Source organism: Pseudomonas sp. 313, assembly GCF_000316965.1.
GTDB classification, from domain to species: Bacteria; Pseudomonadota; Gammaproteobacteria; order Pseudomonadales; family Pseudomonadaceae; genus Chryseomonas; species Chryseomonas benzopyrenica.
The window spans coordinates 280,722-325,200 of the sequence record NZ_ANBZ01000071.1 but is presented as its reverse complement, the minus strand read 5'-3'; the positions used below and the strand labels follow the sequence as shown (position 1 = coordinate 325,200).

Here is a 44,479-nt window from a genome sequence, read left to right as displayed (position 1 = left end):
CAGACCCGACGGGCCTGTTCGGCGGCATTACCGATATAGCCGGCCGGAGTCAGCTGGCGCAGCTCGGCCTTGGCGGCCTCGGGGATTTCCAGGCCGTCGATGAAGTCCTGCAAGGCGCTGGCGCTGATGCCCTTGCCGCGGGTCAATTCCTTGAGCTTCTCGTAGGGGTTGGCCACGCCATAGCGGCGCATCACGGTCTGCACCGGCTCGGCCAGGACTTCCCAGCAGGCGTCCAGGTCTTCGGCGATCCGCGCGGCGTTGAGTTCCAGCTTGCCGATGCCCTTGAGGGTGGCTTCGTAGGCAATCACGCCGTGGGCCAGGCCGGTGCCCAGGTTGCGCAGCACCGTGGAGTCGGTCAGGTCGCGCTGCCAGCGGGAGATCGGCAGCTTGCTGGCCAGGTGCTGGAGGATGGCGTTGGCGATACCCAGGTTGCCTTCGGAGTTCTCGAAGTCGATGGGGTTGACCTTGTGCGGCATGGTCGAGGAGCCGATCTCGCCGGCCACGGTCTTCTGCTTGAAGTAGCCGAGGGAGATGTAGCCCCAGATGTCCCGGTCGAAATCGATCAGGATGGTGTTGAAGCGGGCGATGGCATCGAACAGCTCGGCGATGTAGTCGTGCGGCTCGATCTGGGTGGTGTAGGGATTCAGGGTCAGGCCGAGGTCGTCTTCGATGAAGGTACGCGCATTGGCTTCCCAGTCGACGTCGGGGTAGGCGGACAGGTGGGCGTTGTAGTTGCCCACGGCGCCGTTGATCTTGCCCAGCGGGCGGATGGCGGCGATCTGCTCGATCTGGCGTTCCAGGCGATAGACCACGTTGGCCAGTTCCTTGCCCAGGCTGGTAGGGGAGGCGGGCTGGCCGTGGGTCCGCGACAGCATGGGCACGTCGGCGAAGCGATGGGCCAGCACGCGGATCTCGCCGGCGATCTGGCGCATCAGCGGCAGCAGCACCTGGTCACGGCCTTCGCGCAGCATCAGGGCGTGGGACAGGTTGTTGATGTCCTCGGAGGTGCAGGCGAAGTGGATGAATTCGCTCACCGCAGCCAGTTCCGGCAGGTTGGCGACCTCTTCCTTGAGCAGGTACTCGATGGCCTTGACGTCGTGGTTGGTGGTGCGCTCGATGTCCTTTACCCGCTGCGCCTGCTCGACGCTGAACGCAGTGGCCAGCTTGTCCAGCAGGGCATTGGCTTCGGCGGAGAAGGGCGCGACTTCGGGAATGCCCGCGTGGGCGGCCAGGCGCTGCAGCCAGCGGACCTCGACCTGGGCGCGGAAACGGATCAGGCCGAATTCGCTGAAGATGGGGCGCAGGGCGGCGGTCTTGCCGGCGTAACGGCCGTCGATGGGCGATACGGCGGTGAGCGAGGAGAGCTGCATGGGCATTCTCTTGGTAGCGGGGGAGAAAGGGGCCGAATTCTACACGCAAAGGCCGGGGCTGTAGTACCGCCGCCGGCCTGGGATCAGCCGTTGCGCAGGGGGTAGAGGTTATCGAGCAGCTTGCGACGATTGAGCACCAGCTGCCAGCGATGGCCGCCGAGCTGGCGCCAGAGGCGCGCCGAGCGAATCCCGGCCAGCAGCAGGGCGCGTACCCGCGAGGCGGTGGCGGATTGCTGCAGGTAGCGCATCTCGCCGTGCACCTGGATGCGCTGCTTGAAGGTGCTCAGGGTGTCCTCGTAGAGACCACCGCAGGCGGCGATGACGTTCTCGTGGGCCACACCGAAGTGTTCCACCTGGGACTGGATCTGGGTGAGGCGCCGGCCGATGAGGTCGAGCAGGTCGCCGCGCTTCTCCAGCTTGCGTTCCAGGGCGGTCATCGCCAGGGCATAGCGCAGGGGCTCCCGCTGCAGGCTGTTGGGATTGCGCTCCAGGGTGCTGGAAAGGGCGCCCAGGCCCTCGCGCAGCGGCACTACGCTGCCGCCGTAGACGTCCAGGGTGCTGCCCGGATCCCGGACCAGCAGGCTGCCGAGCAGGCAGGCCAGGGGTTCTTCGGGCACCTGGCCGGTGCGCGCCAACTGGTCCACCAGCACAGCGGCCTGGAAGACGCCGCCCAGGGCGATGAGTTGTTCCTGGGTGCGATTCATGCGGCGGGCGCCTCGGCGCAGGCAGGTTGATAGTGTTCGATCACGCCACCGCCCAGGCAGACATCGCCGTCATAGAAGACCACCGATTGACCCGGGGTCACGGCGCGTTGGGGCTCGTCGAAGACCACCCGGTAGCCGCTGCCCTGGCGTTCGATCCGGCAGGGCTGGTCCTGCTGGCGATAGCGGACCTTGGCGGTGAGACGGCGCGGCTGGGTGAGGTCCAGGCCATTGACCCAGAACATCTCGCTGACGGTCAGGGCCTCGGCGAACAGCCAGGGGTGGGCGTTGCCCTGACCGACGATCAGCACGTTGCGGGTCAGGTCCTTGCTCAGCACGTACCAGGGATCGTCACCGGCATCCTTCATGCCGCCGATGCCCAGGCCCTGGCGCTGCCCAATGGTGTGGTACATCAGGCCGTGGTGGCGGCCGATGACCTCGCCGGTGGTGGTCTCGATGTCACCCGGCTGGGCCGGCAGGTACTGCTTGAGGAAGTCGCTGAAGCGGCGTTCGCCGATGAAGCAGATGCCGGTGGAGTCCTTCTTGCGCGCGGTGGCCAGGCCATGCAGCTCGGCGATGGCGCGGACCTCGGGCTTTTCCAGTTCGCCCACCGGGAAGAGGGTGCGCGCCAGTTGCTCGCCGCCCACGGCGTGGAGGAAGTAGCTCTGGTCCTTGTTGGCGTCGAGGCCCTTGAGCAGCAGGGTCTGGCCGTCGACGTCGCGACGGCGCACATAGTGACCGGTGGCGATCAAGTCGGCGCCCAGGGCCAGGGCGTAGTCGAGGAAGGCCTTGAACTTGATCTCGCGGTTGCAGAGGATGTCCGGATTCGGCGTGCGACCGGCCTTGTATTCGGCGAGGAAGTGCTCGAAGACGTGATCCCAGTACTCGGCGGCGAAGTTGGCCGTGTGCAGCGTGATGCCGATGCGGTCGCAGACCGCCTGGGCGTCGGCCAGGTCTTCCTTGGCGGTGCAGTACTCGGTGCCGTCATCCTCGTCCCAGTTCTTCATGAACAGGCCCTCGACCTGATAGCCCTGCTCCTTGAGCAAGAGGGCCGAGACCGAGGAATCCACTCCGCCGGACATGCCGACGATGACGCGGGTGCCGTTCACTTCAAAAACCTCTCATATCTACGATCATCGACAGGGGGTAGCGGTGTCCGTCCAGGTATTTCTCGATGGCGTCCAGGACCAGGGGGCTGCGCAGCCGTGCCTGTTCGGCGCGGATCTCGTCGAGAGTCAGCCACACCGCGCGGGTGATGTCGGCGTCCAGGGCGCGCCCGGGCTCGTGGGCCAGGGGGCGGGCATGGAAGGCGGTGCGGTAGTAGGTGACGCCATTGCCCGGCGCGACATAGAGGCCGATGCCGATCACGCCCTGGATCTCCACCTGCCAGGCGGTTTCTTCCAGGGTCTCGCGGCGTGCCGCCTCGATCAGGCTCTCGCCCGGCTCCAGGTGGCCGGCCGGCTGGTTGAGCACCAGGCGACCCTGCTTCTCTTCTTCCACCAGCAGGAAGCGACCGGCGTCTTCCACTACGGTGGCCACGGTGACGTGGGCGTGCCAATCCATCTCGGACTCCGCTATCGGTAATCGCGCAGTATACGCCTTAAGTTTTGTCCGTCCCAAATGCAGCGAACCCCGGCCAGGGCCAGGGTTCGCTGTAATCACCCATTCAGGCTGCGGACGCAGCCCTCAGGTTCAGCCCTTGAGCTGTTCCAGGGCGGCGTTGAGCGTGGCGCTCGGACGCATGGCCTGGCGGGTCTTGGCCTGGTCGGGGTGGTAGTAGCCACCGATGTCCACGGCCTGGCCCTGGACGCCGTTCAACTCGGCGACCACCTTGGCTTCGTCGGCGGTCAGCGACTTGGCCACCGGCTCGAACTGGGCCTTGAGCTGGGTGTCGTCGCTCTGCTCGGCCAGAGCCTGGATCCAGTACAGCGCCAGGTAGAAGTGGCTGCCGCGGTTGTCCAGTTCACCGGCCTTGCGCGACGGCGACTTGTTGCTGTCGAGGAACTGGCCGTTGGCCTGGTCCAGGGTCTTGGCCAGGATCTTGGCCTTGGCGTTACCGGTGGTCTCGCCCAGGTGGTTGAGGGATTCGGCCAGGGCCAGGAACTCGCCCAGGGAATCCCAGCGCAGATGGTTTTCCTGCACGAACTGCTGGACGTGCTTGGGTGCGGAGCCGCCGGCACCGGTCTCGAACAGGCCGCCGCCGTTCATCAGCGGGACGATGGACAGCATCTTGGCGCTGGTGCCCAGTTCCATGATGGGGAAGAGGTCGGTCAGGTAGTCGCGCAGGACGTTGCCGGTCACCGAGATGGTGTCCTCGCCCTTGCGGATGCGCTCCAGGGACACGCGGGTGGCTTCCTCGGGCGCCAGGACGCGGATGTCCAGACCGTTGGTGTCGTGATCCTTGAGGTAGCGCTCGACCTTGGCGATGACCTGGGCGTCGTGGGCGCGGTTCTGGTCCAGCCAGAAGATCGCCGGAGTGCCGCTGGCGCGGGCACGGTTGACGGCCAGCTTTACCCAGTCCTGAATCGGCGCGTCCTTGGTCTGGCACATGCGCCAGATGTCACCGGCCTCGACCGAGTGCTCGAAGACCACCTTGCCCTGGTCGTCGGTCACGCGCACGGTACCGTCGGTGGGGATCTGGAAGGTCTTGTCGTGGGAGCCGTATTCCTCGGCCTTCTGCGCCATCAGGCCAACGTTGGGTACGCTGCCCATGGTGCTGGGATTGAAGGCGCCGTTCTGCTTGCAGTCCTCGATCACCACCTGGTAGACACCGGCATAGCAGCGGTCGGGGATGATGGCCTTGGTGTCCTGCAGGTTGCCTTCGGCGTTCCACATCTTGCCGGAGTCACGAATCATGGCCGGCATGGAGGCGTCGACGATGACGTCGCTCGGCACATGCAGGTTGGTGATGCCCTTGTCGGAGTTGACCATGGCCAGTGCCGGGCGCTGGGCGTACTGGGCGTCGAAGTCGGCCTTGATGGCGGCCTGGGTGGCTTCCGGCAGGCTGGACAGACGGGCATAGAGGTCGCCGATGCCGTTGTTGCGATCGAAGCCGGCTTCTTTCAGGGCGGCTTCGTGCTTGGCCAGCACGTCCTTGTAGAACTCGCCGACGATGATGCCGAACATGATGGGGTCGGAGACCTTCATCATGGTGGCCTTCAAGTGCACGGAGAACAGCACGCCCTGGGCCTTGGCGTCTTCGATCTGGGCGGCGATGAAGCTCTGCAGGGCCTTGCGGCTCATGGTCGAGGCATCGACGATCTCGCCGGCCTTGACCGCGGTCTTCTCTTTGAGGACCTTGCTGCTGCCGTCCTTGCCGATCAGTTCGATCTTCAGGCTGCCGGCGTTCTCGACGGTGGCCGAGCGCTCGCTGCCATAGAAGTCATGGGCGTCCATATGGGCGACGTGGGACTTGGAGTCGGCACTCCAGGCGCCCATGCGATGGGGGTGCTTGCGGGCGTAGTTCTTGACCGACAGCGGCGCGCGGCGGTCGGAGTTGCCTTCGCGCAGGACCGGGTTCACGGCGCTGCCCTTGACCTTGTCGTAGCGCGCCTTGACGTCCTTTTCCTTGTCGTCCTTGGGCTCGTCCGGATAGTCCGGCAGGGCGTAACCCTGACCCTGCAATTCCTTGATCGCGGCTTTGAGCTGCGGCACCGAGGCGCTGATGTTGGGCAGCTTGATGATGTTGGCTTCGGGAGTGGTGGCCAGTTCGCCGAGTTCGGCGAGGTGGTCGGAGATGCGCTGCTCTTCCTTCAGGTACTCGGGGAAGAGCGCGATGATGCGGCCGGCAAGGGAAATGTCACGGGTTTCGAGGGCGACGCCGGAGGAGGCGGTGATGGCCTCGACGATGGGGAGCAGCGAATAGGTCGCCAGGGCGGGCGCTTCGTCGGTCAGGGTGTAGATGATCTTCGACGTGGTGGACATGTCTTGCTTTAACTCCTCTTTATCACAGCTGTGGCGCGAAGCCGGGCGAGCGAGGATCGACCCTTGAGTCGATAGACGCCCCAAGAAGGCGTTATCGGACCGCGCGACAGGCGCGGCGGCGATGGACGTGCGATGCGACAAAGCGTCGCTGCGGAAGTTGCAGGATCGGCCGATACAGCCAGCGGAACCGGCAGGGCCTGCAGCGACCCGTCAGTCGGCGGAGTATACCAGCGCGGCGCCTGGCGTGCATTCGTGCCACTGCAGCTTGCCTGTGTGGGGAAGTCGCCGACCCGGAAGGGCCGTCGAACTTGGGCAAGTTCGTCGCGGTGTCAGGTCAATGAGCTTGACCAATCGACGACTGGCGCTGCACGGAAGTTGCTTAAGGGACTAAACTATTGCCCCTCTAAATTTCACGAGGTCGTTATGAAAACCAAGGACAATGCGTCCAAGAGTCGTTCCTGGGCTATCGTCGGGCTGGAAACGCTCGTCATCGTCGCCCTGTCGCTGTACGTCGCCTTTGGCGCCGGGCTGTTCATCAAGCACCACTGCTGGGACACCCTGACCCCGCAACAGCAAGACCAGATTCTCGAGCAGATGAGCCGCAGTGCTCAGGAAAACACCCTGCTCACCTGATTCGCTTTCGCTCGAATCCCTTCTTCTCAAACAATAAGAATCCTTCCTTTTTCTCCCGCGCACCGCCTAGGTGTCGAGGTGGCTTCGTCACGTCTAGAGCTCTAGCAGACCAGGTGTTTGCCTGGACTCACGGGGACGGTGGGGGTTGCCTTTGGCAGCACCCTGGGCGAGGACATCGCCACGGGGCGGGCGCGCCGCGCCAGGCGCAGCATGGCCCAGAGTATGGCCAGCGACAGGGCTAGCCAGCCAAGTATCAGAAGAAGGATGTAGGTCGCAGGAGTCATTGACGTTCACCGTACGGCTGTCTCGGAAAGGTGTCTTTGCTGGGACACATTTCTCTAGACTCGTCAATAGCTATCCTGTTCAGGCTTTCCCGACGAGGGGTCCAACCGGGCACCGCTCGCGCGGAGCCCGGTGGATGGGGATCACAGGAACAGGTGCGCCAGCCAGAACAAGCCGGCGGAGAGGGCCATGGAGGCCGGCAGGGTCAGGACCCAGGCCATGAGGATGTTGCGCACCGTGCTGCCCTGCAGGCCGCTGCGGTTGGCGACCATGGTGCCGGCCACGCCCGAGGACAGCACGTGGGTGGTGGAGACGGGCAGGGCGAAGACGTTGGCCATGCCGATGGCCGCCACCGCCGTCACCTGGGCGCTGACGCCTTGGGCATAGGTCATGCCCTGGCGGCCGATCTTCTCGCCCACGGTGAGCACCACGCGACGCCAGCCGACCATGGTGCCGATGCCCAGGGCCAGGGCGACGGCGATGATGACCCAGAAGGGGGCGTATTCGGTGGTGCTGGTGAGGTCCTTGCGTAGGCGGCTGAGATCGTCGCGATCGCGCGCGGTCAGCACCGGCAGCTTGCTCACCTTCTTGGCGGTGTCGTCCAGGCATAGCAGGTAGCGGCGCACCTGCTGGCGATGGTCGTCGCTCATGGCACGGTAGTCGGTGACGCCTTCCAGGTCGGCCAGCAGCGCCTGCAGCGTTGGTACGGTCATGTGCGGGGCGCAGCGGAATTCCTGAGGCAGGTCGCGATTGCCGGGTACTTCGGCGAGGAAGTCCTTGAGGTTGTCGCCCTGGCGCTCATAGAACTGGCCCAGGTGGATGGCGGCGTCACGGGTCCGTTCGATCTGGTAGGTGGTGCTGTCCAGATCCAGCACGAATTTGGCCGGGACGATACCGATGAGCACCAGCATGATCAGGCCGATGCCTTTCTGGCCGTCGTTGGATCCATGCACGAAACTCATGCCCATGGCCGAGAGGACCAGCATCAGGCGATTCCAGAAGGGTGGGTGCTTCTTGGCATCCAGTTCGCGGCGCTGTTCCGGGGTCTTGTGCATCTTCGACAGCGGTCGCCAGCGCTTGAGCGCGAGCAGCAGCAGACCGGCGACGGCGAAGCCGGCCAGTGGCGAGAAGATCAGCGACAGGCCGATGTCGATCGCCTTCTGCCAGTTCACCCCTTCGCTCACCGGGATACCGGTCAACAGGGCGTTGGTCACGCCGACGCCAAGGATGGAGCCGATCAGGGTGTGGGAGCTGGAGGCGGGGATACCGAAGTACCAGGTGCCCAGGTTCCAGGTGATGGCGGCGGCGAGCAGCGAAAACACCATGGCCAGGCCGTGGCCGGTGTTGACGTTGATCAGCAGCTCCACCGGCAAGAGGTGGACGATGGCGTAGGCGACGCCGACGCCACCGAGCAGCACGCCGAGGAAGTTGAAGATGCCGGAAAAGAACACCGCGAGGTGCGGGGGCATCGCCTTGGTGTAGATCACCGTGGCGACGGCGTTGGCGGTGTCGTGAAAGCCGTTGATGAATTCAAAGGCCAGCACAAAGGCCAGGGCCAAGACGAGGCTGATGGCGACCCAGGCGTGGAGTCCGCTGAAAAGTTCGAACATGGGGATACGTCGACAGTTGGCAGGCGCGAATTATGGCAGAAAAATGACTGCCGCCATCGGCACCTTGAATGGGAGGGAAAAATTAAGGCTTGTCTGAACAGCAGCCGAGCGAAGGTCAGGCAAGGCGAAAATCAGCGAGGAAGCGGAGTTTACGAGGGGTAAATGAGCATTCCGGGATGATTTTCAACGCAGTATGGCCGAGCGCAGGCGCTTTTCCGACAAGCCTAGTCGCCGCGGTAGATGCAACCACAGGTGCAGGTCTCATGGACGCGAACCTGGCTGAGTTCGGGGAGCAGGGGCTTGAGCTGTTGCCAGATCCAGCGCGCGAGCACTTCGCTGGTAGGGTTCTCGAGACCCGGGATGTCGTTCAGATAATGGTGGTCGAGACGCTCGTACAGGGGTTTGAAGGCGGCCTTGATATCGGCGAAATCCCGGACCCAGCCGGTATGGGGATCGACAGCACCTTCGATGTGCAGGCCTACCTTGAAGGAATGCCCATGGAGACGTCCGCACTTGTGGCCTGCCGGAACATTGGGCAGGAAGTGCGCGGCTTCGAAAATGAATTCTTTGAAAATTTCCACGATAACCACTCGCGTTGGGCCACGGGGTGTGGCGGCTGCGGGGCGGCAGTCTATCAGCTCGACACCGCCTTGCCGAACCTCGCGGTCGCCGACCAGGGGCGGCGGTCTAACCCGGCATCGACCAGGGCTCCAGCAGGTAGCCGTCGCGTGCCAGCTCCAAGCGAGTCTGCTCGATCAGGGCGGCGAGGTGGCCGGCATGGCTGTATTGACTGCGCGCGACATGGGCGATCGAGGCCAGTACCCGGGCGCCGTCGGTCACCTCAAGGGAAAAGCTGGCGTCGCTGGGATCTTCGCGGACGTCGCCGCGCAGGGGCAGAAAGGCCTTTTCGACGATGTGGACGGCACGGGCGAGATCGATGGACATGGGCGGACTCCTCGGCAAGTGGCTTTCAATAGAGGGCCAGGGTCAGGAGAAATTCGGATTTGCCTTCACCGGCGGGCTTAGGCAGTCTCCCGGTCTTTGTCTGGACGATTCCCCATGCGCAGCAGCAATCCTCGTACCTTCTGGGCTCTGGTCGGCCTGGCCGCCGCCTTTGGTCTCGCCGGCCTGATCGGCAATCGAGTGGGCTGGGAGCGGTTGGAGATCGGCTATCGAACGGTACCGTCGCCCAGCGGGCTGGACATCGGCGTGGCCGGTCAGGTCATCACCGGCCTGCCGTCCCTGTGCATCGCTCTGGCGCTGGTCACCGTGGTGACGGCGCTGATCATCCGGGGTGGGCGCCGCTTTCGTTCGCGGCTGCCCCTGCCGGTGACGGCGGGCATTCTCTGGGTGCTGCTGGCGGGCCTGCTGGTGCTTTTCTATCCCAGCACCCTGGCGTTCCAGTGGGAGAATCATCGCAGCGCGGCGGAGATCGACTTCTATGTCCTGCAGGATCGCCCCGGTCCCTTCCAGGGCACGGCGCAAAAGAGCCAGCGACTGACCTACTACCGCGACTGCGGCGATACCGGGCAGGCGGCCTGCCCGGTGTTCGAGTGCGTGGTGGAGCGGCGCAGCTGGCTGGGTGGCCTGCAGAAGATCGAAGGCTTCTACCCAGGCCTGGACCAGGAACGTCAACTGGAGCTGCTGCGTACCCGTTGCCTGCCCGGCACGCCGTGACCGACGAAACCGCCGGTCTGGTGACGCCATAGGCGGGCATAGAGGCCATTGTAGGCGATCAGTTCGTCGTGGGAACCCATCTCGACGATCTGGCCACGTTCCATGACCACCAGGCGGTCCATGCGCGAGATGGTCGACAGCCGGTGGGCGATGGCGATCACCGTCTTGCCTTCCATCAAGGTTTCCAGGCTTTCCTGGATCGCGGCCTCCACCTCGGAGTCGAGGGCGGAGGTGGCTTCGTCCAGCAGCAGGATGGGCGCGTCCTTGAGCAGGGTGCGGGCGATGGCGATGCGCTGGCGCTGACCGCCGGAAAGCTTGACGCCGCGTTCACCCACCTGCGCATCCAGCCCGGTACGACCATGGGCGTCGGTGATGCGGGCGATGAAGTCGTCGGCCTTGGCCTTGCGCAGAGCGGCGTGCAGTTCTTCATCAGTGGCCTCGGGACGGCCGTAGAGCAGGTTCTCGCGGATCGAACGGTGCAGCAGCGAGGTGTCCTGGGTGACCACGCCGATCTGGCATCTCAGGCTTTCCTGGGTGACATGGGCGATGTCCTGGCCGTCGACCAGGATGCGACCGCCTTCCAGGTCATAGAGGCGCAGCAGCACGTTGATCAGCGTGGACTTGCCGGCGCCCGAGGGGCCGACGAGGCCAATCTTCTCGCCCGGGGCCACGTCCAGGGTCAGGCCTTCGATGATGCCGGCGCCCTTGCCGTAGTGGAAGGCGATGTCCTCGAACAGCACCGCGCCACGGGTCACCTGCAGCGGCTTGGCGTCCGGGGCGTCGCCGACCTGGCGCGGCTTGGCGATGGTGCTCATGCCGTCCTGCACCATGCCGATGTTCTCGAAGATGCCGTTGACCACCCACATGATCCAGCCGGACATGCTGTTGATGCGGATCACCAGGCCGGTGGCCAGAGCGATGGCGCCGACGCTGATGACGCCCTGGTGCCAGAGCCAGAGGGCCAGGCCCGTGGTGCCAGCAATGAGGAAGCCGCTGAGGATGGCGATGGTCACGCCCATGGCGGTGATCAGGCGGGCGGCGCTCTCGGCTTTCTCGGTCTGCTCTTCCATGGCCTGGCGGGCGTATTGCTCCTCCTGGGCCGAGTGGGAAAAGAGCTTGAGGGTGGAGATGTTGGTGTAGCCGTCGACGATGCGCCCGGAAAGCTGCGAGCGGGATTCCGAGGCGATGGCCGAGCGCTCCTTGGTCTGGGGCACGAAATACCAGAGGGCGATGACGTAGCCGATGATCCAGAGGACCAGCGGGACCATCAGCCAGACGTCGGCCTGGGCGAACAGGATCAGCGAGGTGACGGCGAAGATCAGCACGTGCCAGATGGCGTCCACTGCCTGCACCGCCGAATCGCGCAGGGAGACGCCGGTCTGCATGATGCGGTTGGAGATGCGCCCGGCGAAGTCGCTGTGGAAGAAGCCCAGGCTCTGCTTGAGCACGTAGCGATGGTTCTGCCAGCGGATCAGGGTGGTGAGGCTGGGGGTGATGGTCTGATGCACCAGCAGATCGTGCAGGCTGATGAACAAGGGGCGGATGACCAGGGTGACCACCGCCATCCAGATCAGGGTGCCGCCGTGCTCCTGGAAGAACACCGTGCTGTTGGGCGCGCTGCCCGCCAGGTCGACCAGTTGGCCGATGAAATTGAAGAGGGCGACCTCGATGAGGGCGCCGATCAGGCCGACCACCAACAGCAGGGCGAAGGCCGGCCAGGCTTGCTTGAGGAAGTGGAGATAGAAGGCGCCGACCCCAGTGGGCGGCATTTCATCGGGGGCTTCCCGGAACGCATCGATGATGCGTTCGAAGCGGCGAAAGATCATGCGGGGTCCTTGTAGAGAGGAGACAGCGTATCGCGTCGCCGGAAGGGGGACCTCGCCGTTGGGACTGGATGACCGACGCGCGGCATCCAGCCGGACGGGTCGGCTTACAGCCGTTTGGCAGCGAGAATCATGACCGGTTCACGGGGAATGTCGCGCAGCATGCCCTGGCGGGTGGTCTGGACGCCGGCGATCTGGTCGACGACTTCCATGCCGCGCACGACCTTGCCGAATACGGCGTAGCCGAAGTCGCGCGAACCGTGGTCGAGGAAGGCATTGTTCTCGACGTTGATGAAGAATTGACTGGTGGCGGAGTTGACGTCCGAGGTGCGCGCCATGGCCAGGGTGCCGCGCAGATTCTTCAGGCCGTTGTCGGCTTCGTTCTTGATCGGGGCCTTGGTGCGCTTCTCCTGCATGTCGCGGGTGTAGCCGCCGCCCTGGATCATGAAGCCGGGGATGACGCGGTGGAACAGGGTGCCCTTGTAGAAGCCGCTGTCGACATAGCCCAGGAAGTTCTCGGTGCTGACCGGCGCCTTGGCCGCATCCAGTTCGACCTCGATGTCACCCTTGTTGGTGCTGATGAGCACGTGCGGATTGTCCGCGGCCCAGGCGGTGGAGGCGACGAACAGGGCGCAGGCGGCAAGCAGGGCTTTGAACATGATGGATCCTTGAGTGGCGGAGACGACTGGCGAACGATAGCAACCCGGCTGGCACCCCGCCACGGTCAGCGTGGCAGGGCATGTTTGCGCAACAGGTTCATGAGGATCTGCGAGGCTGGGCCCAGCTCGTGCTGGCGCGTCTTGTAGAGCTGGAAGGGATGGAAGCGCTGGGCGCCCTGTTCCAGCGCCAGCGGCTTGAGCAGGCCAGCGTCGAGATCGGTCTGGATGGCGTCCCGGGGCAGCCAGGCGAAGCCCAGGCCGTCACGCAGGAAGGTGGCGGCGGTACTGATGCTGCCTACCGTCCAGCGCTGTTCGGCGGCCAGCCAGCCGGCATCCCGCGGCTGGGCGCGGCCACTGTCGCGGATGACGATCTGCAGCTGCTCTTCCAGATCGGCGGTCACCAGGGTGCGCTGCAATTGATGCAGCGGATGCTCGGGATGGGCGACAGCGACGAACTCGACATTGCCCAGGGAGGCGCCCAGGTGGGCCGCGATCACCAGGCCGGTGATCGCCAGGTCCGCCGAGCCGTCGAGCAGGGCCTCCTCCACCCCGGACAGGACCTCTTCGCGCAGCCGTACCCGGCAGCCACGACTCTGCGGCATGAATTCGCGCAGGCACAGCAGCAGGGGGCGAGTGGGATAGGCGGCATCCACCACCAGCCGCACCTCGGACTCCCAGCCCTGCTCCATGTGATAGGCCAGTTCCTCCAACTGGCTGGCCTGCTGTACCAGGCGCCGCGAACGGCGCAAGAGCACGGCGCCGGCATCGGTCAGCACGGCGCGGCGGCCCTCCAGGCGCAGCAGCGGCACGCCGAGCTGCTCCTGCATGCGGGCGACGGTATAGCTGACCGACGACTGGGAGCGATGCAGCACCTCGGCGGCCTGGGCATAGCCGCCGTGATCCACCACAGCCTGCAGGGTCCGCCACTGATCGAGGGAAACGCGAGGAGTCTTCATCGAGCGCTCTGGGGCCACGAAAGGGCGCATGTTAGTGCCTGCGGGGGTGATGGGAAAACGCGGCGGCCATCACGGCCTGAAAAAATGTCGGACGCCGGGTCAAATGTCCCGTCGGCGCTGCCCTCCAAGCCAGCCGATGAGTGTCCCCCTCTAGGCAAGACAAGGAGTCTCCATGTCGTCATTCAAGGCGTTGCTGGGTTGTTGTCTGGTCATCGCGCCGCTGCTGGTCCAGGCCGAGGAATCCGCCGCGGCGGCCGTCGAGTCCATCGATATCGACGGCATGAACATCAGCCGGACCCTCGACTGCGAAGGGCGAGACGTGTCCCTGTCCGGCGAGGGCAATACCCTGACGTTGAAAGGTCAGTGCGGCACCGTGACCGTCTACGGCAGTCATCATCGGCTGGTGCTCGACGGCGCCCAGGTGCTGAACATCCATGGCCTGGGCAGCGTCACCACGGTCAGGGGCGCGGTGGCCAGTCTGAGCATCGGCGGTGGCTATCAGCAGGTGCAGGCCAAGGTACGCGGCAGCGACGGCATCGCCAAGGTCGATGCCTATGGCTACGGCGCCAAGGCACGGCTGACCCTGCTTAGCCAGGCCGACATCGCCGTGGGCGGTTCCAATCAGCAGGTCTACTGGTCTCGCGCGGCCGGCGTGGCCGAGCCCAAGACCCTGGTCTCGGGCGCCGATAACGTGCTGCAGGCCAATCAGTCGGTGGCGGCGCTTACCGGTGCCGAACCCTCGGGCCTGAACGCCACCCGCTAGACTGCGATAAGCCGGGGGTTTCCCTCCGGGAACGGGCGCGTTAAGGTCGCGCACCTTTTTCGTGCGTCGCCGCCATGCCCTACCTTCTGCTCGTCACCCTTATCTGGGCGTTTTCCTTCAGCCTGATCGGCGAGTACCTCGCCGGTCGGGTCGACAGCGATTTCGCCGTGCTGGTCCGCGTGGCCATCGCCTTCGTGCTGTTCCTGCCCTTCACCCGCTGGCGCGGAGTGCCGGGGCGCTTCGCCCTGGGGCTGATGGCGGCAGGCGCCCTGCAATTCGGCATCACCTATCTGTGCCTGTATCGCAGCTTCGCCGTGCTGACGGTGCCGGAGGTGCTGCTGTTCACCGTGCTCACGCCGATCTATGTGACCCTGCTCGACGATGCCTGGCAGCGCCGCTTCCGCCTCTGGTCGCTGCTGGCCGCCGTGGTGGCGGTTGGGGGCGCGGCGCTGATCCGCTTCCAGCCGCTGACCGGTGACTACCTGCTGGGCTTTCTCTTGCTGCAAGTGGCCAACCTGACCTTCGCCGCCGGCCAGGTGCTGTGCAAGCACCTGGGGCACGCCTATGCCGGGCAGGGTGCGCTGCATCGCTACTTCGGGCTGTTCTTTCTCGGCGCCCTGCTGGTGGCGGCGCTGTCCTTTCTGTTGTTCGGCAATCCGGCGCGGCTGCCCAGCACGGGCCTGCAATGGGGCGTGCTGGTGTGGATGGGCGTCTTCGCCACGGCGCTCGGTCTCTACTGGTGGACGCTGGGCTCGCTGCGGGTCAATGGCGGCACCCTGGCGATCATGAACGAGGCCCACGTGCCGGCGGGTCTGCTGGTCAGCCTGCTGATCTGGCAGCACCCAGCCGATCTGCCTAGGCTGTTGCTGGGCGGCGGCATCATCCTGCTGTCGCTGTTCATCAACCGTCAGGGGCGTCAGTCATGAACGTGCTGTCCGGCAAGGGCCTGGGCCTTTCGGTGCTGTCGTCGGTGCTGTTCGCGCTGATGCCGGTGTACTTCGTCTGGCTGGCGCCGCTGGACGGCCTGCAGGTGGTGGCCCTGCGGGTGGTCTGGTCGCTGCCGATGGTGCTCCTGCTGGTGGTGGTCCTGCGTGAGGGCAAGGCCTTGCTGGCCACGCTCAAGCGGCTGGTGCGCGAGCCCCGGCTGTGTCTGGCCATCCCGGCGGCGGCGCTGCTGATGGGCATCCAGTGGTGGGTGTTCGTCTGGGCGACCATGAATGGCGAGGCCATGGCGATGTCGCTGGGCTATTTCCTGCTGCCCCTGGCCATCGTGCTGACCGGGCGGCTGGTCTATGGCGAGCGCCTGCGACCGCTGCAGCGCCTGGCGGTGGGCTGTGCGCTGCTGGGGGTGATCAACGAGGTCTGGGTGACCGGAGCGCTGTCCTGGGTCAGCCTGCTGCCGGTGCTGGGCTATCCGCCGTATTTCGTCCTGCGCCGCTGGATGGCGGTGGATGCGCTGTCCGGCTTCGTCCTGGAGATGTGCTGCCTGCTGCCCTTCGCGCTGCTTGCCTTGCACTGGTTTTCGCCCAGCCTGATCCTGCAGCAGACACCCTGGCTGTGGGCGCTGCTGCCGGGGCTGGGTCTGCTCAGTGCTATCGCCTTCGCCGCCATGCTGGCGTCGAGTCGCATGCTGCCGCTGAGTCTGTTCGGCATCCTCAGCTATGTGGAGCCGGCGCTGCTGGTCTTCGTCGCCCTCTATGTGCTGGGCGAACAGCTGCCGGAGGGCGCCATCTGGACCTATGGTCCCATCTGGCTGGCGGTGGCCTGGGTCTGCCTGGACAGTGCGCGCCTGCTGCGCAAGCAACTCAGGCGCGCACCGGCTGCGCCCTAGAGCACCAGGGTCGGGCATTCACCTGCGGCGAAAAAGAACTCGTCGCAGTTGGGCAGGGTGCCGGCGCGATCGACGATGAGGAATTCGTCCTCGTCGCGCAGGGCCAGCACCGGGTGGTGCCAGACCCCGGCGTGGTAGTTGATGCCCTGGCGGCCATCGGTGCGAAAGACGCGGATGGCGCCGGCATCCGGCTGCGCCGCGGGCGGTGCCACCACCACCAGAAAGGGTTCGCCGCGTAGCGGGACGAAGGCCTGGCTGCCGTGGGGATGGCGTTCGAGCATGGTGATGGTCAGCGGATAGTCCAGGCGCCGGGCGCGAAAGATGCTGATGATCGCCGCGCCGTCCGCCGGCCCTGTCTCGATCCGCGCCAGGGCGTGGTATCTCTGGGTCGAGCCATTGTTGATGGGAAACCAGTCCCGGCCCGCCGTCTCGATGACCTCGCCGAAGGGCGTGAAGCCCTCGGCGGTCAGCGGCTCGATGCGCAGTGGCCGGCTCATGCCTGGCCCCGGGCGACCTTGCCGAATAGCCGCAGGCGGCTGACACCGCCGTCGGGGAAGATGTTCAGGCGCACGTGGGTGATGGGGCCGAGGTCGCGCACCTGCTCGCGGAAGCTGTGCTCCTGGTGCATCTGCAGCTTTTGCGGCGGCAGCAGCTCCTTCCAGAACAGGCTCTGGGTCTCGATCTGGCCGTCGGTACCGCCGCGCACATAGGCGCCCTGGATCTGGCAGCTGTCCGGATAGTTGCCCTTGAAGTGCAGGGTGTCCACCAGGATTTCCTCCACGATGCCGGCATGGCCCAGGGCGATGATCACCCAGTCGTTGCCAGGCGTGCGGCGGCGCGCGGTTTCCCAGCCGTCGGCCATGCTATCGGCGCGACCCGGATTGAGGATGTTGCTCATGCGGCCGTAGTGCTCATCGTTGCAGGCCAGGGCGCGTCCGCCGTTGAGGGCGGCGGCTAGGTCCAGCACCTCGTCTTCGGCCTGGGTCGACCAGTCGCGATGGGGAATGCCGTAGACCCGCAGGCGGGCCACGCCGCCATCGGGATAGATGTTCAGCCGCAGGTGGGTCCAGGGGCGGTCATCGGCGATGGCATGGTAGTGGTGGCTATTGCCCTGCATCTCGATGGCCGGCAGCACTTCGGTCCAGGCAGCGTCTTCGGCCGGATCGCCCTCGGCACAGAAGCAGGCTTCCAGGGAGGCGGAGGGCGGGTAGTTGCCGGTGAACCAGCGGGTGTCGATGTCGACGCCCTTGATCGAGCCCGGTACGCCCAGGCGGATCACCGCATGGTCGTAGCCTTCGAACCTCTTGCGCCGCGATTCCCAGCCGTCCATCCACTTGCCATTGTCGTCATAGACGCCTTCCTTCCACTCCGGCTCATGGGGCTGGAGCATGCGGTCGGCGGCGGCGAACCAGTCGTCGGTGACGCTGATGACGCGGGTGCCGAGGCGGGCATCGGCGAGGTTGAGGTACTTTTCGAAGGGCGCGGCGTAGGTGCGTTTCATGGGCGGACTCTTGTGCGGAAGGGGTCAGAGGGTCTGCAAGCGGAAGAGGGCGATGCGGTCGATCTCGGCCAGGGCGCGCTGGAATTCCTGCTCTGGGGTGTTGGGCAGGCGCTCCTCGAAGGCCGCAAGGATCAGGTGCCGGTTGCTGCCCTTCACCGCCATGATGAAGGGGAAGCCGAATTTGGCGCGGTAGGCCTCGTTGTGGCGGGTGAAGCGGGCCAGCTCGTCCGGGGTACATTGATCGAGGCCGGCACCGGCCTGTTCGCCACTGCTGGCGGCGGTCAGCTCGCCAGCCAAGGCCGCGCGTCCGGCAAGGTCCGGGTGCGCCTGGATCAACGCCAATTGCTCGGCCTGGCTGGCCCGGGCGACCTGCGCGGCGAGACGCTGATGCAGGGTGTCGACGCTATCCGGCAGCGGCTGGCCCTCGTCGAAGGCACGCTCGGCGACCCAGGCGGAGTGTTCGTAGATGCCGCCGAAGGCCGCGACGAAGGCGGCGCGATCCAGCTGGCTGGGCGTGACGGTCTGGAAGGCGCTCATGCCGGCGGATGCTCAAGGTGCCAGTGGCGAGCAATGTCCACCCGGCGGGCGAACCAGACCCGTTCGTGGCTCAGGGCGTACTCCAGGAAACGCTTGAGGCCCACCAGGCGACCGGGGCGGCCGATCAGGCGGCAGTGCAGGCCGATGGAGAGCATCTTGGGCGCGGTGGCACCTTCTTCGTAGAGGGTGTCGAAGGCGTCCTTGAGGTATTGGAAGAATTGCTCGGCAGTGTGGAAGCCCTGGACCTGGGTGAATCTCATGTCGTTGGTGTCCAGGGTGTAGGGGATCACCAGGTGCGGCTTGCCGGTCGGGTTATTGGGTTCCCAGTAGGGCAGGTCGTCATCGTAGGTGTCGCTGTCGTAGAGAAAGCCGCCTTCCTCCATCACCAGGCGCCGAGTGTTGGGCCCGGTACGCCCGGTGTACCAGCCCAGCGGGCGTTCACCGGTCAGCTCGGTGAGGATCTCGATGGCGCGCTGCAGATGGGCGCGCTCCTCGGCTTCGTCCAGGTACTGGTAGTCGATCCAGCGATAGCCGTGGCTGCAGATCTCGTGGCCGGCCTGGACCATGGCGCGGATGACCTCGGGGTGGCGCTCGGCGGCCATGGCCACGGCAAAGACGGTCAGCGGCACCTGGTGTTTGGCGAACAGCTCCAGGATGCGCCAGACGCCGGCGCGGCTGCCGTATTCGTAGAGGGACTCCATCGACATGTTGCGCACCCCTTGCAGGGGCTGCGCGGCGACCATCTCGGACAGGAAGGCCTCGGACTCCTTGTCGCCGTGCAGGATGTTGCGTTCGCCGCCCTCTTCGTAGTTCAGCACGAAGGACAGGGCGATGCGGGCATCACCCGGCCAGCGGGGGTGGGGCGGCTGAGCGCCATAGCCGATCAGATCGCGGGGATAGGTCATGGAAGGGGCATCCTGGCAGTCGAGATGTTTTGTATACAATGTTTGGAGACCTTTGCCGAGTCCCAGCAAGAATCCTGCCTAACTGGTCTGACCGGTCTGAAGACTTTCCCACGCTGGAGGGCAGCGGTCCCGCGGATCGGGCCAGGGCTGGGCTGTATACAATCGGCAGGTGAAAAGCTGCTAGGCTGGCGCACCCCTCTGCAGGAGCTTTCCCATGTCCACTCCATCCGCTGGCGGTTACCTGACGACCCATGTGCTGGACACTACCGGTGGCCGCCCAGGTGCGGATATCGCTGTCCGGCTGTACCGGCTGGAGGGGGCGGCGCGGCAGGCGCTGGGTGAGATGCGGACCAATGCCGATGGTCGCAGCGACACGCCGCTGTTGCAGGGCGAGCACTTCACAGCGGGGGTCTACGAACTGGAGTTCGACGTGGGCGATTACTACCGGCGGCGCGATGTGGCGCTGGAGGAACCGGCCTTTCTCGATACCGTGGTCTTGCGCTTCAGCCTCGCCGACGAGGGAGCGCATTACCATGTGCCGCTGTTGGTCTCGCCCTACAGCTATTCGACCTATCGCGGCAGCTAGGTAAGATTGCGCCGCCGCGGTGCGCTTTTGCCCGGGCCGGCACCAGGGTAGGGCGCGGGTCCAGCGGCGCTAGTGGATGGTCGGTTCGGTGTTCGATCGCGCGGTGGCGAGCAGCGGTCGATCCGGCACGGCACTGCCGGGCCAGGTCTGGGCGATGCGTTCCAGCACCACCTGGGCCAGCATGCTGTGGGTACGGCTGGCGAAATGACCGCGGGCACCGAAGATATAGGCCTGATCGGCGCCCGGTTCGACGTAGCTGTCCGGATCGCAGAACTCGCGACCGGGCAGGCAGGCATCACCTTCGGCATGGGTGAAGCCGTAGTTGCCGTAGTGGGCGAAGACCTCTTCCATCACCCGATAGGCATCCACCAGCAGCAGACGATCACTGGCTGGCAAGTTGGCCTGCAGGGTGTCGTTGTAGAGGCGCACCAGCTCGTGGTTACGCTCGGCCAGGGCGGGTGTCCAGGGTTCGAGATAGGGCGCCTTACCATAGTCGGTGTTGTTGAGCACCACCAGGCGCTGGGCACCCAGACTCAGCAAATGGCGCAGCAGCTTGACCTCGTTCAGGGCCGTATGGCGGATCCGCGTCGCGACCTGCTCGCGGATCGCCGGGGGCAGGGGGGCGTCGGCCATCAGCGCGGCCTTGAGCGTCTTGTCATAGAAGGGGCCGATGATGTCGTTGCCGCCGATCTGCACCAGGACCAGATCCTGCTGGCGGAAGCGGCCATGCTGCATCTCGAAGTTGCGGATCTGCTGGGAAAAGGCCAGCGGCGCTTCGTTGTGATCGAAGCCCGGCTCGGTGAAGCTCCCGGTCACGGCGCCGCCCTCGGCGTAGCAAAGACCATCGGGATCGCTCGGTCCCTCCTGGCCATAGCCTTCCACCTGCCGATTGGGGCCCAACTCGATACCGTAGGCGTCGGCGATTTCCTGAGGGTAGGTACGCCCTGGGTTGGTGGCATAGATATGGCCGAAGGTGCCGCAGTCCATCAGGCTGTCGCCAAAGGCTATGACCCGCTGGATACCGCGCGCCTCGGCGATGGGCTCAGGGCTAGGTACGAGGGCGAGCAGCGCGGCGACACCTGCGAGTGCGGTCGCCAATCCCCAGTGCTTGCCCATCCTCTACCTCCCGGCAGCGTCCAGCGCCTGCGCTGCCCATAGCTATTTCTTTTGCAACCTTCATACCGGGAAGAGCGAAGAACGCCGCTCAGAGTTCCCGGCGCCCAGACCAGCCGAGACGGCAGGCGACGACCAGCACGACGCCGGGCAGCGTCTGCTGGTGCCGCCCGCCACTGAGCTAGTCGGGCTTTGCCACGGGATCGGAGGATTGCGCCAGGATGGCTGCCATCAGACCGGGGAAACGCTGATCCAGGTCTTCGCGGCGCAGCTGGTTCATGTGCGTGGTGCCGGCGTTGCGGGTATGCACCAGTCCGGCATCGCGCAGGACGCGGAAGTGATGCGACATGCTGGACTTGGGGCGGCCACCATCGAGTTCGCCACAGGTGGCCTCGGTGACCCGTGCCAGATAACGGACGATATCCAGACGCACCGGATCGCTGAGCGCATGGAATAGACGCTCGAGGGAGAATTCGTCAGGACTGGGATGTTTGAAAGGGCGCATGAGCCAATCATACACCGGGGGTTGGCGATTATGTTATGTTCGATTAATATCGAAATAACGAACCAATATCTGTCCTATGGGAGACCGCTCAGATGTCCGCATTGTTCCAACCCTTCACCCTCAAGGACGTGACGCTGCGTAACCGCATCGCCATCCCGCCCATGTGCCAGTACAGCGCCGTCGATGGCGTCATCAATGACTGGCATCAGGTGCACTATGCCGGCCTGGCGCGTGGCGGTGCTGGCCTGGTCGTCGTCGAGGCCACTGCGGTCTCGCCGGAAGGCCGCATCACCCCCGGCTGCGCCGGTATCTGGTCGGACGCCCAGGCTCAGGCCTTCGTGCCGGTGGTCCAGGCGATCAAGGCCGCCGGTTCGGTGCCGGGTATCCAGATCGCCCATGCCGGTCGCAAGGCCAGTGCCAATCGTCCCTGGGAAGGCGACGACCACATCGCCGCCGACGACGCCCGTGGCTGGGACACCATCGCCGCCGACGACGCCCGTGGCTGGGACACCATCGCCCCGTCCGCGGTGGCCTTTGGTGCCAACCTGCCCAAGGTGCCCAAGGCCATGACCCTGGACGACATCGCCCGTGTCCGTCAGGACTTCGTCGATGCCGCCAAACGTGCCTATGAAGCCGGCTTCGAATGGCTGGAGCTGCACTTCGCCCATGGCTACCTGGCGCAGAGCTTCTTCTCGGTGCACTCCAACCAGCGTGACGACCAGTACGGTGGCGACCTCGCCGGCCGCAGTCGCTTCCTGCTGGAAACCCTGGCCGAGGTACGTAAGGTCTGGCCGGAGCACCTGCCGCTGACCGCCCGTTTCGGCGTGATCGAATACGACGGCCGCGATGAAGAGACCCTGGCCGAATCCATCGAGCTGGCCCAGGGCTTCAAGCGCGAAGGGCTCGACCTGCTGAGCGTCAGCATCGGTTTCTCCACCCCGACCGCCAACATCCCCTGGGGCTCGGGTCTGCTGGCGCCCATCACCGAGCAGGTACGCAAAGCCACCGGCCTCAAGGTCGCCTCGGCCTGGAACATCGATACCCCGGTTTTGGCCAACCAGGTAGTGGCCGACGGGCAATTGGATCTGGTGATGGTAGGCCGCGCCCACCTGGCCGATCCGCACTGGCCCTACTATGCAGCCAAGGCCCTGGGCGTCGACAAGCCGTCCTGGGTGCTGCCGGCGCCCTACGCCCATTGGCTGGAGCGCTATCGCACCAGCTGAGTCGGCTTAGGCTGAACGCGCAAGCCGCCCCTCGGGGCGGCTTTTTTGTGCGTATGGGATGGGGGGAGTTTTGTTGGGCTTCGCTGCGCTCAGCCCAACCTACGGTGATGGGTAGGTTGGGTGAGGTGGCTCCATCGCCGAAGCCCAACGGGCTCAGGCGTCGCGACTGTGTACCCGGCGACCTGCGGCATGGGTTTCCCGTACCACGCGGTCGTCGCCCAGGGTGGTGAGGACGAACAGGGTTTCCTCCAGGCTCTTGGACTGCTGCAGGCGGTAGTCCAGCAGCGGGGTGGCCTTGAGGTCGAGCACCACGAAGTCGGCGTCGTGGCCGGGGGCCAGGCTGCCGATGCGGTCGTCCAGGCGCAGGGCGCGGGCGCCGCCGAGGGTGGCCAGGTACAGCGACTTGAAGGGGTGCAGGCGATGGCCGCGCAGCTGTTGCACCTTGTAGGCCTCGCCGAGGGTCTGCAGCAGCGAGAAGCTGGTGCCGGCGCCGACGTCGGTACCCAGGCCGACATTGATCTTGAAGGCTTCCATCCGCTCGAGATCGAACAGGCCGCTGCCGAGGAAGAGGTTGGAGGTAGGGCAGTGGGCCACGGCCGAACCGGTCTCGTGCAGGCGCTGGCATTCGGCATCGCAGAGGTGGATGCCATGGGCGAACACCGAGCGCGGGCCGAGCAGCTGGAAGTGGTCATAAACGTCCAGGTAGTTGCTGCGCTCCGGAAACAGCGCCTTCACCCAGTCGATCTCCTTGAGGTTCTCGGAGAGATGGGTATGCAGGTAGACGTCCGGGTGCTCGGCCAGCAGGCGTCCGGCTGCTTCGAGTTGTTCCGGGGTGCTGGTCGGCGCGAAGCGCGGGGTGACCGCGTAATGTAGGCGACCCTTGCCGTGCCAGCGCTGGATCAGGGCCTTGCTGTCGGTATAGGCGGACGCGGCCGTGTCCTGCAGATAGCCCGGCGCATTGCGGTCCATCAGCACCTTGCCGGCGATCATGCGTAGATCGAGTCGTTCGGCGACCTCGAAGAAGGCATCCACCGACTGCGGATGGACGCTGCCGAACACTAGGGCGGTGGTGGTGCCATTGCGCAGCAGTTCACCGACGAAAATCTCCGCCACCTCGGCGGCCTTGGCCGGATCGGCGAAGGCACCCTCGGTGGGAAAGGTGTAGGTGTCCAGCCAATCCAGCAGCTGCTCGGCGTAGCTGGCGATCATGCCGGTCTGCGGATAGTGAATATGGGTGTCGATGAAGCCGGGGGTGATCAGGGCGTGGGGGTGCTCGATCACCGGGGTGCCGGTGGGTAGGGTGGGCAGCAGTTCGGCGGCCGGCCCCATGGCCTGGATGCGGCCGTCCTCGACCAGCAGCAGGCCGTCGGCATGGTATTCGTAGGAGGCGTCCAGCCCCACCTCGGCCGGGTCGGCAAGGCTGTGGAGCAGGGCGGCGCGATGGGCGATGGCGGTCATAGGGTTCTCTGATTGCAAAGCTAACTTGGGCTGGCGGTGACCAGGCGCAGCGGCAGATCCGTCTGCTGGGCCTGGCGACCGTAGTGGGCGATGACCTCGCCGGCCACCGCGATGGCGATCTCCAGCGGCAGCTTGCCCTGGACCTCGGGCAGGCCCAGGGGGCAGCGCACCGTGGCCAGGCGGTCGGCGCCGTGGCCACGCGCTGCGAGACGGTGGCGGAACTTGGCCCACTTGGTCCGGGAGCCGATCAGGCCGAAGTAGCCATGGTCGCCGCGAGCGAGGATGGCGTCGGTCAACTCCAGGTCCAGGGGGTGATTATGGGTCATGACGATATAGTAGGCACCCGCCGGCATGCGGGCGATCTCGTCGACTGGCTCTTCGGTGACGATCTTTGCGACGCCAGCGGGCAGCGGATCGGGAAATTCCTGGGGCCGCGAATCGACCCAGCGCACCGCGCAGGGCAAACCGGCCAGCAGCGGCACCAGGGCGCGGGCGACATGGCCGGCGCCGAAGACGATCACCGGGACGTCCTGTGCCAGCTGGGGTTCGAACAGCAGGGTGGTGACGCCCCCGCAGCACTGGCCGAGGCTGGCGGCCAGGGAGAAACGCTCCAGGCGCGGCTGGCGCGTACCGGCGGCGAGCATTTCCCGGGCGATCTCCACCGCGCGGTATTCCAGGTGGCCGCCGCCGATGGTCAGGTGCTGCTCTTCCCGGCCCACCAGCATCTTGGTGCCGGCCTCGCGGGGCGTTGAGCCCTGCTCGTCGGCCACGGTGATCAGCACGCAGGGTTCGCCGCGCGCCTCGAAGTCGGCCAGCAGGGCCAGCCAGCCACGTTTGCTGTTCATGCGGGCTCCTCCGTGGCGGGGACCGGGGCGGTCTGCAGCTCGGCGGCCAGGCGGCGCATGCGCTCCACGCCCCAGAGCACCCGTTCCGGGGTGGCCGGCGCGTCCAGCGCGGGATGGAAGCGGTAATGCGCCACGCTGGCCACGGCGTCCTGCAGGGCGCACCACACCGAGATGCCGAGCATGAAGGGCGGCTCGCCCACGGCCTTGGAGTGGAACACCGTGGCCTCGGGATTCTGGCGATTCTCCACCAGCCGTACCCGCAGATCCGGTGGCACGTCGCTCACCGCCGGAATCTTGTAGGTGGAGGGTCCGGCGGTGAGCAGCTTGCCGGCGTCGTTCCACACCAGTTCTTCCATGGTCAGCCAGCCCAGGCCCTGGACGAAGCCGCCTTCCACCTGGCCGATGTCGATGGCCGGATTCAGGGAGGCACCGACGTCGTGGAGGATGTCGGTGCGCAGCAGGCGGTATTCGCCGGTGAGGGTGTCGATCAGCACCTCGGAGCAGGCGGCGCCGAAGGCGTAGTAGTAGAAGGGCCGACCGCGGGCCTGGTCGCGGTCGTAGTGGATCTTGGGCGTGCGGTAGTAGCCGGTGCTGGACAGCGATACCTGGCCGACATAGGCCAGCTGGATCAGCTCCTCGAAGCTCAGCAGGCGATCGCGCACCCTGACAAGGCCATTGCGGAAATCGACCTCTTCGGGCCCGACGTGGAAGTGTCGACTGGCGAAATCGATCAGCCGGTCCTTGATGGTCTGAGCGGCGTTCTGTGCGGCCTTGCCGTTGAGGTCGGTGCCGCTGGAAGCGGCGGTGGGCGAGGTGTTGGGCACCTTGTCGGTGTTGGTGGCGGTGATCTGGATGCGGGCTATGTCGACCTGGAAGACCTCGGCTACCACCTGGGCGACCTTGGTGTTGAGGCCCTGGCCCATCTCGGTGCCACCGTGGTTCAGGTGGATGCTGCCGTCGGTGTAGACATTGACCAGGGCGCCGCCTTGGTTGAGAAAGGAAGAGGTGAAGGAGATGCCGAATTTCACCGGGGTCAGGGCTAGGCCCTTCTTCAGTACCGGACTGTTCCGGTTGAAGTCGCGGATGGCCTCGCGGCGGGTCTGGTAGTCGCTGCTGGCGGCGAGGTCCGCGGTCAGCTCCTCAAGCAGGTTGTCTTCCACCACCTGGTGGTAGTGGGTGAGGTTGCGCGTCTCCTTGCCGTAGTAGTTGCGCCGCCGGACCTCCAGCGGATCGAGACCGCGATGGCGGGCGATGGCGTCCATCACGTTCTCGATGGCCAACATGCCCTGGGGGCCGCCGAAGCCGCGGTAGGCGGTGTTGGACGCCAGATGGGTCTTGCATCTGTAGCCGGTGATCTGGGCGTTGCCGAGGTAGTAGGCGTTGTCGGCATGGAACATGGCGCGGTCGATGATGGCGTTGGACAGGTCCGGCGAATAGCCGCAGTTGCCCGCCAGTTCGAAGCGGATGCCCAGCAGGCGGCCGTCGTCGTCGAAGCCGACGTCGTACTCGACGTGGAAGGGATGGCGCTTGCCGGTCATGTGCATGTCTTCGAAGCGCGGCAGGCGCATCTTCACCGGGCGCCCGGTGAGATGGGCGAACACCGCGCAGAGCGCCGCCGGCATGCCGGCCTGGCTCTCCTTGCCGCCGAAGCCACCGCCCATGCGCCTCATGTCGACGGTGACCCTGTTCATCGAGACGCCCAGCACCTCGGCCACCTGTTTCTGCACCTCGGTGGGATTCTGGGTGGAGGAATAGACCAGCATGCCGCCGTCCTCGGTGGGCATCACCGAGGCCACCTGGGTTTCCAGGTAGAAGTGCTCCTGGCCGCCGATGGCCAGCTCGCCCTGCAGGCGATGGGGCGCGGCGGCCAGGGCGGCGGCGGCGTCACCGATCAGGTGGCTATGGCTGGGGGAGATGAAGTGTTCGCGCTTGAGCGCTTCCTTGACGTCGAGGATGGCCTCCAGCGGTTCGTATTCGATGAGGGCGGCCTGGGCGGCGCGGCGGGCGGCGTCCAGGCTGGTGGCGGCCACCGCCAGTACCGGCTGGCCCAGGTACTGCACCTCGCCATCGGCCAGCAGCGGATCCCCCGGCAACACGGCGCCAATGTCGAGCTGGCCAGGCACGTCGGCGGCGGTGATGGCCAGGGCCACACCGGGGATCTGGTAGCAGGGTGAGAGATCGATGTGCGTGATACGCGCATGGGCGTGCTCGCTCATCCGCGCATAGACGTGCAGCTGATTGGGAAATTCCAGGCGGTCGTCGATGTAGAGGGCTTCGCCGCTGACATGCTTGTCGGCGCTCTCGTGCTTGAGCGGCTTGCCGACGCCGGTGGCCAGGCCGGCAGCGAAGGCGGCGGCCATTTCCTCCGGGGTGCGGGCGGGCAGGGTGCTAGACATGGGCGGTGACCCTCGTGACGAGCGCGGGCTGGGTGGTCTCCAGATGACATTTGCGCAGCAGATTCTGCGCTGTCAGTAGGCGGTATTCGCGACTGGCGCGGAAATCCGACAGCGGGGCGAAATCCTCCGCCAGGGCCTGGACGGCGCGCTCGATAGATGCGGCGTTCCAGGGCTGGCCGAGCAGCGCCTGTTCGCAGCGGGCGGCGCGTTTGGGCGTGGCCGCCATGCCGCCATAGGCGATGCGCACGCTGGCGACGCGGTCCTGCTCCAGTTCCAGGGCGAAGGCGGCGCAGACCGCGGAGATGTCGTCGTCCAGGCGCTTGGACACCTTGAAGGCGCGGAAGACCAGGCCCGCGTGTGACCGTGGCACCCGTACCGCCTGGATGAATTCGCCCGGCTCCAGGGCGGTCTGGCGATAGTCGAGGAAGAAATCGTCCAGGGCCAGTTCGCGCAGGCGTTCGCCCTGGCGCAGCAGCACGTTGGCCCCGAGCGCCAGGAGCAGGGGTGGGCTGTCACCGATGGGCGAGGCATTGCCGATATTGCCGCCGAGGGTGCCCTGGTTGCGGATCTGCAAGGAGGCGAAACGCTGCAGCAGCGCACCGAAATCCGGATAGTCGGCGGCCAGGGCGGCGGCGCAGTCGGCCAGCGGGGTGGCGGCGCCGATCTCGATACATTCCTCGCTGACGGTCACGCCATGCAGCTCGGGCAGGTTGCCCAGGTAGATGAGGGTCTCCAGGCGGCGATGCTGCTGAGTGACTTCCAGGGCCAGGTCGGTACCGCCGGCCAGCAGGCGCGCCGCGGGCTGCGCCTGGTAGAGGCTGGCCAGTTCGCTCAGGGTGGTGGGGCTGTGGCAGCGCCGGTTGGCGCCTTCCAGGCGTGTGTGCGGCGCCGGCGCCAGGGCCTTGAGGCGCTCCAGGGTCTGCTGCTCCCGGGCATCGAACTGGTCCGGCTGGCGCTGGGTGCAGGCCTGTTCGGCGGCGGCCAGGATTGGCCGGTAGCCGGTGCAGCGGCAGAGATTGCCGGCCAGGGCCTCGTGGGTGGCAGCGTTATCGGGCGCGGCGACGTTCTTTTGCAAAGCGAACAGCGACATGACGAAGCCCGGCGTGCAGTAGCCACACTGGGAGCCATGGCAGTCGACCATGGCCTGCTGCACACTGTGGAGGCGGCCCTGATGCTTGAGGTCCTCCACACTGATCAGTTGCCGGCCATCCAGCGCCGCGACGAAGGTCAGGCAACTGTTGACCGTGCGATAGCGCAGCCGCTCGCCGTCGGGCTCGGCCAGCACCACGGTGCAGGCGCCACAGTCGCCCGAGGCGCAGCCTTCCTTGGTGCCGGTCTTGCCACAGTGCTCGCGCAGGTACTGCAGTACGGTAAGGTTGGGATCGAGCTGCTCTTCGACGCGCAGCTCCTGGTCCAGCAGAAACCTGATCACGGCCGCTCTCCACCTGCTCTCGAATGCCTTGATGGTGGGTAAAGCTGACCGATAGGTCAACATTTGCCCGGGCAAGTGGCCGACCTCTGTCGTTTTTGGGCAAGAGGCCTGGGCAAGGCTGCGCCGTCTTGGCGCGCCCAGCGCTCCTTTGCCCGCGGATGGTGCAAAACCAGCCGCTCTAACGCGTGTTTCTGCGGAATATTCATTCGGACGCTTCAAGGCGCTCGGGCCGATGCCGATATATAGGCAGACGATTACGGCCTGGTCGCCTGTCGTCAGCACCCTCGTACAACCCGTTGCAACAGGTCGCTACCGTGCCTACCCAACTCAACCGTGTCGCCCGTCAGGCTTCCCTTGGTTTCTTCGCCTTGGTCACCCTCATCTTTACCCTGGCCGGGTGGATGCTGTTCGACCTGTGCGCGCGCATCGACGAGCAGCAACGCCACCACAGCGAGGCGGACGCCCAGCGCGCGTTGGAAACGCGGCTGGACAGGCTTGGCCGGGTCTTGACTGACTATTCTTTCTGGATGGAAGCCTATGCACGGACCAGCAAGAAGGTCGACGTGAATTGGGCCTATGAGGAAGACAACGTCGGGCCCTCCCTTTACAGCGACTATGGCGTGAATGGCGCCTTCATCCTGGCGCCCAACGGCGTCACGCGCTACGCCGTGGTCGGCGGCGGACGCAGCAAGATGCAGCTGGATACCTGGCTGGGTGACGACCAGGCGACCCTGCTGGCCCAGGCCAGGGAGCGCTCGCTCAAGGATGGCCATGCCCAGGGCTATTTCCTGATCGAGGGCAAGCCGGCCAGCGTAATGGTCGCGGTCATCCGCCCGGATGCCACCTACCAGGACTTCAAGCGGCTGTCCTACATGGTGTTCGTCGATATCCTCACGCCGGACAAGCTCGCCCAGCTTGGCCAGACCTTCGAATTGCCCGGGCTGACCGCGGAGCCAGGGGAACTGCCCGTCGTGGCGGAGCGGCCGACCCTGGTGGTGAGGTCCGACCCGGGTATCGCGGTGACCTTTCACTGGCTGGTGCATGGCATGGGGCAGCGCCTGCTGGCGCAGTTCCTGCCGTTGCTGGCGACGATGTGTGGTCTGGCCTTGCTGCTGGTCTGGTACCTGCGTCGGCGGATCGCGCTGGCGGCGCGGCAGACGGATGTGGCCGAAGATGCCCTGAGGCATAGCGAGCAGCGCTTCCGCACCGTGTCCGAGGCGTCGTCCGACTGGATCTGGGAGAGCGACGCCGAGCAGCGGCTGGTCTATCTTTCGGAGCGTTTCGTGGCCGTCACCGGCTTCAGCCGGGAAGCCTGGCTGGGTCGCCCGTTGCACGAGCTGCTCGGCTATCCGCCGAGCCAGGTCGAGGAGGTGGCCAGGACACCGCTGGCGGCCGGCCGGACCCGGCGCCCCCTGCGCTGCGAGATGCGCGACGCCCAGGCCAAGCTCAGGTACTGCCAGTTGACGGCGCAACCCATCATCAGCGGTGGCCTGCTGGCCGGTTTTCGCGGCACCGTGTGCGATGTGACCGAGGAGATCGAGGCCAAGGCGCGCATCGAACACATCAGCCAGCACGATGCCCTCACCGGACTGGCCAACCGTCACCAGTTACACCGCTACCTGGCGCAGCGCTTCGCCGAGGGCGTCAGTGCCAGTCAGCCGCTGCACCTGTTGGCGCTGGACCTGGACCGCTTCAAGCCGGTCAACGATTCCCTCGGCCATGGCGCCGGCGATCAGGTGCTCTGTCAGGTCGCCCGAGAGCTGCGCGCCAGCGTGCGCGAGGGCGATCTGGTGGCCCGTATCGGCGGCGATGAATTCGTCATCGCGGTGAATGGCTGCCTGAGCGCCGAGCAGGTGAGCCTGCTCTGCAACCGGATGTTGGAGGGCATCGGCCGGACCATGCGCATCGACGAGCACGACATCAACATCGGTGCGAGCGTCGGCATCGCCCAGGCACCCCAGGATGGCCACAGTGCCGAGGATCTGCTGCGCTATGCCGACATCGCCCTGTACGAAGCCAAGGCGGCGGGGCGTAACACCCTGAGATTCTATGAGCCCACCATGAACCAGCGCATCCTCGCGCGGCGTCAGCTGGAGACCGAGTTGCGCCTGGGATTGCAGCGGCTTGAGTTCGAGCTGGATTTCCAGCCGCGTTTCGACGCCAGCAGCCAGCGCCTGCTGGGCGCCGAGGCCCTGGTGCGCTGGAATCATCCCATCCGTGGCCGCCTGGCGCCTGCCGAGTTCATCGGGGTGGCGGAGGAGACCGGGCTGATCCTGGGCCTGAGCGACTGGGTGTTGCAGGAGGCTTGCAGCCAGGCGATGGACTGGTCGCCGGAGTTGATCGTGTCCATCAACCTGTCACCGCTGGAGTTCCAGCGCGACGATCTGGTCGCCCGGATCCACAAGGTGCTCGAGCGCACCGGCATCGACCCGGCACGGGTCGAGCTGGAGCTGACCGAGAACGTCTTGCTGGATGACGCGGCGGGTGCCCTGGAGTTGATGAAGAAACTCAAGGCGCTGGGCGTGCGGCTGTCGATGGACGACTTCGGCACCGGCTATTCCTCGCTGAGCTATCTGCGCACCTATCCCTTCGACTGTCTGAAGATCGACCGCAGCTTCGTCTCCAACATCGAGGTGAGCGAAAGCAACGCGGCCATCGTCGAGGCGATCGTCAGCATGGGACGGGCACTGTCGCTGACGGTGGTGGCCGAGGGGATCGAGACTGCCGGCCAGCTGGCGCGCATCGCCGATCTCAAGTGCGACCAGGCCCAGGGCTTCCATCTGCAGCGGCCGTTGTCCCAGGCGCGTTTCGCGGCCTTGCGGCAGGAGCAGTCACAGCCGCGGGAAGCGTCGAACGATGCCAGCCGCACCTTGGTAGTCGCTGGGCCCTAAGCGGAATCCAGGGCCGCACCCAGCAGCAATGCCGCGAGCACCAGAAACAGCCCACCTGCCACCTGGTTCAGGCGCGCGAGGGTGGTACCCGAGGTCAGGCGGCCATTCAAGGCCGTCACTGCCGCGGCGTAGCTGCAGTGAATGATGAGGCTCAACAGGCAGAAGCTTGCCACGAGCGCCGCCAACTGCGGCAGCACCGGGCGGTCGGCCTGGATGAAGGGCGGAAACAGCGCCAGAAAGAAGATGATCAGCTTGGGGTTGGTGAGGGACACCAGCAAGCCCTGCAGGAGGTGTCTGCCAACGCAGACCGAAGGCCGAGTGGCGGCAGGCTGCCGGCCTTGGGCCGCGGGACTGCGCAGACGCCGCAGCCCCAGCCAACCCAGGTAGAGCGCGCCGACCAGCTGCAACCCCTGCAGGGTCCTTGGCGAGCTGCTCACCAGGGCGCCGAGCGCGGTGCTGGTCAGGATGGCCACCAGCAGTATGCCCAGCACCACCCCGAGGATGCCCGGCAGGGCGCCGCGCAGCCGCAGCTGCAGCGCATTGGTGATCGTGAGCAGTACGCCCGGGCCGGGGCTGGCGATGGTGAGGCCGCACAGCAGGAGGTAGAGGGCGAAGTGTTGCATTGACGTGTCTTAACCTGCTGGCATGGGACGACCGGAATGGCTGTCTACCTAGGGAGCTGACCGGTGCCGGCCATGGGTATCCAGTATGGCCGGCCGGCTTGCAGGGGTCGCGATGCAGAATCCCGGCTTTTGTACCGGACAGCCGCTCGGGCTGGCCAGGTGCAGCAGGTGCCGTCTTCTTCTATCTCAGGCTCAGGGCGGCGGGGGAAGCGGATTGCCAGCCTCCGCCCAACGCCTTGAAGGTGCTTATTGCCGCCTGTGCGGCTGCCGTTTGCGCCTGGGCACGCGCATCGGCCGTGCGTAGCAGGCGTTCATCGGCCTGCAGAACATCGACCAGGGGCAGCACGCCCTTCTGGTAGGCGAGAGCGGCGGCCTGGCGGGCTTGGCTGAGCGAGGCCTCGCCCGCCGTCAGCAGAGTGACCTGCTCTTCGCGCTTCAACTGGCCGGTCAGGGCATCTTCCACGTCTTCGGTGGCGCGCAATGCCGCCAGCCGATAGGCCGCCAGCGATTCTGCGCGCTGTCCCTCGGCCGCCTGGATCTGCGCATCGATCCGGCCGAAGTCGAACAGCCGCCAGCGTACGCCCAGGGCAACGAGCGCCTGATTGGCGTCGTGGCTGAAGAGATTGCCACTGGAAATCGTGGTGGCGCTCCCGAGCAGAGCGCTCAGGGAGATCTTGGGATAGTACTCGGCCATTGCGGCGCCGATCCGGGCATTGGCGGCGGCCAGGCGGCGCTCGGCCGCGATCAGGTCCGGACGTCGACGGAGCAGGTCGGCGGGCGTGCCTGCCGTTTCGAGGCGGGGGGCGTCGGGAATGGACGCGGCGCCAGCCAGTTGGGTACGCCAGGTGCCAGGTGGCGCCGCCAGCATCACGTCCAGTGCATTCATGGCCCGCTCCAGCGAGAACTCCAGGCCGGGTATCGAGGCCTGGACCTCGGCCAAGCCTCCTTCGGCCTGGCGTAGCTCTCGGTCGGTCGCCAGGTCCTTGCCGTTCAGTAGCCTGACCATCGACAGCAAGCCCTGCTGGGTGTCCACCTGATGGCGAGCGATCGCCAGGCGTGTCTGCAGTCCGCGGATGTCGACATAGAGATCGGCGGTCTGGGCAGCCACGGCAAGGCGCACGGCACGGGCACCCGCCACGCTGGCCTGGTAGTCGGCCTGGGCGGCTTCACTACTTCGGCGCAGACCGCCAAACACATCAAGCTCCCAGCTTGAGTCAAGATTGGCCTCATAGGAAGAACCGCTCCTGGCGTAGCCGGGCGCTGAATCGAGCACCCGTCCAAGCGGTGTTTCCAGCGACTGATAGGCACGACCGGCTTGGCCACCAAGATCGCCTGCCGGCAATAGCGCGGCATCGGCTGCCCTAAGGCCAGCGCGAGCCTGGGTAATGCGTGCGCTGGCTTGCGCCAGATCGAGATTCTGCGCGAGGGCCTGGTTTACCAGGCGGCTCAGGAGCGGATCGTTGAAACGGTCCCACCAGCCAGCCAGCGCCTGATCGGCCAGGGGCGCTGGCATCGGCTCCCGCTGGAAGTTTGCTGGAAGCGCAACTTCAGGGGCGCGGTAGTCAGGCCCCACCGTACAGCCGCTCGCCAGGGTGGCGCTGGCGAGCAGAATAATCTGGAGTCTGGAACGCATGGGCTTTTATCCTGAGCAACGCCTGAACGGTTTTGGTGACTAAAGTGTATATTGGTCACCTTCCGCATCATTTTGCAACTGCCGGAACACCCAACCTCATGACTACCGAATCCGTTTCTCCTGGCCAAGCTCGTGGACCGGCCGAGCACGACGTTCGCCACCAGATCATGGTGGCAGCGAAAGACCACTTCAGCCACTACGGCTACGAGAAAACCACGGTGTCCGAACTCGCCCGGAGCATCGGGTTTTCCAAGGCCTACATTTACAAGTTCTTCGATTCGAAGCAGGCGATTGGCGAGGCCATCTGTGCGGATTGCCTGAGCGGAATCGAGGCAGAGGCCAGGGCCGCGGTGGCCTCGGCTACCCAAGCCCCCGAAAAGTTGAGAAGGCTGTTTCAGAGCCTTCCGGCGGCAACCCTGCGGCTGTTTTCAGACGATCGAAAGCTTTACGAAATCGCCATTTCTGCGGCGTCGGGCCGCTGGCCGGCCACGATCAGCTACGAAGCGCGGATGCAGGAGCTCCTCAAGGAGATCCTGGTGCAGGGCCGCGGGGAAGGACAGTTCGAGCGCAAGACGCCGATCGACGATGTGACGATGGCGACCTATCTCGTGTTGCGACCCTATCTGAATCCGCTGATGCTCCAGCACAGCTTCGAGCATTTCGATGTCGCTCTTACCCAGCTGTCCAACCTGGTGCTGCGTAGCCTCTCGCCCTAAATTGTTTAGTGACTATTGACTAAAATGGTCACTAGTATCAAATTGCGCGCTCTGCTGGCATCCTCTCGGAGCTTCCATGTTCGCGCGCCGTCTGCTTTCCACCGCTGTGGGGGCTACCGTCCTTTCGCTGTCCCTTGGCGGTTGCAACGCCCCTTCCCAGGGCGATCCCCGCACGCAGGCGCCTTTGGTGCGAGCTGCGGTGGCGGAGCCCGCCGAGAGCGCTGGTCGTACCTTTACCGGTATCGTCGCCGCGCGGATCCAGAGCGATCTGGGCTTCCGCGTGACAGGCAAGGTCGCCGAACGGCTGGTGGACATCGGTGAAACCGTCAAGCGCGGGCAGCCGCTGCTGAAGCTTGATCCCATCGATCTGCAACTGGCCCTGCAGGCGCAGCGCGAGATCGTGGCCGCTGCCCAGGCGCGGGCCCGCCAGGCGGCGGACGATGAGGCGCGCTACCGGGATCTACGGGGCACGGGGGCGATCTCGGTCTCCGGCTACGATCAGATCAAGGCTGCGGCGGATACGGCCAGGGCCCAGCTCAAGGCTGCCGAAGCCCAGGCGGAAGTCGCCCTCAACGCCAGCCGTTATACCGTCCTGGTGGCCGATGCGGATGGCACCGTGGTCGATACCCTGGCCGAGCCCGGGCAGGTCGTAGCCGCTGGACAGAGCGTGGTGCGCCTGGCTCGTGCGGGCGCCCGGGAGGTCGTCGTCCAGCTGCCGGAGACCTTGCGTCCGACGCTTGGCTCCGTGGCCCAAGCCAGCCGTCTGGGCGCTACGGAACAGCCGGGACCGGCACGGCTGCGGCAGTTATCCGATAGCACCGACCGCGAGACGCGTACCTTCGAGGCGCGCTATGTGCTCGAAGGGACGCTGGCCAGTGCGCCCCTGGGCACCACCGTGAGACTGCGTATTCCGGAAGAGTCCGTGCCGCGGGCGAATGCCTTGCAGGTGCCGTTGGGCGCCCTGTACGACGCGGGCAAAGGCGCGGGGGTCTGGCGTATCCAGGGCTCGCCCGAGCAGGTCGCCTGGGTACCCGTGCAGATTCGTCAGGTATCGGATGACACTGCCTTGGTGGAGGGGCCGCTGCAGCGGGGTGACCGGATCGTAGCCCTCGGCGTTCATCTGCTCCACGAAGGCCAGACGATCCGCTTGGCCACAGCTGCCAACAGTGCCCTGGAAGGTAAGCAGCCGTGAGCGACAGCCGATTCAATCTGTCGGCGCTGGCCGTCCGCGAGCGCTCCATCACCCTGTTTCTGATTCTGCTGATCTCGGTCGGCGGGGTACTGTCGTTCTTCAAGCTGGGCCGGGCGGAAGATCCGGCCTTCACGGTCAAGGTCATGACTATCGTCACGGCCTGGCCGGGTGCCACGGCGCAGGAGATGCAGGATCAGGTCGCCGAGAAGCTGGAAAAGCGTCTGCAGGAATTGCGCTGGTACGAGCGCTCGGAAACCTATACCCGTCCGGGCTTGGCCTTTACCACCCTGACGCTGCTCGACAGCACACCGCCGGCCGAGGTGCCGGAGGAGTTCTACCAGGCGCGCAAGAAGATCAGTGACGAAGCCAAGACCTTGCCCGCCGGGGTGATCGGGCCAATGGTCAACGATGAATACGCCGACGTCACCTTCGCGCTCTTCGCACTCAAGGCCCGGGGCGAGCCGCAACGGCTGCTGGCACGCGAGGCGGAAACGCTGCGCCAGCGTCTGCTGCATGTACCGGGGGTCAAGAAGGTCAATATCCTGGGTGAGCAGACCGAGCGCATCTATGTGGAGTTTTCCCACGATCGCCTGGCGACCCTGGGCGTGGCACCGCAGGACATCTTCGCCGCGCTCAATGCCCAGAATGTCCTGACGCCCGCGGGCTCCATCGAAACCCGCGGCCCCGAGGTCTTTGTCCGTCTGGATGGCGCCTTCGAGCAGCTCGATGCCATCCGCGACACCCCGGTGATCGTCAAGGGCCGCACCTTCAAACTGGCAGACATCGCGACGGTGACGCGTGGCTATGAGGACCCCGCCACCTTCCTTATCCGCAGCGGTGGCGAGCCGGCGCTGCTGCTTGGCATCGTCATGCGCGACGGCTGGAATGGCCTGGATCTCGGCAAGTCACTCGAAAGCGAAGTCGGCGCCATAAACGCTGAGATGCCTTTGGGCATGAGCCTGACCAAGGTGACCGATCAGGCGGTCAACATCGCCTCGTCGGTCGATGAGTTCATGGTCAAGTTTTTCGTTGCGCTGCTGGTGGTCATGGTGGTGTGTTTCGTCAGCATGGGCTGGCGGGTGGGCATCGTCGTGGCCGCTGCGGTACCCCTGACGCTGGCCGCTGTCTTCCTGATTATGGCCGCCACAGGCAAGAATTTCGATCGCATTACCCTAGGCTCGTTGATCCTGGCCCTGGGGCTGCTGGTGGACGATGCCATCATCGCCATTGAGATGATGGTGGTGAAGATGGAGGAGGGCTATAGCCGGGTCAAGGCGTCGGCCTATGCCTGGAGCCATACCGCCGCCCCCATGCTGGCCGGCACCCTGGTAACGGCCGTGGGCTTCATGCCCAATGGCTTCGCCCGCTCAACCGCAGGCGAATACACCAGCAACATGTTCTGGATCGTCGGCATCGCGCTGGTCACCTCCTGGGTCGTGGCGGTGGTGTTCACGCCCTACCTGGGCGTCAAGCTGCTGCCAGAGACCAAGACCGTCGAGGGTGGCCACACCGCGCTTTACGACACGCCGCGCTACCACCGCTTCCGCCGCGTTCTCGGCCAGGTGATTGCGCGCAAGTGGCTGGTCGCGCTGCTGGTGATCGGCCTGTTCGTGGCCGCCATCCTGGGCATGGCTGTCGTCAAGAAGCAGTTCTTTCCCATCTCCGATCGCCCCGAGGTGATGGTGGAGGTGCAGATGCCCTATGGCACCTCGATCACCGAGACCGAGCGGGCGACGGCCGAGGTCGAGGCCTGGCTCGCTCAGCAGGACGATGCCCGAATCGTGACCTCGTACATCGGGCAGGGCGCACCGCGCTTCTTCCTGGCGATGAGCCCGGAACTGCCGGATCCGTCCTTCGCCAAGATCATCATCCGCACCGACAACCCGGAGGCACGCGAATCGCTCAAGTTGCGCCTGCGCGAGGCAATTGCCGCTGGGCTTGCGCCCGAAGCACGACTGCGGATCACCCAGCTGGTGTTTGGGCCCTATTCACCGTTCCCGGTCGCCTACCGGGTCAGCGGCCCTGATCCGCAGGTGCTGCGTCGGGTGGCAGGGGAGGTGGAGCAGGTGATGCGTGCAAGTCCGCTGATGCGCACCGTCAACACCGACTGGGGCACCCGTACGCCGGTGCTGCGCTTCAGGTTGCAGCAGGATCGCCTGCAGGCCATGGGACTGAGCTCCAGCGCCATCGCGCAGCAGCTGCAATTCCTGCTCAGCGGCGTGCCGGTTACGGCGGTGCGCGAAGACATCCGTACCGTCCAGGTGGTGGCGCGCGCGGCGGGCGACGTTCGTCTCGATCCTGCGCGGTTGGGCGATCTCACGCTAGTTGGGGCTCAGGGCCAACGCATTCCGCTGTCGCAGATCGGCGATCTGGAGGTGCAGCTGGAAGAGCCGCTCATGCGGCGGCGCGATCGGGTGCCGACGATCACCGTGCGCGGTGATATCGCCGAAGAGCTGCAACCGCCGGACGTTTCCACCGCCGTGCTCCAGCAGCTGCAGCCGATCATCCAGCGGTTGCCGGCGGGCTATCGGATCGTACAGGCGGGCGCCATCGAGGAGTCGGGCAAGGCGATGGCGGCGATGCTGCCGATCTTCCCGCTGATGATCGCCTTGACGCTGCTCATCATCATCCTGCAGGTGCGTTCCATGGCCGCGATGATCATGGTCTTCCTGACCAGTCCCCTGGGGCTGATCGGGGTGGTACCGACCCTGATCCTGTTTCAGCAACCCTTCGGCATCAATGCCCTGGTCGGGCTGATCGCGCTGTCGGGCATCCTGATGCGCAACACCCTGATCCTGATCGGCCAGATCCATCAGAACGAACAGGACGGCCTGCCGCCCTTCCAGGCGGTGGTCGAGGCGACCGTGCAGCGCGCAAGACCGGTGATCCTCACGGCGCTGGCGGCGGTGCTGGCCTTCATCCCCCTTACCCATTCGGTGTTCTGGGGCACCCTGGCCTATACCCTCATCGGCGGCACCCTCGCGGGTACCGTGCTTACCCTGGTGTTCCTGCCGGCGATGTATGCCATCTGGTTCAGGATCAAGCCATCTCCTGAGCACGGCTGATCACTTCCGTCCCCTTCATTCCACTCAAAGGCACCGACATGTCGAAAGCAGAAGTTGTCCTCATCACCGGGGTGTCGTCTGGCATCGGACGCGCTACCGCCATCCGATTGGCAGCGCGCGGGTGCCGGGTGTTCGGAACGGTTCGTAACCAGCAAGCCGCCCAGGCCATCCCGGGTGTGGAACTCGTCGAAATGGACGTCCGCGATGAAGACTCGGTACGGCGCGGCACCGCCGCCATCATCGCGCGGGCCGGACGGATCGATGTCCTTATCAACAGTGCCAGGGGGACATTGCTCGGCGCGCTGGAAGAGACGTCGATCGGCGAAGCCCGGAGCCTGTTCGACACCAACGTCTTCGGCCTCCTGCGTACGATCCAGGCGGTGCTGCCGCACATGCGTGCGCAAGGCGCCGGCCGCATCGTCAATGTCAGCTCCGTGCTGGGCTTCCTGCCGGCGCCGTACATGGCGCTCTATGCGGCCTCCAAGCATGCGGTGGAAGGGCTTTCGGAAACGCTGGACCACGAGGTTCGCCAGTTCGGGATTCGCGTGGCCTTGGTCGAGCCCTCGTTTACCCGGACGAACCTGGATCTCAACGCGCCCCAGACCGCCGTCAAGATCCCGGAGTACCAACAACAGTTTGAATTGGTCGCCCACGCCATCCAAAAGAATGTGCAGAAGGCACCCGATCCCGATGGTGTAGCCGGCACGATCGTCGATGCCGCGCTGGGCGCTTGGAAGATGCGGAACACCCCCAAAGGAGAGGCAACGCTCCTGTCCAGGCTGCGTCGCTTCATGCCAGCCGGTCCCGTCGAGAAGGGCTTGCGAAAGACCTTCGGGCTGGCCTGACCGGATACGCGCCAACCTGCGGGCCACCTCCCTTGCAGGACACGCCCTTGAGTCCAATGAGCGAAGACATCCCATGACCCACCTGGACAGCACCCGTACCGACGTGCCACCGGCCCCCGGCGAAAATGCATCGACAGGTGTGGCGGCCGGTACGCCGTCACCCTGGCCGGTGTTCTGGGTGGCCGCCATCGCGGTATTTCTCGTAGCCATGGATGGCACCATGCTGTTCGCGGCGTTCAGCGCCCTGCGGGACGGTTTCGCGGACGCGACGCCGGCAGATCTTTCCTGGGTACTCAACGCCTACACGGTGGTCTACGCGGCCATGCTCATTCCGTCCGGTGGCTTGGCGGACCGGCATGGACGCAAGAAGGTATTCCTCGCCGGGGTCTGGCTGTTCGTGGGAGCGTCCGTTGCGTGCGGCTTGTCAGGGAGCGTGGAGTGGCTGGTGGCGGCAAGGGTGCTGCAAGCCATGGGCGCTGCCTTGCTCACGCCCGCGTCGCTGTCGCTGGTGCTGGCTGCCTTTCCGGTCACCAAACGCGCGGTGGCGGTAAGCCTATGGGGGGCGGTGGGGGGCCTGGCCGCGGCTGTCGGTCCCAGCCTGGGCTCCTTCGTCGTTGCCTCGCTCGGTTGGCAGTGGGCGTTCTACCTGAATGTACCCCTGGGCCTCTTCGCGCTCTGGCGCGGAGCGAGGATGCTGACGGAGACGAAGCAACAGACCGAGGGGCGACCGCTGGACCTGGTGGGCATGGGCTTGCTGGTGGTGGGCATCGGTGCCCTGGCGTTATCCCTCGTGCAGTCCGACTCTCCGGCCTGGTCACGGCAGGCGCTGCTGGGCGCACTGGGCATCGGGCTGGCGTGCCTGATCGGATTCGTGGTCTGGGCGCGCTTCACCGCCGCCCCTTTGGTGGATCTGCGCCTCTTTCACAACCGCACCTACAGCTACGTCAATCTCGCGACCCTGAGCTTCGGCATCGCGTTTTCGATGATGTTCTTCGCCTTCTTCTTCTACATGAGCGCGATCTGGAAGTACCCGCTGCCCCTGGCCGGTCTGGCCATGATGCCGGGACCGCTGTTGGTGGTACCCACCGCTGCACTGTCGGGCCGGGTAGCGAGCCGTTATGGCCACCGCCGGCTGCTGCTGATCGGGTGCCTGGTCTATGCCATGAGCGGACTGTGGTTCCTCCTGGTTCCAGGGCTCGAGCCCGCCTACCTGACACAGTGGCTGCCGGGCATGGTGCTCAGTGGCGTGGGCGTCGGCCTGGTGCTGCCCTCGCTGGCGGGCGCAGCGGTCAGTCGCCTGGCCGCCGATCACTACGCCGTGGGCGGTGCCATCAACCAGGCCATCCGCCAGATCGGATCGGTCATGGGCGTGGCCTTGACCGTCCTGCTCCTCGGCAGTCCCAACCTGCAACGCGCTGACTTCGATTCCGTTTATCTGTGCCATATCGGTTTGGCGCTACTCACCGCAGCTCTCTGTATCCCGGTCAACACGCTGCCTGCGGCCGCACCTGTCCGCAATCCAGATAAGCGCTAGGTAACCTGGAGGTGGATCGTGCGAAAGGCATTCAGATACCGCCTTGGAGACCTTCAGCCGTCATCTCCCTAACAGGAGCATCGGGCATACGCGCCTTGATCGGGCGCGAACAAGACACGAGGCCGCCCGCAGGCGCTTCGTCCATCGAGAGAAGAGGTAATGCAATGCAAGGCAACGACAGAACACGCATCGTGGTCACCGGCGTGGGTACCGTCAGTCCGCTGGGATGCGGTACCGAGGCCGTCTGGGCGCGGCTGCTGGCCGGTCGCTCGGGACTGAGCCTGTTGCCGGCCGAGGTCAGCGACGGGGTGGGCAGTCTCATCGCCGGTCAGGTACCGAGCCGCGCCGAAGATCCGGAAGCGGGCTACGACCCCCTGGTGGCCATCGCCGCCAAGGACCTGAAGAAGATGGATCGCTTCATCGAGTTCGCTCTGGTGGCGGCCAAGGAAGCGCTCGACCAGGCCGGCTGGCAGCCGATCAGCGAGGCGCAACGGGAGCGGACGGCGACCATCATCGCGTCCGGGGTCGGCGGTTTCGGTGCCATCGCCGAGGCGGTACGGACCACCGATGCGCGTGGCCCACGGCGGCTCTCGCCGTTCACCGCACCCTCGTTCCTGGCCAATATGGCGGCAGGCAACGTTTCCATCCAGTACGGCTTCCGCGGTCCGCTGGGCGCGCCGATCACCGCCTGCGCCGCCGGTGTCCAGGCCATCGGCGACGCCGCCCGGCTGATCCGCAGCGGCGAGGCCGACATCGCCCTCTGCGGCGGGGCGGAGGCGGCGATCAATCGTGTGAGCCTGGGCAGCTTCGCCGTCGCCCGCGCCCTGTCCACGGGATTCAACGAGCGTCCGCAGGAGGCTTCGCGTCCCTTCGACAGTGATCGCGACGGCTTCGTCATGGCCGAGGGCGCGGGGTTGTTGGTGATCGAGACGTTGGAGCATGCCCTGGCACGGGGCGCCACACCCCTGGCCGAGCTGGTGGGCTACGGCACCAGTGCCGATGCCTACCACCTCACCGCCGGCCCGGAGGATGGCAGCGGTGCCCGCCGCGCCATGACGCAGGCGCTGCGCCAGGCCGGTATCGACGCGACCCAGGTCCAGCACATCAACGCCCACGCCACCTCCACCCAGGTGGGCGACAAGGGCGAGCTGGCGGCCATCCGTGCGGTGTTTGGCGACGTGTCCTCAGTCGCCATCACCTCGACCAAGTCGAGCACCGGGCATCTGTTGGGCGCCGCGGGCGGCATCGAGGCCATCTTCACCGTGCTCGCCCTGCGTGACCAAGTCGTGCCGCCGACGCTAAATCTGCACCATCCGGATCCGGCTGCCGAAGGCCTGAACCTCGTTGCCCTGCAGGCACGGCAGATACCGATTGAGTACGCGCTGTCGAATGGCTTCGGTTTCGGTGGGGTGAACGCCAGCGTGCTGTTCAGGCGTTGGATGGGGAGCTGATAGTTGCTGAACGTGCTTGCACGGGTGGCCCGGCCGGCCACGCGCGCGCGGCGGTGCACATGATTTTTGGACTCGCGTAGCGGTAGGAACGGCGTTTCCCTGCGTCGTTTCAGATAAGAAATGAGTCCACCAGGAAGAGAAGGCTCTCTTCCTGTTTTTCTCCAGCCGCTGTCCAAAACCTGACTGGGCAGCCGGCACCCACGTAGCTCCCAGGAATGACGAGTGCGCATCGATGTAAGTGCCGAAGAGATGCGCCAGGTAAGCATACATGCAAGAATGTTTGTAAAAGGCAGGCGAAACGTTAGACTGCCAAAACAGACGCCTTTGAAACGAGATAGCGATGCGCCGTACAAAAGAAGACGCTGAGCAGACACGCCAGACCATTCTGGATGCAGCCGAGGCGTTGTTTCTCACCAATGGTGTTTCACGCACCAGCCTCGAAATGATCGCCAGAGAGTGCGGGCTCACGCGAGGAGCGGTGTATTGGCATTTCAGGGACAAGGCGCAGCTGGTCCACGAGATGCTCAATCGCATCCGCATTCCGCTTGACGAAGTCACCCAGCAGCTGAGTATGGATGGGGAGGGCGATTGCCTGATGAGGCTGTACGAACTGTGCGTCGAGTGCATGGAGAAATTCGTTCAGCCGGGACGGGAGCGTCGTGTCATGACCATCCTGATGCACCGTTGCGAATTCACTCAGGAACTGCAGGAAGTCGAACAGCGGGAAAATGCCCTGACCCGCGAATTCGTGGCGCTCGTCGAGCGTCTCTTCGATGGCCAACGGCAGCGCTTGCAGGCCGCGGTGACGCCGAGAAGTGCCAGCCTACAGCTGCATAGTCTGTTTTGCGGCACGCTGGCTGGCATCCTTCGTGACCAGGACATCTTCGCGCCGCTCATGGATGTACGGCTGATCTTCACCCTCTACTTCAGGTCGCTGGTTAAGGACTGGCCCTGACGGTAAATGAGCGTCGCGCCAGCGGAGCAAGGGACCGCCACTGACGCCTTGCTCCCGCTGGACGCGGTACTGAGCTGTCCCGGGCGTCGGTTTTCAGCCTTCAGGGGCGCTCCAGCAGGGCGGTCGCTCTTTTCCGGCAGCGACCCGCACAATTTCGGGACGCTACGCCGTTCAAGCCGGCGCGCTCCCCGTCCCTACTTGAAACGAGCGGTGTAATCCGCCAGGTTGCCGGGCGTGATCAGCTCGTACGGCACCCAGACATCCGCCTGAACCGGTTCCTTGCGGATCATCCTGAGCGCGGATTGCACCGCCTGTACGGCCTGGCCGCGGGGGTCCTGGAACACCGAGGCGGCCAGCAGTCCGCGCTTGATGGCCGCCTGACCATCGGGCAGACCATCCACCCCCACCACCGGAACCTGACCCTTGCCCATTCCGGCCTGTTGCAGCGCCATGGCGGCGCCGATGGCCATCTCGTCGTTGTTGGCGACGATGGCGTCGAAATGGGTCCCGGCAGTCAGCCAGTTGCTGGTCAGGTCCATGCCCTTGCTGCGGTCCCAGTCCGCGTTCTGCTGAGCGATCACCTTGATGCTGGGATAGGCCTTGAGCGCTTCCTTGAGACCGTCGGAGCGGCCGCGGGTGGCGTTCTGGGTCAGCTCGCCCATGATCAGGGCGATGTTGCCCTTGCCGTTCAGCTGCTTGGCGATGAACTGCCCCTGCAACTGTCCGGCCTGCAGGTCGTCCGAGGCCACCGCGACCACCCCAGCGGGCAGCTTGGGATCGTCCGGGCGCCGGTTGACGTACACCAGTGGAACCTTGGCCGTGGTGGCGGCGCGGGTAATGTTGA

General features: G+C 65.6%; 39 protein-coding genes (1 of these 39 running past the window's edge). 15 read left to right on the top strand and 24 right to left on the bottom strand.

Translation table 11 applies throughout. The annotated features are described in order from the left end of the window. The 5 genes from purB to C722_RS0115885 form a co-directional block, all read right to left on the bottom strand. A partial coding sequence (gene purB / locus C722_RS0115905) for an adenylosuccinate lyase (RefSeq protein WP_017641462.1) occupies window positions 1-1,370 on the bottom strand: 1,370 nt, incomplete at its 3' end. Window positions 1,371-1,453: 83 nt separating this feature from the next. Beyond that, window positions 1,454-2,074, bottom strand: coding sequence for a high frequency lysogenization protein HflD (gene hflD / locus C722_RS0115900; RefSeq protein ID WP_017641461.1), 621 nt, complete (start codon window positions 2,072-2,074; stop codon window positions 1,454-1,456). Then, the gene (mnmA, locus tag C722_RS0115895) at window positions 2,071-3,180 is read right to left on the bottom strand and encodes a tRNA 2-thiouridine(34) synthase MnmA (protein WP_017641460.1); all 1,110 of its coding nucleotides are present in this window, start codon (window positions 3,178-3,180) and stop codon (window positions 2,071-2,073) included. Before mnmA ends, hflD begins: the two co-directional genes overlap by 4 nt. 1 nt (window position 3,181) lies before the next feature. After that, window positions 3,182-3,634: an NUDIX hydrolase gene (locus tag C722_RS0115890; RefSeq protein ID WP_017641459.1), complete on the bottom strand. Its 453-nt coding sequence runs from the start codon at window positions 3,632-3,634 to the stop codon at window positions 3,182-3,184. A 129-nt stretch (window positions 3,635-3,763) separates the two neighbouring features. Further along, entirely contained in the window at window positions 3,764-5,995 is a 2,232-nt protein-coding gene (locus C722_RS0115885) for an NADP-dependent isocitrate dehydrogenase (protein WP_017641458.1), read from the bottom strand. 423 nt (window positions 5,996-6,418) lie between these two features. On the opposite strand from C722_RS0115885, the gene C722_RS0115880 reads away from it, so the two are divergent. Beyond that, entirely contained in the window at window positions 6,419-6,628 is a 210-nt protein-coding gene (locus tag C722_RS0115880; protein ID WP_007158876.1) for a hypothetical protein, read from the top strand. 425 nt (window positions 6,629-7,053) lie between these two features. Here the strand turns inward: C722_RS0115880 and C722_RS0115875 are convergent, their stop codons facing one another. From C722_RS0115875 to C722_RS0115865, 3 genes are all read right to left on the bottom strand, one after another. Continuing rightward, complete coding sequence (locus tag C722_RS0115875) at window positions 7,054-8,520, bottom strand: inorganic phosphate transporter (RefSeq protein WP_017641457.1); 1,467 nt, start codon at window positions 8,518-8,520, stop codon at window positions 7,054-7,056. 224 nt (window positions 8,521-8,744) lie between these two features. Then, window positions 8,745-9,101 carry a 6-carboxytetrahydropterin synthase QueD gene (gene queD, locus C722_RS0115870; RefSeq protein WP_017641456.1) on the bottom strand — a complete coding sequence of 119 codons (357 nt, stop codon included), beginning with the start codon at window positions 9,099-9,101 and terminating at the stop codon, window positions 8,745-8,747. A gap of 106 nt (window positions 9,102-9,207) precedes the next feature. Continuing rightward, window positions 9,208-9,465, bottom strand: a complete 258-nt coding sequence (locus C722_RS0115865; RefSeq protein ID WP_017641455.1) for a hypothetical protein — start codon at window positions 9,463-9,465, stop codon at window positions 9,208-9,210. Window positions 9,466-9,579: 114 nt separating this feature from the next. Between C722_RS0115865 and C722_RS0115860 the strand changes: the two genes are divergently transcribed. Further along, entirely contained in the window at window positions 9,580-10,197 is a 618-nt protein-coding gene (locus tag C722_RS0115860; protein WP_017641454.1) for a hypothetical protein, read from the top strand. On the opposite strand, the gene C722_RS0115855 is transcribed toward C722_RS0115860, so the two are convergent. The 3 genes from C722_RS0115855 to C722_RS0115845 all read right to left on the bottom strand — a co-directional run bounded on the left by C722_RS0115855 (window position 10,152) and on the right by C722_RS0115845 (window position 13,635). Beyond that, complete coding sequence (locus C722_RS0115855; protein ID WP_017641453.1) at window positions 10,152-12,023, bottom strand: ABC transporter ATP-binding protein; 1,872 nt, start codon at window positions 12,021-12,023, stop codon at window positions 10,152-10,154. The genes C722_RS0115860 and C722_RS0115855 overlap by 46 nt on opposite strands. Window positions 12,024-12,127: 104 nt before the next feature. Further along, entirely contained in the window at window positions 12,128-12,682 is a 555-nt protein-coding gene (locus C722_RS0115850; RefSeq protein WP_026083888.1) for a peptidylprolyl isomerase, read from the bottom strand. 62 nt (window positions 12,683-12,744) lie between these two features. Next, a complete protein-coding gene (locus C722_RS0115845; protein ID WP_017641451.1) occupies window positions 12,745-13,635 on the bottom strand; it encodes a LysR family transcriptional regulator in 891 nt (296 codons plus the stop codon). 172 nt (window positions 13,636-13,807) lie between these two features. On the opposite strand from C722_RS0115845, the gene C722_RS0115840 reads away from it, so the two are divergent. From C722_RS0115840 to rarD, 3 genes are all read left to right on the top strand, one after another. Next, window positions 13,808-14,398: a DUF3060 domain-containing protein gene (locus tag C722_RS0115840; RefSeq protein WP_017641450.1), complete on the top strand. Its 591-nt coding sequence runs from the start codon at window positions 13,808-13,810 to the stop codon at window positions 14,396-14,398. 74 nt (window positions 14,399-14,472) lie between these two features. Further along, window positions 14,473-15,324, top strand: coding sequence for an EamA family transporter (locus C722_RS0115835; protein WP_017641449.1), 852 nt, complete (start codon window positions 14,473-14,475; stop codon window positions 15,322-15,324). Continuing rightward, window positions 15,321-16,229, top strand: a complete 909-nt coding sequence (gene rarD / locus C722_RS0115830) for an EamA family transporter RarD (protein WP_017641448.1) — start codon at window positions 15,321-15,323, stop codon at window positions 16,227-16,229. Before C722_RS0115835 ends, rarD begins: the two co-directional genes overlap by 4 nt. Here rarD and C722_RS0115825 read toward each other — a convergent pair. From C722_RS0115825 to puuE, 4 genes are read right to left on the bottom strand one after another with little or no spacing between them, the layout of a single operon-like run. Then, a complete protein-coding gene (locus C722_RS0115825; protein WP_017641447.1) occupies window positions 16,226-16,726 on the bottom strand; it encodes an ureidoglycolate lyase in 501 nt (166 codons plus the stop codon). The genes rarD and C722_RS0115825 overlap by 4 nt on opposite strands. Next, on the bottom strand, window positions 16,723-17,730 hold the full coding sequence (gene alc / locus C722_RS0115820; RefSeq protein WP_017641446.1) for an allantoicase: 1,008 nt from the start codon (window positions 17,728-17,730) through the stop codon (window positions 16,723-16,725). The genes C722_RS0115825 and alc overlap by 4 nt, the downstream gene beginning before the upstream one ends. Window positions 17,731-17,754: 24 nt before the next feature. Further along, the gene (uraD, locus tag C722_RS0115815; RefSeq protein WP_017641445.1) at window positions 17,755-18,267 is read right to left on the bottom strand and encodes a 2-oxo-4-hydroxy-4-carboxy-5-ureidoimidazoline decarboxylase; all 513 of its coding nucleotides are present in this window, start codon (window positions 18,265-18,267) and stop codon (window positions 17,755-17,757) included. Continuing rightward, the gene (gene puuE / locus C722_RS0115810; RefSeq protein ID WP_017641444.1) at window positions 18,264-19,172 is read right to left on the bottom strand and encodes an allantoinase PuuE; all 909 of its coding nucleotides are present in this window, start codon (window positions 19,170-19,172) and stop codon (window positions 18,264-18,266) included. The genes uraD and puuE overlap by 4 nt, the downstream gene beginning before the upstream one ends. A 214-nt stretch (window positions 19,173-19,386) precedes the next feature. Between puuE and uraH the strand changes: the two genes are divergently transcribed. Further along, window positions 19,387-19,758, top strand: a complete 372-nt coding sequence (gene uraH, locus C722_RS0115805; protein WP_017641443.1) for a hydroxyisourate hydrolase — start codon at window positions 19,387-19,389, stop codon at window positions 19,756-19,758. A 69-nt stretch (window positions 19,759-19,827) separates the two neighbouring features. Here uraH and C722_RS0115800 read toward each other — a convergent pair whose 3' ends face one another. Together C722_RS0115800 and C722_RS0115795 are read right to left on the bottom strand one after the other, a co-directional pair. Further along, window positions 19,828-20,874 (bottom strand): SGNH/GDSL hydrolase family protein, encoded by a 1,047-nt coding sequence (locus C722_RS0115800; protein WP_017641442.1) that lies wholly within the window; start codon window positions 20,872-20,874, stop codon window positions 19,828-19,830. A 178-nt stretch (window positions 20,875-21,052) separates the two neighbouring features. Continuing rightward, window positions 21,053-21,376: a helix-turn-helix transcriptional regulator gene (locus C722_RS0115795; protein WP_017641441.1), complete on the bottom strand. Its 324-nt coding sequence runs from the start codon at window positions 21,374-21,376 to the stop codon at window positions 21,053-21,055. Between the two features lie 92 nt (window positions 21,377-21,468). On the opposite strand from C722_RS0115795, the gene C722_RS0115790 reads away from it, so the two are divergent. Next, window positions 21,469-22,599, top strand: coding sequence for an NADH:flavin oxidoreductase/NADH oxidase (locus C722_RS0115790; RefSeq protein ID WP_017641440.1), 1,131 nt, complete (start codon window positions 21,469-21,471; stop codon window positions 22,597-22,599). Between the two features lie 153 nt (window positions 22,600-22,752). Here the strand turns inward: C722_RS0115790 and guaD are convergent, their stop codons facing one another. The 4 genes from guaD to xdhA are packed head-to-tail and all read right to left on the bottom strand — an operon-like array spanning window position 22,753 to window position 28,730. Next, window positions 22,753-24,057, bottom strand: a complete 1,305-nt coding sequence (guaD, locus tag C722_RS0115785; protein WP_017641439.1) for a guanine deaminase — start codon at window positions 24,055-24,057, stop codon at window positions 22,753-22,755. 20 nt (window positions 24,058-24,077) lie between these two features. After that, window positions 24,078-24,902, bottom strand: coding sequence for a xanthine dehydrogenase accessory protein XdhC (gene xdhC / locus C722_RS0115780; RefSeq protein ID WP_017641438.1), 825 nt, complete (start codon window positions 24,900-24,902; stop codon window positions 24,078-24,080). Beyond that, a complete protein-coding gene (gene xdhB, locus C722_RS0115775; RefSeq protein ID WP_017641437.1) occupies window positions 24,899-27,298 on the bottom strand; it encodes a xanthine dehydrogenase molybdopterin binding subunit in 2,400 nt (799 codons plus the stop codon). The genes xdhC and xdhB overlap by 4 nt, the downstream gene beginning before the upstream one ends. Next, the gene (gene xdhA / locus C722_RS0115770; RefSeq protein WP_017641436.1) at window positions 27,291-28,730 is read right to left on the bottom strand and encodes a xanthine dehydrogenase small subunit; all 1,440 of its coding nucleotides are present in this window, start codon (window positions 28,728-28,730) and stop codon (window positions 27,291-27,293) included. The genes xdhB and xdhA overlap by 8 nt, the downstream gene beginning before the upstream one ends. Before the next feature lie 314 nt (window positions 28,731-29,044). Here xdhA and C722_RS0115765 point away from each other — a divergent pair, with 314 nt between their 5' ends. Continuing rightward, a complete protein-coding gene (locus C722_RS0115765; RefSeq protein ID WP_017641435.1) occupies window positions 29,045-31,621 on the top strand; it encodes an EAL domain-containing protein in 2,577 nt (858 codons plus the stop codon). Here C722_RS0115765 and C722_RS0115760 read toward each other — a convergent pair. Then, a complete protein-coding gene (locus C722_RS0115760) occupies window positions 31,618-32,244 on the bottom strand; it encodes a LysE family translocator (protein ID WP_017641434.1) in 627 nt (208 codons plus the stop codon). The genes C722_RS0115765 and C722_RS0115760 overlap by 4 nt on opposite strands. Window positions 32,245-32,425: 181 nt before the next feature. Next, window positions 32,426-33,877, bottom strand: a complete 1,452-nt coding sequence (locus C722_RS0115755; RefSeq protein ID WP_026083886.1) for an efflux transporter outer membrane subunit — start codon at window positions 33,875-33,877, stop codon at window positions 32,426-32,428. A gap of 98 nt (window positions 33,878-33,975) precedes the next feature. On the opposite strand from C722_RS0115755, the gene C722_RS0115750 reads away from it, so the two are divergent. The 7 genes from C722_RS0115750 (at window position 33,976) to C722_RS0115720 (ending at window position 43,635) form a co-directional block, all read left to right on the top strand. Further along, window positions 33,976-34,593 (top strand): TetR/AcrR family transcriptional regulator, encoded by a 618-nt coding sequence (locus C722_RS0115750; protein WP_017641432.1) that lies wholly within the window; start codon window positions 33,976-33,978, stop codon window positions 34,591-34,593. Between the two features lie 76 nt (window positions 34,594-34,669). Continuing rightward, a complete protein-coding gene (locus C722_RS0115745; RefSeq protein WP_017641431.1) occupies window positions 34,670-35,785 on the top strand; it encodes an efflux RND transporter periplasmic adaptor subunit in 1,116 nt (371 codons plus the stop codon). Continuing rightward, window positions 35,782-38,850 (top strand): efflux RND transporter permease subunit, encoded by a 3,069-nt coding sequence (locus C722_RS0115740; RefSeq protein WP_017641430.1) that lies wholly within the window; start codon window positions 35,782-35,784, stop codon window positions 38,848-38,850. The genes C722_RS0115745 and C722_RS0115740 overlap by 4 nt, the downstream gene beginning before the upstream one ends. 38 nt (window positions 38,851-38,888) lie before the next feature. After that, the gene (locus C722_RS0115735) at window positions 38,889-39,695 is read left to right on the top strand and encodes an oxidoreductase (RefSeq protein WP_017641429.1); all 807 of its coding nucleotides are present in this window, start codon (window positions 38,889-38,891) and stop codon (window positions 39,693-39,695) included. Between the two features lie 73 nt (window positions 39,696-39,768). Then, complete coding sequence (locus C722_RS0115730; RefSeq protein WP_017641428.1) at window positions 39,769-41,229, top strand: DHA2 family efflux MFS transporter permease subunit; 1,461 nt, start codon at window positions 39,769-39,771, stop codon at window positions 41,227-41,229. A 164-nt stretch (window positions 41,230-41,393) separates the two neighbouring features. After that, window positions 41,394-42,680, top strand: a complete 1,287-nt coding sequence (gene fabF / locus C722_RS0115725; RefSeq protein WP_017641427.1) for a beta-ketoacyl-ACP synthase II — start codon at window positions 41,394-41,396, stop codon at window positions 42,678-42,680. 340 nt (window positions 42,681-43,020) lie between these two features. Beyond that, a complete protein-coding gene (locus C722_RS0115720; RefSeq protein ID WP_017641426.1) occupies window positions 43,021-43,635 on the top strand; it encodes a TetR family transcriptional regulator in 615 nt (204 codons plus the stop codon). 194 nt (window positions 43,636-43,829) lie between these two features. Here C722_RS0115720 and C722_RS0115715 read toward each other — a convergent pair whose 3' ends face one another. After that, window positions 43,830-44,479 carry the 3' portion of a sugar ABC transporter substrate-binding protein gene (locus C722_RS0115715; RefSeq protein ID WP_017641425.1) on the bottom strand. Its footprint extends 277 nt past the window's final position, so 650 of the gene's 927 nt are visible here — the last part of the coding sequence; its start codon lies off the right edge, out of view; its stop codon occupies window positions 43,830-43,832.

Bases quoted from the DNA above. Each gene is read 5' to 3' on its own strand.
- hflD (WP_017641461.1), bottom strand. From the start codon at position 2,074: ATGAATCGCACCCAGGAACAACTCATCGCCCTGGGCGGCGTCTTCCAG.
- C722_RS0115890 (WP_017641459.1), bottom strand. From the start codon at position 3,634: ATGGATTGGCACGCCCACGTCACCGTGGCCACCGTAGTGGAAGACGCC.
- C722_RS0115885 (WP_017641458.1), bottom strand. From the start codon at position 5,995: ATGTCCACCACGTCGAAGATCATCTACACCCTGACCGACGAAGCGCCC.
- C722_RS0115880 (WP_007158876.1), top strand. From the start codon at position 6,419: ATGAAAACCAAGGACAATGCGTCCAAGAGTCGTTCCTGGGCTATCGTC.
- C722_RS0115875 (WP_017641457.1), bottom strand. From the start codon at position 8,520: ATGTTCGAACTTTTCAGCGGACTCCACGCCTGGGTCGCCATCAGCCTC.
- C722_RS0115865 (WP_017641455.1), bottom strand. From the start codon at position 9,465: ATGTCCATCGATCTCGCCCGTGCCGTCCACATCGTCGAAAAGGCCTTT.
- C722_RS0115860 (WP_017641454.1), top strand. From the start codon at position 9,580: ATGCGCAGCAGCAATCCTCGTACCTTCTGGGCTCTGGTCGGCCTGGCC.
- C722_RS0115855 (WP_017641453.1), bottom strand. From the start codon at position 12,023: ATGATCTTTCGCCGCTTCGAACGCATCATCGATGCGTTCCGGGAAGCC.
- C722_RS0115845 (WP_017641451.1), bottom strand. From the start codon at position 13,635: ATGAAGACTCCTCGCGTTTCCCTCGATCAGTGGCGGACCCTGCAGGCT.
- C722_RS0115840 (WP_017641450.1), top strand. From the start codon at position 13,808: ATGTCGTCATTCAAGGCGTTGCTGGGTTGTTGTCTGGTCATCGCGCCG.
- C722_RS0115835 (WP_017641449.1), top strand. From the start codon at position 14,473: ATGCCCTACCTTCTGCTCGTCACCCTTATCTGGGCGTTTTCCTTCAGC.
- rarD (WP_017641448.1), top strand. From the start codon at position 15,321: ATGAACGTGCTGTCCGGCAAGGGCCTGGGCCTTTCGGTGCTGTCGTCG.
- C722_RS0115825 (WP_017641447.1), bottom strand. From the start codon at position 16,726: ATGAGCCGGCCACTGCGCATCGAGCCGCTGACCGCCGAGGGCTTCACG.
- alc (WP_017641446.1), bottom strand. From the start codon at position 17,730: ATGAAACGCACCTACGCCGCGCCCTTCGAAAAGTACCTCAACCTCGCC.
- uraD (WP_017641445.1), bottom strand. From the start codon at position 18,267: ATGAGCGCCTTCCAGACCGTCACGCCCAGCCAGCTGGATCGCGCCGCC.
- puuE (WP_017641444.1), bottom strand. From the start codon at position 19,172: ATGACCTATCCCCGCGATCTGATCGGCTATGGCGCTCAGCCGCCCCAC.
- uraH (WP_017641443.1), top strand. From the start codon at position 19,387: ATGTCCACTCCATCCGCTGGCGGTTACCTGACGACCCATGTGCTGGAC.
- C722_RS0115800 (WP_017641442.1), bottom strand. From the start codon at position 20,874: ATGGGCAAGCACTGGGGATTGGCGACCGCACTCGCAGGTGTCGCCGCG.
- C722_RS0115795 (WP_017641441.1), bottom strand. From the start codon at position 21,376: ATGCGCCCTTTCAAACATCCCAGTCCTGACGAATTCTCCCTCGAGCGT.
- C722_RS0115790 (WP_017641440.1), top strand. From the start codon at position 21,469: ATGTCCGCATTGTTCCAACCCTTCACCCTCAAGGACGTGACGCTGCGT.
- guaD (WP_017641439.1), bottom strand. From the start codon at position 24,057: ATGACCGCCATCGCCCATCGCGCCGCCCTGCTCCACAGCCTTGCCGAC.
- xdhC (WP_017641438.1), bottom strand. From the start codon at position 24,902: ATGAACAGCAAACGTGGCTGGCTGGCCCTGCTGGCCGACTTCGAGGCG.
- xdhB (WP_017641437.1), bottom strand. From the start codon at position 27,298: ATGTCTAGCACCCTGCCCGCCCGCACCCCGGAGGAAATGGCCGCCGCC.
- C722_RS0115760 (WP_017641434.1), bottom strand. From the start codon at position 32,244: ATGCAACACTTCGCCCTCTACCTCCTGCTGTGCGGCCTCACCATCGCC.
- C722_RS0115755 (WP_026083886.1), bottom strand. From the start codon at position 33,877: ATGCGTTCCAGACTCCAGATTATTCTGCTCGCCAGCGCCACCCTGGCG.
- C722_RS0115750 (WP_017641432.1), top strand. From the start codon at position 33,976: ATGACTACCGAATCCGTTTCTCCTGGCCAAGCTCGTGGACCGGCCGAG.
- C722_RS0115745 (WP_017641431.1), top strand. From the start codon at position 34,670: ATGTTCGCGCGCCGTCTGCTTTCCACCGCTGTGGGGGCTACCGTCCTT.
- C722_RS0115735 (WP_017641429.1), top strand. From the start codon at position 38,889: ATGTCGAAAGCAGAAGTTGTCCTCATCACCGGGGTGTCGTCTGGCATC.
- C722_RS0115730 (WP_017641428.1), top strand. From the start codon at position 39,769: ATGACCCACCTGGACAGCACCCGTACCGACGTGCCACCGGCCCCCGGC.
- fabF (WP_017641427.1), top strand. From the start codon at position 41,394: ATGCAAGGCAACGACAGAACACGCATCGTGGTCACCGGCGTGGGTACC.
- C722_RS0115720 (WP_017641426.1), top strand. From the start codon at position 43,021: ATGCGCCGTACAAAAGAAGACGCTGAGCAGACACGCCAGACCATTCTG.